This window comes from Agromyces tropicus (genome assembly GCF_039531345.1).
Classification (GTDB): Bacteria; Actinomycetota; Actinomycetes; order Actinomycetales; family Microbacteriaceae; genus Agromyces; species Agromyces tropicus.
In genome coordinates, this window is record NZ_BAAAPW010000006.1 from 1 (window position 1) to 56,221 (window position 56,221).

Sequence of the window (56,221 nt, forward strand, 5' to 3'; positions counted from 1 at the left end):
TCTCCCCCGCCTCGACAGTGAGGTCGATGTGGTCGTTCGCCACCAGGGAACCGAACTTCTTCGTGATTCCTCGGAGTTCGAGTTTCATGCCACCGATCCTAGTGATCGAGCCCGGCTTCGCAGCGGTCGTGCGCCGAAGTGCGCCGATGAGCGTTCCGGGCTGCTCAGATGTTGACGAAGATGCGCAGATCCGTCGTACGCCGCACGCGGGCCCGCCGGAAATGCACGAGGGGAGGCCGGTCCGGGACCGGCCTCCCCTCGTGTGGAAGGCGTTACTGAGCCAGGTAGGACTCGACGGTGATGTCGCCGTCGATGATCATCTGCTTGAGCTCGTCGAGCTTCGACGACAGGTCGGCCGGAACCGCGTCCTCGAAGTCGTGGAACGGTGCGACGCCGACGCCCTCGTTCTCGAGCGTCCCGACGAAGGGCGACGGATCGAACTCGCCGTTGCCGGCCGAGACGATGGCGTCCTCGACACCCACGTCGATGCCCTTGAGGATCGAGGTGAGGAGGAGGTCGCCGACCGACGGGTCGGTCTCGTACACGTCGGCGTCCACGCCGATCAGCTTGATGTCACGACCCGAGTCGCGGATCGCCGCGGCACCCGACTGGTAGATCGGGCCGCCGACGGGCAGCAGGATGTCGATGTTCTGGTCGATGAGGCCCTGCGCGACCTGGCGAGCGGTGTCGTTCGCCTCGAAGCCGCCGGTGAACGAGCCGTCCTGCGCCTCGCGGTCCCAGCCGAGGACCTTGACGTCCGTGCCGTTCTCCTCGTTGTAGTAGTCGACGCCCTGGGCGAAGCCGTCCATGAAGATCGACACGGTCGGGATGTTCAGGCCGCCGTAGGTGCCGACCGAACCGGTCTCGCTGACGCCCGCCGACAGGTAGCCCACGAGGAACGCGGCCTGGGCGGTGTCGAAGATGATCGGCTTGATGTTCGGCGCGTCGGTCTCGCCGTTGAAGTCCTGGTCGACGGTGTCGTCGATCGAGACGTACTCGAGGTCGGGGTTCGCGGTCGCCGACTCGAGTGCGGCGGGCGCGAGCAGGAAGCCGACCGTCACGATCGTGTCGCAGCCCTGGTCGACGAGGCTCTGCAGGTTCGACGCGTAGTCGGTCTCGGCCTGCGACTCGACCTTCTTGGCCTCGACGCCGAGCTCGTCGGCGGCACGGTCGAGGCCCTCGGCACCGAGCTGGTTGAACGACTTGTCGTCGAAGCCGCCCGCGTCGGAGACCATGCAGGGCAGGTAGTCGAGCGCCTCGCCGCCGCTGTCGCCACCCGACTCCTCGGGCGCCGATGCGCAACCCGCCATCAGCGCGACCGCGCCGATCGTCGCGAGGCCGCCGAACGCGGCCTTCTTGAACGTGAACGTCACAGTGTCCTCCAAAAAAGACTGCCGCCCCGAACGATCTCGGGGACCGTGTGGTCACGTTACCCAATGTTTCGACCCGCGCCATCGGCCGCTCGACCGCCATCGGGCAAAGGTTATGAAGCCGCGACATTCTGCTCATATGAGCAGGTCGGCGCCTCCCCCGAGCGGGGGACGCGTCAGGGCGCGGAGGGCGACTCGATGACCAGCTCGCCCGAGATGATCGCCTGGCGCAGTCCCTCGATCTCGCCCTGCAGGTCGGGCGTCACGAGCGCCTCGAGGTCGTGGTACGGCGCGATCTCGACACCGCCGTTCTCGAGCGTGCCGACGTAGGGCTCGTTCGTGAAGGCGTCGTCGACCACGTCGCCGACGATCTCGACCATGGCCTGCTGCGTGTTCTTCAGGACGCTCGTCAGGATGACCGGCCGGAACTCCGCGGGCAGGGTCTCGTAGCCGTCGCTGTCCACCCAGATCACCGACGTGCCGCCGTGCTCGACCGCCGCGGCCGCGGCGCCCTCGCCGACCTGCCCGGCCACCGGGAGGATGACATCGGCGCCCTGGTCGATGAAGCCCTCGGTGAGCACCTTGCCCTTGTTGATGTCCTCGAAGTCGCCCGTGAAGGAGCCGTCCTGGGTCTCCTTGCTCCAGCCGAGCGCCCGCACGTCGGTGCCGTGCACCTCGTTGTACCGCGCGACGCCGTCGACGAACCCGTCCATGAACAGCGTCACGGGCGGCTGGTTGCCGCCGCCGAACGTGGCGACCACGCCCGTCTCGGAGACGCCGGCCGCGAGGTAGCCGGCGAGGAACGACGCCTGCGCGGTGTCGAAGACCACCGGCTTGACGTTGTCGGCCTCGACCGTCTCGTCGACGATGGCGAACGACACGTCCGGATTCGCCTCGGCCTCGGCGAGCGTCGACTCCGCGAGCTCCCAGCCCACCGTGACGACGAGCGGGCAGCCGGAGTCGACGGCCTGGCGGACGTTCGGCGCGAGGTCGGTCTCGCTCGTCGACACGAGCGCCTGGGCGTCGACGCCGTACTCGTCCTCGGCCTGCTGCAGGCCCTCCCAGCTGGACTGGTTGAACGATCGGTCCTCGAGGCCGCCGGAGTTCGTGACCATCCGGACGCAGCCCGCGTCCTCCGCGCCCGCGCCCTCCTCCGGGGCGGGCGCGCAGCCCGCGAGCGCGACGGATGCCGCCACCAGGCCGGCTCCGAACGCGACGATCCTCCGCAGTGACATCCGCCCCGCCTTCCCGCGTGCCTAGAGCACGTCGTTCGATCCGCCGAGGCGCAGGGCGTCGACGACCGCCTTCACCCGCTGCGCGTGCTCGCTCGTGGTGACCAGCAGCGCGTCGGGCGTGTCCACGACGACGATATCCTTCACGCCGATCAGGCTGATGACGCGGTCGGCGCGGCTCACGACGATCCCGCTGGACGCGTCGGCGAGGACGCGGGCGTGCTCGCCGAGGATCGCGAGCTCGCCGCCGCCGCCCGAGGTGTTGAGCTTGGCCAGGGAGGCGAAGTCGCCGACGTCGTCCCACTGGAAGTGGCCGCGGACGACGGCGAGGCGACCGCGCGCCGCCGCCGGCTCGGCGACCGAGTAGTCGATCGCGATCTTCTCGAGCGTCGGCCAGATGCGGTCGACCGCCGGACCGCGCCGCTCCGGGTCGTCCCACGCCTCGGCGAGCTCGACGAGGCCGGCGTGCAGGTCGGGCTTCGTCAGCGCGAGCTCCTCGAGCAGCCGGTCCGCCCGCGCGATGAACATGCCGGCGTTCCACAGGTGCCGGCCGCCCTCGACGTAGCCGCGGGCGGTCTCGAGGTCGGGCTTCTCGACGAAGCTCGAGACCGCGGTGACGTGGTCGGCGCCGTCGACCTCCAGCGGGTCGCCGCACTCGATGTACCCGAAGCCCACGGCGGGCTCCGTCGGCGTGATGCCGATCGTGGCGATGTAGCCGGCATCGGCCGCCGCGACGGCCGCCGACACCGCGTCGCGGAACAGGCGCGAGCCCGAGATGACGTGGTCGGCGGCGAACGAGCCGATGATCACGCCCGGCTCGCGTCGCTCGAGGATGGCCGCCGCGAGCGCGATCGCCGCGGTCGAGTCGCGCGGCTCGCTCTCGAGCACGACGTTCTCGTCCGCGAGCTCCGGCAGCTGCGCCTCGACGGCCGCGCGGTGCGCCCGGCCGGTGACGACCATGATCCGCTGCTCGCCGGAGAGCGGCGCCAGCCGGTCCCACGTGTCGCGGAGCAGCGTCTGGCCCGAACCGGTGAGGTCGTGCAGGAACTTCGGGGCGTCCGCCCGCGAGAGCGGCCACAGCCGCGATCCCACGCCGCCGGCGGGGATCACGCTGTAGAAGCGGTCGATGGGGGCCTTTCGCATCCAGTCAGGATAACGGCGGGGCCTGCACGCTCCACGGTGGCGAACGGACCACCTCCGCGTCGGGACTAGACTCGCTTCCGGGCCATCGGTCCCGTCATGCCCGCAGACGGGCGACGCACACCGCCAGGAGGGACGTCCATGTCAGCTACGACGACACGGACCCCGATCGCATCCGAGAAGCCGGCGAGTCAGAAGCCGGGCGGCACGCTGTATCGCGGCCGCGAGGGCATGTGGTCGTGGGTGCTGCACCGGATCACCGGGGTCGCGATCTTCTTCTTCCTCCTCGTGCACATCCTGGACACCGCACTCGTGCGCGTGAGCCCCGAGGCGTACAACGCCGTCATCGGCACGTACCAGACGCCGATCATGGGCCTCGGCGAGGTGGCTCTCGTCGGCGCGATCGTGTTCCACGCGTTCAACGGCCTGCGCGTCATCCTCGTGGACTTCTGGTCGTGGGCGACGCGCAACCAGAAGCTGCTGTTCTGGATCGTCATCGCCCTCTGGGTCGTGACCATGCTCGCCTTCGTGCCGCGGCACCTCATGAACGTCTTCAGCCACTAGGAGCGCCGAGATGACCGTCATCGAATCCCCGCGCACCCCCGCCCGCCCGGCGCCCCGCCGCGGCCGCAACCTCGAGAAGTGGGGCTGGATCTACATGCGCGCGTCGGGCGTCGCGCTCGTCGTGCTCGTCTTCGGCCACCTGTTCGTCAACCTGATGGTCGGCGAGGGCGTCAAGGCCATCGACTTCGGCTTCGTGGGCGGCAAGTGGGCCGACCCGTTCTGGCAGTGGTGGGACGTGCTCATGCTGTGGCTCGCCCTGATCCACGGCGCGAACGGCATGCGCACGATCGTCAACGACTACACCAGCCCGGGCGCCGTCCAGCGCATCCTGAAGGGCGCGCTGCTCGTCGCAGCCGTCGTCCTCCTCGTGCTCGGCACCCTGGTGGTCTTCACCTTCGACCCGTGCCCCGCAGGCTCGCCCGCCGAGCTGCTTCCCTCGTTCTGCCCCGCCGCATAGGAGACACGTGACCAGCGAGAACCACGTCGAGACGACGGTCGTCGACGGCGTCCACTACCACCAGTACGACATCGTCATCGTCGGCGCGGGCGGCGCCGGCATGCGCGCGGCCATCGAGGCCGGGCCCGGTGCGAAGACCGCCGTCATCTCGAAGCTGTACCCGACGCGCTCCCACACGGGTGCGGCGCAGGGCGGCATGGCCGCCGCACTCGCCAACGTCGAGGAGGACAGCTGGGAGTGGCACACCTTCGACACCATCAAGGGCGGCGACTACCTCGTCGACCAGGACGCCGCCGAGATCCTCGCGAAGGAGGCCATCGACGCGGTCATCGACCTCGAGAACATGGGCCTGCCCTTCAACCGGACGCCGGAGGGCAAGATCGACCAGCGCCGCTTCGGCGGCCACACGCGCGACCACGGCAAGGCGCCGGTGCGACGCGCGTGCTACGCGGCCGACCGCACGGGCCACATGATCCTCCAGACGCTGTTCCAGAACTGCGTCAAGCTCGGCATCGAGTTCTACAACGAGTACTACGCGCTCGACCTCGTGATGACCGACGTCGACGGCGTCCAGAAGCCCTCGGGCGTCGTCGCCTACGAGCTCGCCACCGGCGAGCTCCACGTCTTCCAGGCGAAGGCCGTGATCTTCGCGACCGGCGGCTTCGGGAAGATCTACAAGACCACCTCGAACGCGCACACGCTCACGGGCGACGGCGTCGGCATCGTCTGGCGCAAGGGCCTGCCGCTCGAGGACATGGAGTTCTTCCAGTTCCACCCGACCGGCCTCGCCGGACTCGGCATCCTCCTCACCGAGGGTGCGCGAGGCGAGGGCGCGATCCTCCGCAACGCGTCGGGCGAGCGGTTCATGGAGCGCTACGCCCCCACGATCAAGGACCTCGCGCCGCGCGACATCGTCGCCCGCTGCATGGTCCAGGAGGTCGCCGAGGGCCGCGGCGCCGGCCCGAACAAGGACTACGTGCTGCTGGACTGCACGCACCTCGGCGCGGAGGTGCTCGAGACCAAGCTCCCCGACATCACCGAGTTCGCCCGCACGTACCTCGGCGTCGACCCGGTGTACGAGCCCGTGCCCGTCATGCCGACCGCCCACTACGCGATGGGCGGCATCCCCACGAACGTCAAGGCCGAGGTCCTGAGCGACAACACGACCGTCGTGCCCGGCCTCTACGCCGCCGGCGAGTGCGCGTGCGTCTCGGTGCACGGCTCCAACCGCCTCGGCACCAACTCGCTGCTCGACATCAACGTGTTCGGCAAGCGGGCCGGGCGCAACGCGGTCGAGTACGTCAACTCGGGCGTCGACTTCACGCCGCTCCCCGAGGACCCGGCCGCCGGCGTCCGCGGCCTGCTCGAGACCCTCCGCGACGCGGACGGCACCGAGCGCATCGCCGCGATCCGCAAGGAGCTGCAGGACGAGATGGACAAGGGCGCGCAGGTGTTCCGCACGAGCGAGTCGCTCGACCACGTCGCCGAGGTCATCGCCGGACTCCGGGACCGCTACCGGAACATCGCGGTGCAGGACAAGGGCAAGCGGTTCAACACCGACCTGCTCGAGGCGGTCGAGCTCGGCTTCCTGCTCGACCTCGCCGAGGTCGTCGTCGCCTCCGCCCGCAACCGCGAGGAGAGCCGCGGCGGCCACATGCGCGACGACTTCCCGAACCGCGACGACGAGAAGTTCATGCAGCACACGATGGCCTACCTGTCCGGGGACGCGCACTCGTCGGTCGCCTCCGACCACATCCGGCTCGACTGGAAGCCGGTGACCATCACCCGTTACCAGCCCATGGAGAGGAAGTACTGACGTGACGACCGCCACGCTCGAGACCACGTCCACGGATGCCGCGATCCAGTCGTTCACGGTCACCTTCCTGATCCGCCGCTTCGACCCGGACGTCGACACGGAGCCGCGCTGGCAGGACTTCGACGTCGAGATGTACGCGACCGACCGCGTGCTGGACGCCCTGCACAAGATCAAGTGGGAGCAGGACGGTTCGCTGACCTTCCGTCGCTCCTGCGCGCACGGCATCTGCGGCTCCGACGCGATGCGCATCAACGGCCGCAACCGGCTCGCGTGCAAGACCCTGATCAAGGACCTCGACATCACGAAGCCGATCTACGTCGAGGCGATCAAGGGCCTGCCGCTCGAGAAGGACCTCGTCGTCGACATGGAGCCCTTCTTCGCGAGCTACCGCGAGGTGCAGCCGTTCCTGCAGGCCGGCTCGGCGCCGAGCGCGGGCAAGGAGCGCGTCCAGTCGGTCGCCGAGCGCGCTCGCTTCGACGACACGACCAAGTGCATCCTGTGCGCCGCGTGCACCTCGTCCTGCCCGGTGTTCTGGACCGACGGCCAGTACTTCGGCCCGGCGGCGATTGTCAACGCGCACCGCTTCATCTTCGACTCGCGCGACGACGAGGCGAAGGTGCGCCTCGACATCCTCAACGACAAGGAGGGCGTGTGGCGCTGCCGCACGACCTTCAACTGCACCGACGCATGCCCCCGCGGCATCGAGGTGACCAAGGCGATCGCCGAGGTCAAGCAGGCGATCATGCGCGGCAAGCCCTGACGGGGCGGCGCCGTGGAACGGAGGGGCCGGTGCGGGATCGCACCGGCCCCTCCGTCGTCCGGTCACGGGCGGCGACGAACCCGGCGGGCGGCGGCGGGCGCGTGCTCGGCGGCGTCGTGGCGGGGCGAGCCCGCGGCATCCGCTCGCTAGGGTGATCGTGTGAGCGATCGCGGACGGGGACGCGGCGGCGGTTCCGCGCGACCGGACGGCGGCGTGCCGGCCGGTGCGGACGCCGTCGGCGCCGTGCCCGCCTCGGCCACGTCGTCCGGCGACCGGGTCCGCGAGGTCAGGGATCGGATCGAAGCCGCGAGCGTGCCGATCCTCGAGCGCTTCGACGAGCCGATCTCGCGCGTCGAGCAGCTCACCCAGTGGACCATGGGCCTGTTCCCGGTGCGGGTCTGGCGGCACTTCCTCGCCCGGAACGGGTTCCTGCTCACCGCCGGCATGAGCTACCAGTCGCTGTTCGCGGTGTTCGCGGCGATCTACATCGTGTTCGCCGTCGCCGGCATCTGGCTCTTCAACGACGAGGACACGCTGAACGCCCTGTACCTGTTGATCAACACGTACGCACCGGGTCTCGTCGGCCCTGAAGGGATCATCACACCGGAGGCGCTGCAGGAGGCGGCGACCGCGAGCACGAGCCTGTTCGGATGGACGGGCGCCGTCGCCCTCGGCGGCCTGATCTGGACGGCGATCGGCTGGGTGACGTACTCGCGCATGGCGGTGCGGAGCATCTTCGGGCTGCCCAAGGACGACCGCGCGTACCTCTACCTCAAGGCCAGGGACTTCGCCGCGGCGTTCATGTTCGGCCTCGCCATCCTCATCGCGGCCGTCCTGTCCATCGTCGCGACCGGGTTCCTCGACTGGGTGTTCAGCCTGCTCGGGTTCGATCTCACGGCGGAGTCGCCGGGCGTCAAGGCGGGGCTGCAGTTCGGCGCCCTCATCGTCGTCTTCGTCATCGACACGCTCGCCCTCGCGGTCATGTTCCGGTTCCTGTCGGGTGCCCAGGTGCCGTGGCGACGGATGTGGACGGGGTCGCTGCTCGGCTCGGCGGCGCTCAGCGTGCTCCAGCTCATCGGCGGCTGGGTGCTCTCCTGGGCGGGCGGGAACCCGCTGCTCGCGACGTTCACCGTCATCGTCGCGCTGCTGCTGTGGTTCCGGATCGCGAGCATCATCATCCTCGTCGCGGCGGCGTGGATCGCGGTCGAGGCCGCCGACCGGAACGAGTCCATGCGACGGGTCACCGCGGCGCAGCTCGAGGCCGAGCGCCGGCAGCGGGAGTACGAGGCGCTCCTGACCGCGGCGCGCGTCCGGGTGCGCGACGCGACCCGCGCGGCCGAGACCGCGCCCTGGTACGCACGCGTGTCGGCGGCCCGGCGCCTGGCCCGCGCGCGACGCGACCTGGACCTCGTGCAGGCATCCGCGCCGCCCCCGCCGCCGCCCCGCTCGCGCTCCTGGATGAACGGGTCGCGCAACGGCGGACGCACCGATGCCCGCAGCGTCTCGAGCGACGGTTCGGGCCGCTGACCGGAGGCGCCCGCGCGGACGGCGACGTCGGCGGGCTCGCCTAGGATCGTAGGCATGCCATCCGCCTCCCCGCTCAGGATCGTCAGTGCCAACGTGAACGGGATCCGGGCGGCGTTCCGCCGCGGCATGGGCGACTGGCTCACCGCGCGCGACGTCGACATCCTCGCGCTGCAGGAGGTGCGGGCCTCGACCGACGACCTCGCCGGGCTGCTCGGCGACGAGTGGAGCATCCTCCACGAGCCGGCGACCGCGAAGGGCCGCGCCGGCGTCGCGATCGCGAGCCGTGCCGGCGCCCGCATCCATCGCGTCGAGCTCGGCGCCGAGGACCACGACACCGCCGGCCGCTGGCTCGAGGCCGACTACGAGGTCGGCGAGCGCATCGTCACGGTCGTGAGCTGCTACGTCCCCTCGGGCGAGGCCGAGACGCCGAAGCAGGTCGAGAAGTACCGCTTCCTCGACGCGATGAGCGAACGGATGTCGGAGCTCGCCACGCACGAACTGGCGGTCGTCGTCGGCGACCTGAACGTCGGCCACCGCACCCTCGACATCAAGAACTGGAAGGGCAACGTCAAGCGCGCCGGCTTCCTCCCCGAGGAGCGCGCCTACTTCGACCGTTTCATGGGCGCCGAGGGCGAGGAGGGCTACAACGCCGGGGCCGGGTTCGGCTGGGTCGACCTCGGACGCCGCTCCGCCGGCGAGGTCCCCGGCCCGTACACCTGGTGGTCGTGGCGCGGCAAGGCGTTCGACAACGACACCGGGTGGCGCATCGACTACCAGCTCGCCACGTCCGGCCTGGCCGATGCGATGGTCGGGTACGCCGTGGACCGCGCGGACGCGTACGACGAGCGATGGTCCGACCACGCCCCCGTCGTCGTCGACTACGCCATCTGAGACCGAAGGACCCCCACACCACGATGAACACCGCACGCCCCGTCGTCTTCTCCGGCATGCAGCCGTCGGGCGACTCGCTCCACCTCGGCAACTACCTCGGCGCCCTGGTGAACTGGGTCGCACTGCAGGACGACCACGACCCGATCTACTGCGTCGTCGACCTGCACGCGATCACGGTTCCGCAGGAGCCCGAGGCCATGCGGGAGGCCACGCGTCGCACGGCCGCGCAGTACCTCGCGGCGGGGGTCGACCCCGAGCGGTCGACGTTGTTCGTGCAGTCGCAGGTGCCGGCGCACGCCGAGCTCGCGTGGGTGCTCGGCACTCTCACCGGCTTCGGCGAGGCCAGCCGCATGACGCAGTTCAAGGACAAGTCCTCGCGCTTCGGCGCCGAGTCGACCACGGTGGGCCTCTTCACCTATCCCGTGCTGATGGCCGCCGACATCCTGCTCTACGGCACGCACCTGGTGCCCGTCGGCGACGACCAGCGGCAGCACCTCGAGCTGACCCGGGACCTCGCCGGCCGGTTCAACTCGCGGTACGGCGACACGTTCGTCGTGCCGGAGGCGATGATCCCGAAGGAGTCGGCCCGCATCTACGACCTGCAGGAGCCGACGGCGAAGATGTCGAAGTCGGCGGCGAGCCCCAACGGCCTGATCAACCTGATGGACGACCCCAAGGTGATCGCGAAGCGCATCCGCAGCGCCGTCACCGACACCGAGCGCGAGGTCCGCTACGACCCGCAGGCGAAGCCCGGCATCGCGAACCTGCTCGACATCTACGCGACCGTGACGGGTCGCACGATCCCCGAGCTCGAGGCCGAGTACGACGGCAAGGGCTACGGCGACCTCAAGAAGGACCTCGCGGAGGTGGTGGTCGACCGGGTCGCCCCGATCCGGGAGCGCACGCTCGAGCTCATGGAGGACCCGGCCGAGCTCGACCGACTGCTCGCGATCGGCGCCGACAAGGCATCGGAGCGCGCCGAGCGCACCCTCGCGACCGCGTACGACCGCGTCGGCTTCCTCCGCCGTCGGTGACGCACGGCGCGCACGACACGAGCGCACCCGGCGGTCCGGGCGCGCTCGAGGGCCCTGGCGCCGGGCGTCCGGTGGTGCTGTTCGACCTCGACGACACCCTCATGGCGCATCGCGAGGCGGTCGCCACCGGCATCGTGCTGCACCTGCGCGAGCGCGGCTACGCGGCCGAGGAGGCCGCCGCGCAGCGGCTGTGGCACGAGCTCGAGGAACGGCACTACCACGCCTACCTCGCCGGCGAGCTGACCTTCGAGGGCCAGCGTCGGGCCCGCGCGTCCGAGTTCGCCCACGCGCACGGCGACCGGATCGACGACGAGGCCGCCGGTGCCTGGTTCGCCCGCTACTTCGAGCGGTACCGCGAGTCGTGGAGCCTCCACGACGACGTCGGGCCCGCGCTCGACGCGCTCGAGCGCGCCCTGCCGGGCGTGCGGTTCGGCATCATCACGAACGGCGAGCACGACTTCCAGCTGGCCAAGCTCGTGCGCCTGGGGCTCGAGGTCGGCCATCCCGGGCGGATCGAGCACCTCGTCGCGTCCGGCGCGGAGGGCGTGACCAAGCCGGACCGACGGATCTTCGAGGTCGCGCTGTCGCGGTTCGCCGCCGGCGGCGCGGTCTCGGGCGCGGCGTACGTCGGCGATCGGCTCCGCACCGACGCCATCGGGGCGGCCGAGGCCGGACTCGTCGGCGTGTGGCTCAACCGGTCGGGCGAGCGGCCGGCGGAGCCGGAGGCGACGGATGCGGCGGCCGCGGGCGTCGTCGAGATCCGAACGCTGGCCGAGCTGGCCCCGCTGCTCGCCGACCGGCTCGCCTGAGGTCGCACCGCGGGACGACGACGGGCCGGGGTGCCTTCCCGTGCACCCCGGCCCGTGTCATCCGCTCACCCTGAGGCGAGCATCGCGTCGGCGGACTCGCGTCCGCCTCAGCGGACGTCCTCGTCGACCCAGTCCAGGGTCTTCGTGACGGCCTTCTTCCAGTTGCGCACGAGGCGCCCCTGCTCGGCCTCGTCCATCGAGGGCTCCCAGCGACGGTCCTCCTGCCAGTTCTTGGCGAGGTCGTCGAGGTCCGCCCAGAAGCCGACCGCGAGGCCGGCCGCGTAGGCGGCGCCGAGCGCGGTCGTCTCGGCGACGACCGGGCGGACCACGGGCACGCCGAGGATGTCGGCCTGGAACTGCAGCAGCGTGTCGTTGGCGGTCGCGCCGCCGTCGACGCGGAGCTCGGTGAGGTCGATCCCCGCGTCGGCGTTCACGGCTTCCACCACGTCGCGCGTCTGGAACGCGATCGCCTCGAGTGCCGCCCGCGCGATGTGCCCCTTGTTCACGTAGCGGGTCAGGCCCACGAGCGCGCCGCGCGCGTCGGGACGCCAGTACGGGGCGAAGAGCCCCGAGAAGGCGGGCACGAAGTACGCGCCGCCGTTGTCCTCGACGGTCTTCGCGAGCTCCTCGACCTCCGGGGCCGAGGAGATGATGCCGAGGTTGTCGCGCAGCCACTGCACGAGCGATCCGGTCACCGCGATCGAGCCCTCGAGGGCGTAGTGCACGGGCTGGTCGCCGAGCTTGTAGCCGACGGTCGTGAGCAGGCCGTTCTTCGAGTGGACGATCTCCTCGCCCGTGTTGAAGATCAGGAAGTTGCCCGTGCCGTAGGTGTTCTTCGCCTCGCCGGCGTCGAACGCCGCCTGGCCGAAGGTGGCGGCCTGCTGGTCGCCGAGGATGCCCGCGATGGGCGTCTCGCGGAGCAGGCTCGAGGACTCGACGGTGCCGTAGACCTCGGAGGAGGACTTGATCGCGGGGAGCATCGAGCGCGGCACGCCGAAGATCCCGAGGATCTCGTCGTCCCACTGCAGGGTCTCGAGGTCCATGAACAGGGTGCGGCTGGCGTTGGTGACATCCGTCGCATGCACGCCGCCGTCGACGCCGCCGGTGAGGTTCCAGAGCACCCACGTGTCGGTCGTGCCGAAGATCAGGTCGCCGGCCTCGGCCTTCTCACGGGCGCCGGGCACGTTCTCGAGGATCCACACGATCTTGGTGCCGGAGAAGTAGGTCGCGAGCGGCAGTCCGACCTTCGCCTTGAAGCGCTCGACCCCGCCGTCGGCCGCGAGGCGGTCGACGATGTCCTGCGTGCGGGTGTCCTGCCAGACGATCGCGTTGTAGACGGGCTCGCCGGTCGTGCGGTCCCAGACGACGGCCGTCTCGCGCTGGTTGGTGATGCCCACCGCGGCGATGTCGTGTCGGGTCAGGTCGGCCTTGCCGAGCGCCTGGCCGATCACCTCGCGGGTGTTGGCCCAGATCTCCTTGGGGTCGTGCTCGACCCAGCCGGCCTTGGGGAAGATCTGCTCGTGCTCGAGCTGCCCGGTGGAGACGATCGAGCCGTGCTTGTCGAAGATGATCGCGCGCGACGAGGTCGTGCCCTGGTCGATCGCGAGGACGTAGTCAGCCATCTGAGAACTCCGTTGCTGTCAGTGATGGATGGGATGTGGTGGGATGCCGGGGCTCAGCCGAGCAGCGGCAGGAGCGGGATCGCGGCGAGGCCGGCGAGCACGCCGCCGATGATCGGGCCGACGACCGGGACCCACGAGTAGGACCAGTCGCTGCCGCCCTTGCCGCTGATGGGGAGCACGGCGTGCGCGATGCGCGGACCCAGGTCGCGGGCCGGGTTGATCGCGTAGCCGGTCGGGCCGCCGAGGGAGGCGCCGATGCCGATGACCAGGAGGGCGACGGGCAGCGCGCCCAGTGCGGCGAGGCCCGAGGCGTCGCCGTTGCGGCCGAAGCCGATGACGACGAAGACGAGCACGAACGTTCCGATGATCTCGGTCACGAGGTTCCAGCCGTACGAGCGGATGGCCGGGCCGGTCGAGAACACGCCCAGCTTGGTCGCCGACTCGGGCTCGGCGTCGAAGTGCTGCTTGTAGCCGAGCCAGACGACGACCGCGCCGAGGAAGGCGCCGATGAGCTGCGCGCCGAGGTAGGTGAGCACCGACAGGGCGTCGACCGGGACGGTCGTGCCGGCGGCCGCGTTGCCGAACTCGGTCGCGCCGTTCGCGACGAGGCCGAGCGTGACGGCGGGGTTCAGGTGCGCGCCCGAGGCGTAGGCCACGACGACGCCGGCGAAGACCGCGAGGCCCCAGCCGATGTTGACCATGAGGAAGCCGCCGTTGTAGCCCTTGTTCTTCGCCAGGGCGACGTTCGCGACGACGCCGCAGCCGAGCAGCACGAGCATGGCGGTGCCGACCAGTTCCGAGAGGAACAGCACTCCGAGATTGTCCACGTTGACCTTTCTGGGTAGATCGGGCGGGCCCGGGGGCGGGCCGCCGTTCGGGGCCGCGTCAGGGCGGCCCCGATGAAACGTACCCGCGGAATCCGCCGGTCAGCGGGGGTTCCGCGTGCACATCCGTGCAGATTTCACTGCGCCGCGAGCTCGTCGAGCGCGACGCCGTGGCGCTCCGCGAGCACCTCGCGGGCGAGCCGGACCTCGGCGCGCCGGGACTGCGCGTCCCAGCCGAGGACGTCGCCGACCACGGCCGCCAGCTCCTCGAGGAGCGGCGCCGTCACCGCCCCCGTGAAGGCGAGGCTGGTGCGCCGCAGCAGCACGTCCACGAGGTGGACGACGCGCTCGTTCGCGGCGAGCCAGGCGATCTCCTCCCGCGAGTAGGCGGGCGCGTTCGCGAGCGGCGTCTCCGCGGCGTCCTCGAGGGCGCGGATCACCTGATCGGCACGCGTGCCGTACCGGTCGAGCAGCTGCTCGGCACGCTCGCGGCCCACGCCGTCGCCGTGGCCGACGACCCACACGAGCCGCGCGGCATCCGTCGTCGGGAACCCGGCCCCGCCGCCGATCGCGAGGCCCTTCGTGGAGTGGACCCGGTCGCGGCCGACGAGCCCGAGCACCTCGTCCGAGAGGTGCTCGGCGAGGGCGCGGAAGGTGGTCCACTTGCCGCCGACGAGGCTCAGCACGGTCGTGCCGGGACGTTCGGCGACCTCCGCGCGCTCGATGCGGTAGTCGCGGCTGACGAAGCCGGGCTGGGTGTCGTCGTGGCGCGGCAGGGGGCGGACGCCGGAGAAGCGGAAGACGATCTGCGAGCGGTCGACGCGCACGCTTGGGAAAACGTGCGCGACGAGGTCGAAGAAGTAGTCGACCTCCTCCTCGGTGCACACCGCGGGCTCCCGCATGTCGTGCTCGAGGTCGGTCGTGCCCACCATCACGCGGCCCTTGAGCGGGTAGATCAGCACGATGCGGCCGTCGGAGTGCTCGAAGAAGATCTCGCGGCCGCCGGTGGCCTCGAGCAGCTCGTCGTTGTCGAGCACGATGTGCGAGCCCTTCGTGCCCCCCATGAACCGGGTGTCGCGGCCGAGCTGCGCGTTGGTGAGGTCCGTCCACGGCCCGGAGGTGTTGACGACCACGTCGGCGGCGAGGTCGAACTCCTCGCCCGTCACGCCGTCGCGCACGCGCACGCCGCGGGCGCCCATCCCCACGGCCTCGAGCCGGTTGGCGGCACGGGCGTGCTCGCCGGCGTCGAGCCCGTCGAAGAGCACGTCGAGCGCGAGCCGCTCGGGGTCGTGCATGCTCGCGTCGTAGTACGTCGCCGTGTACTTCAGGTCGGGGTTCAGCGCGGGAAGCTCGGCGAGCGACTTCTTCGCACCGAGGAAGCGGTGGCGCGGCGCCGATCCGCCGTCGCGCGAGAACGCGTCGTAGATCGTCAGCCCGGCCTTGATGAGCGCGGCGCCGCGCTCCGAGGGCGCGCCCTGCCGGTGGGTGAGGAAGCGCAGCGGCGCCGAGAGGATGCCCGAGAAGGTCGAGAAGATCGGGACGGTCGTCTCCAGCGGCTTGACGTAGTGCGGCGCGATCCGGATGAGCCCGTTGCGCTCCTGCACGGACTCCTGCACGAGGCGGAACTCGCCGTTCTCGAGGTAGCGGATGCCGCCGTGGATCATGTGGCTCGAGGCGGCCGATGCGCCAGAGACGAAGTCGTCGCGCTCGACGAGCACGACGTCGACGCCCTGGAGGGCGAGGTCGCGGAAGGTCGCGATCCCGTTGATGCCGCCGCCGATGATCACGACCTCGGCGGTCGGGCGGGCGCGCAGGGCGGCGACCTCGGGGCGGGGGCCCGCGGCGGGCGTGGAGCGGTTCGTCGTCGGCGACGTGGTGGGCGACATCGCTGTCCTTTCGAGCTGGTCACGCCGGGGTTGCGTGGGCGTCCCGGCTGTGGATGAATACATCGTGGCAGCGATGAACAAGCTTGCAAGCCAGTTGAACAAACGTGCAGAGGGAGATCGCATGGTCGTGACGGATGCCTCGGGGCCGACGCGGGGCGACGACCTCCCGTCGGGGAAGACCCGCGACGCGCTGCGCGCGGCGCACCTGTACTACCTGCAGGACCTCACGATGGACGCCATCGCCAAGGAACTGCACACGTCGCGATCCTCGGTGTCGCGCCTGCTCAGCCATGCCCGCGCGACCGGGCTCGTCGAGATCTCGATCCACTCGCCGCTCGACCTGCCGAGCCGCCTGGAGCAGGAGATCCTCGAGCGCCACGAGGTCGCCGCGCACGTCGTGCCCGTGCCCGATCACGCGAGCGACGTCGACCGGCTGGAGCGCGTCGCGCTCTCGGCTGCACGGATTCTCAGCCGGTTCATCGACTCCAACCAGACGATCGGCGTCGCCTGGGGCTCGACCATGAGCGCCATGAGCCGCCACCTCGCGCCCAAGGCGACCCACAACTCCGAGATCGTGCAGCTGAACGGCGCGGGCAACCTGCGCACGACCGGCATCCTCTACGCCTCCGAACTGCTCAGGAGGTTCGGCGACGCGTTCGGGGCGCGCGTGCAGCAGTTCCCGGTGCCGGCGTTCTTCGACGACCCGGCGACGAAGCAGGCGTTCTGGCGCGAGCGGAGCACGCGACGCCTCCTCGACCTGCAGGCGTCGATGGACGTGGCGATCTTCGGCATCGGCTCGCCGTTCGCGGAGGTCCCGAGCCACGTGTACCAGGGCGGCTACCTCGAGCGCGCCGACTACGACGCGCTCAGCCGCGACGGCGTCGTCGGCGACGTCGCCACCGTCTTCTACCGCGAAGACGGCTCGACCGACGGCATCGCGCTCAACGAGCGCGCGACCGGCCCCGACTTCGCGACGCTGCGCCGGGCGCCGCGGCGCATCTGCGTGGTGAGCGGGCGGGCGAAGCTCCCCGGACTCGAGGGCGCGCTGGCCGCCGGCCTGATCACCGACCTGATCGTCGACGAGGGCACGGCGCGCCGGCTCGTCGAGGACGTCCCGGCGAGCTGACGCCGCTCGGGCCACGTGCCCACCCCCGTCCCGGCGGACCGCGACGGAATCGTGATCCGCGGGGACGCGGCGCCCGGGTAGCGTGGGCAGGCGGCCCCGACGGCCGAACGCCGAGAGGACGCCATGCACCACGACGCCGAGGCCGACCCGAACGCGGCCCGACCCGACGCCGTTCCGGCTCCGGAACCGACGCCACCGGACGCCGTGCCGGTGGCCGTGCCGGCGGCCGCGGATCCGGCGCAGGCACGTCGACCGGGCCGTGCGGGCGTCGCCGCGGCGGCCGCGATCGCCGCGGTCATCGCGGCCTGGGCGATCGGCCACCAGGTCGTCGCGACGGCGGTGCACGCCGAGCTGTGGCCGTCCTGGGCCGCGGCCGACGGCGCCTTCGACGAGGCGGCCACGTCGTACCGCGAGACCGCCGAGCGGGGCGAGAGCGCGATCCGCCGGGGCGACGCCCTGGTCGAGATGGCGGTCGGCGACCTCGTCGACCCGGACGACCTCGCCGACCTCGAGGCGCAGCTCGACGCGGCGCGAGGCGTGCTCGACGAGCGACCGGCGAGCCCGGGGATCGCGGACCTCGGCGACCCGGACGGGCTCGCCCCCGCCTGGGAGCGCTACGCCGATGCCGTCGAACTGCTCGAGCTCATCCCGTCGCGCGAGCTCGCCGCGGAACGGTACGCGCTCGCTCGCGAGCGCGTCGCCGAGTCGAACCTCGCGATCGCCGACGCGTCGGAGGCGCTGGTCGCCGGCACCGAGGAGCTCGCCCTCGCCGCGATGGAGGCGAACCCGTCGGCGACGCACCGGTCCCGGCTCGCGGTGGAGCAGGCGATCGACGCCCTCCGGCAGTCCCCCACCGTGTCGTCCGGCAGCACGGGCCGCTTCGCCGACCTGTCCGACGCGGTCGCGGGCATGCACGCGTCGCACGAGGCCGAGCTCGCCCGGCGCGGTGAGCATCCGGTCCGCGCCGAGATCGAGGACTTCGCCCGCTCGATCTCCTTCGACGTCCCCTTCGACGTCGTATGGGCGTACGAGGCGGGTGGATTCCCGAGCGACGCCTACTACGCCGGCACCGCCGAGTTCATGCCCGAGGGCGACGGCTGGGGCCTCATCACGCTCACCTACAGCATCGAGGACGCCTTCTCGTGGGACGAGAACGCCAAGGCGGTCGTCGTGCACGAGGTCGGGCACGTGCAGGTGCTGCGCGAGGCATGCGCCACGATCTTCTCCGACGCCGGCTTCGACGGCGACCACGAGACGTGGGCGACGGCCTGGGCGATCTCGATGGGCTACGACCTGCCCGGGTCGGGCATCGAGGCGTACGGACGTCCCACGGACGCCCAGATCGCCGCGGCGGGCGGCTGCCGCTGAGCCGACGCCGGACGTCGGGAATACCGGCGGCCCCGGCGCGTTGACCTAGAATCGACACACAACGTGCTCCGGGGTCGGTGCAAGTCCGAACCGGCGGTGAAAGTCCGCGAGCCGCGAGCGCGTGACCGTCCGGTCGCGCGCGGACGGTTGAACCGGTGGAACTCCGGTACCGACGGTGAAAGTCCGGATGGGAGGCAGCACGGGTCGGCGGCGCTCGCGCGCGGTCGACGGATCCGGCGCTGCCGGGACGCCCCGGAGCCTGGAAGGCAGGCGACTGGCGATGACCACGGCCACGCGAGCGGCGACGGACGCCGCGGCGATGCGCCGGGCGCTCGGCTTGGCCGAGCGAGGACCGGCGAAGGGCGTCAACCCGCGCGTCGGCTGCGTGATCCTCTCCCCCGACGGCGACGTGCTCGCCGAGGGATGGCATCGCGGAGCCGGGACGGCGCATGCGGAGGTCGACGCGCTCGCGAAGCTCGAGCCGGGTGCGGCGCGCGGCGCGACCGCCGTCGTGACCCTCGAGCCGTGCAACCACACCGGCCGCACGGGACCGTGCGCCGCCGCGCTCGTCGACGCCGGGATCGCCCGCGTCGTCTACGCGGTCGACGACCCCGGCCGGCACTCCGCCGGCGGTGCCCGGACGCTCCGGGATGCGGGCGTCGAGGTCGAGCCGGGCGTGCTCGCCGACGAGGTCGAGGCGTTCCTCGAGGACTGGCTGTTCGCGGCCCGCGAGCGACGCCCGCGCGTGACCGTGAAGTGGGCGTCGAGCCTCGACGGACGCGTCGCCGCGGCCGACGGAACCAGCCGCTGGATCACCGGCGAGCACGCGAGGGCCGACGTGCACCGGCGCCGTGCCACGGCCGATGCGATCGCCGTGGGCACGGGCACCGTGCTCGCCGACGATCCCGCGCTCACGGCGCGCGACGCCGACGGCGCGCTCCTCGACGACCAGCCCGTGCCCGTGGTGTTCGGGCGACGGCCGCTCCCCCCGGACGCGGCGGTGCTGCGGCATCCGCACGAGGCCGTGACCCTGCCCGGCGCGGACCTCGCGGCCGACCTCGAGGAACTCCAGCGCCGCGGCATCCGGTCCCTCTTCGTCGAGGGCGGCCCGACGCTCGCCACCGCCTTCCTCGCCGCAGGCATCGTCGACGACCTGCTCGTCTACCTCGCGCCCGCCCTGGTCGGCGGCCCGCGCACCGCCGTCGGCGACCTCGGCGTCGCCACCATCGCCGACACGCTCCGACTGCACTTCACCGAGGTGGTGCGACTCGGCGACGACCTGCTCGTCGTCGCCCGTCCGTCGCACCCCGAGACCGACACCCGAGAGAGGGTCTGACATGTTCACCGGAATCATCGAGGAGCTCGGCGAGGTCACCCGCGTCGAGCCGCGCGCCGACGTGGTGCGCGTGACCGTCCGCGGCCCCGAAGTCGTCGACGGCGTCCGCCACGGGGACTCGATCGCGGTCTCGGGCGTGTGCCTGACCGTCGTCGACGCCGACGCGGAGTCGTTCAGCGCCGACGTCATGGCGCAGACGCTCGCGATGTCGACGCTCGACTCCGTCGCCGAGGGCCGGCGCGTGAACCTCGAGCGCGCCGCGCTCGTCGGCGACCGCCTCGGCGGCCACATCGTGCAGGGGCACGTCGACGGCACGGCCGAGGTGCTCCAGGTCACGCCCGGCGAGGCGTGGAGCGTCGTGCGGTTCTCGCTGCCGGCCCCGCTCGCGGCGCTGGTCGTCGACAAGGGCTCGATCGCGGTCGACGGCGTCTCGCTCACCGTGAGCGGGCTCGGCGACGAGCCCGACGGCTCGTGGTTCGAGGTCTCGCTCATCCCGGAGACGCTCGCCGCGACCACGCTCGGCACGCTGGAGCCCGGCGATCGCGTGAACCTCGAGACCGACGTGCTCGCCCGCCACGTGCAGCGGATGCTGCGCCTGGACGCGCACCACGCGCTGCCCTCGTCGCTCGCCGAGCCCCGCGGTTCGGCCCGGGAGGCGAGCGCCGGCGACGCGGCGCCCGCGGGATCGGGGGGCGACCGATGAGCCTGGCCACGATCCCCGAGGTCCTCGACGCGCTCCGCGCGGGCAAGCCCGTGATCGTCGCGGACGACGAGGCGCGCGAGAACGAGGGCGACGCCATCATGGCGGCCGAGTTCGCGACCCAGGAGTGGATCGCGTGGATGGTCCGCCACACCAGCGGCTACCTCTGCGCGCCGATGCCGAACGCCTTCGCCGACCGGCTCGGCCTGCCGCTCATGGTCGCGCGCAACGAGGATGCACGCGGCACCGCGTACACGGTGTCGGTGGATGCCTCGGATCGCACGTCCACGGGCATCTCGGCGTCCGACCGCGCCCACACGCTGCGCGTGCTCGCGGACCCGGACGCGACGCCGGACCGGCTCATCCGGCCGGGGCACGTCCTCCCGCTGCGCGCGGTCGACGGCGGCGTGCGCGAGCGCGCCGGCCACACCGAAGCCGCGGTCGACCTGATGCGCCTCGCCGGGCTCGCGCCCGTCGGCGTGATCGGCGAGCTCGTCGCCGACGACGGCGAGATGCTGCGCCTGCCCGGGCTGATCGAGCTCGGCGAGCGGGAGGGGCTGCCGGTCACGACGGTCGCGGCGCTCACCGAGTGGCTGCTCGAGCGGCACGGCCGGCAGGACCTCGCCGCGGGCGAGGCGCCGGCGGCGATCGAGGAGTCGCCGCGCGTGCAGTTCGAGGTCGAGACCGACCTGCCGACCGTGCACGGCACGTTCCGGGTGCGTGCCTACCGCGACCGGAACACGGGGGCCGACCACGTGGCGATCATCGCCGGCGACCCGGCGTCCGACCCCGCCGGCGCGATCGCGCGGGTGCACTCGGAGTGCCTCACGGGCGAGGCCCTGGGCTCGCTGAAGTGCGAGTGCGGGCCCCAGCTCGACACCGCGCTCGCGACGATCGCCGAGCACGGCGGCGTCGTGGTCTACCTGCGCGGGCACGAGGGTCGCGGCATCGGCCTGATCAACAAGCTGCGCGCCTACCGGCTCCAGGAGGACGGCCTCGACACGCTCGACGCGAACCTCGCGCTCGGCCTGCCGATCGACGCCCGCGACTACACCGCGGCGAGCGCGATCCTCGACGACCTGGGCATCGCGCGCGTGCGGCTGCTGACGAACAACCCCGAGAAGGTGCACCAGCTCGAGGCCCACGGCATCCGGGTCGCCGCGCGCGTGCCGCTCGTGGTGGGCGTGGGCTCCGCGAACGCGGGCTACCTCGAGACCAAGCGGACCCGCATGGGCCATTCCATCGACGACGCGCAGCTGAACGACGCTGCCGCGGACGAACTCCTGAGAGGACACGCATCATGAGCGGAGCCGGATCCCCCGAACTCGACGTCGACGGCCGCGGGCTGCGGATCGTCGTCGTCGCCGGCAGCTGGCACGACGAGATCACGAACGGCCTGATCGCGGGTGCGACGCGCACCCTCGACGCGTCGGGCGCCGACTACGAGCTCGTGCGCGTGCCGGGCAGCTTCGAGCTCCCGGTCGCCGCGAAGGCCGCGCTCGAGGCGGGCGCCGACGCGGTCGTGGCGCTCGGCGTCATCATCCGCGGCGGCACGCCGCACTTCGAGTACGTCTCGTCGGCCGCCACCGACGGGCTGACGCGGGTCGCGCTCGACACCGGCAGGCCGGTCGGCTTCGGCGTGCTGACCCTCGACGACGAGCAGCAGGGCCTCGACCGGGCCGGCCTGCCGGGCTCGAAGGAGGACAAGGGCCGGGAGGCCACGGAGGCCGCGATCGTCACGGCCCGCCTGCTGGAGCGCCTTCGCGGCTGACGCCGATCGAGGCGCTCAGCGCACGATCCGGCGACGGAGGCGCGCGTTCGCAGCCAGGTCGCCGTCGGCGAATACGGCGAGGACCCCGATCGGCGCGGTGTCGGTGGCGTGGTCGAGTGCCGCGCGTCCTCCCGCGACGATCGCGGTGGCCAGCACGTCCGCGGTGACGATGTCGTCCGCGAGGACCGTGGCCTGGACGACCACGTCGGCCGGCCTCCGCCCTTCCGGCGGCGCCGGGGCGGTCCAGATGTGCGCCCCGCGCTCGCTGGACCCCGACGTCGCCACGGCGCCCGGTGCCGGACCGGACCGGACGCCGGCGAGCAGGCGCGTCCGATCCGCCGGGTCGCTGATCCCGGTCGTCCAGTATCCGCCCCCCGGCGCACCGGAGGTGAGCACGTCACCGCCGGCGTTCACCGCGAACGACGAGATGCCGGCCGACCGCAGGACATCGCCGGCCCCGGCGATCGCCTCGGCCTTCACGAGCCCGGAGAGGTCGACGACCCCGTCCGGCCGGTGCGGGGTGAACGTCCCCATCGTGCGCGTGCGCCAGTCGAGCGCAGCCGCGTAGGCGTCGCGGACGACGCGGCTCGCATCCCGGACCGACAGCTCGCCGCGGGCGACGCGGGACAGCTCGGAGTCCGGCCGATAGAGGCTGCAGGCCTGCTCCAGCCGTTCGAAGCACGCGCGCACCTCGTCGAGCGTCCGCGCGAGGCCGGCGCCCGGCACCGTGGAGTCGTCGACCGTCCGGATGCTCACCGTCGTCCCCATCGCGTCGAACACGTGGACGGCCATGACGCGGCTATCCCTCGAAGCCGACGGCGTCGAGCGCGGCCTGCACCGACGTCCGGTACGCCTCCGAGGTGTACGTGGCGCCCGAGACGTTCTCGACGACGGACGACTGCGCGGCGAGGATCTCCTCCCGGAGGATCGGTGCCGCCCGCGCGCTCACCTCGACCGACGTCTCGCTCGAGTCGGTGAGCTTCAGGGCGACGACGTCCACGATGACGTCGGCCTCGATGACGACCTGGACCTGGACCGTGCCGTACTTCGTGTCGACGATCGCTCCGTCGACCACGACCGGACCCGGCGGCTCGCTCGGGTCCGAGGTCGCCGAGCCGGTCTCGTCCGCACTCCGACCGGGCGTCGCCGTCGGCGCGACGGTCGGCGCGTCACCGCGTGGGAACGCCTCCCCGCTGCCGAGCAGCCAGCCCGCGCCCAGGGTCACCGTCGACGCGGAGACGAGGATCACTGCGCTCGACCGTCGCATCACCAGTCGAACCGCTCGCTGTGGACCTGACGCCCCCGGAGTCCCGCCGAACGGGCATCGGCGATGACGAGGTCGGTCCAGGTCGCCGGGCCGCAGACGTACACGTCGGCGTCCGGCAGGTCGGGAACGATCGTGGCCAGCGAGGCATCGGCCATCGAGTCCGGAAGCCAGCTCCGGACGCGGGTGGCCGGTGGACCGACGACCTCGATCACGCGAACCGACGGGTGCATGCGGAGCGCGTCGAACTCGGCGCGCAGGTAGAGCTGGCCTTCCTCGTTCGCTCGGAGGATGATCGTCACCTTCCGGGCGACGCGCACCATCGCCTCGGCGAGCGCGCGGACCGGCGTGATCCCGATGCCGGCACCCATGAGCACGGCATCCGGGCTCGTGCGGGTGGCCGTGGTGAACACGCCGTAGGGCCCCTCGAAGTACACGCGCGTCCCTGGATCGAGCGAGAGGACGCGTCGGCTGTCGTCGCCCAGGTCGCGCACCGTGATCCGGAAGGAGCGCCCGTCGGGCGCGGCGGAGAGGGAGTACGGGTGCCCCTCCCAACGCAGTCCGGGCGACCAGAACCGCCAGATCGAGTACTGGCCACCGCGTCCGTGGATCCGGTCGAGCCTCCGACCCGTCATGATCACGGAGGCGACCCCGGGCGCCTCCACGACGACCTCGGCCACGCGCAGCCGGTGCCGCGCATTCCGCAGGAGCGGGATCACGACGCGGAACACGAGGACTGCGCCGAGCACCCCGACCGTCAGCGCGAGCCAGTACCAGCGCGCCCACGTCCCCTCGGCGAAGAGTCCTCCCTGCGAGAACTGGTGCGGAAGGGCCAGGAGCACGGCCGCGTACGCGACGAGGTGGACGGCGTACCAGAACTCGTGCGCCACGACGCGCCGCACGATCACGAGCGAGGTGACCACGACCAGGATGAACGCGGCGAGGGCGGCGAAGGCCTGCGGCAGGTCCCGCATCGACGTGAGCATCGCCAGGCCCTGGGCGAGCGGGTCCGTGCCGAGCACGAGTCCGTAGCCCCATATCAGGAGGGCGGCGTGCGCGAGCAGGAGGACGAGCGCGGGCCTTCCGATCCATCGGTGCGCGGCGAGCGTGCGGTCGGTGCCGAAGGCGTGGTCGAGCAGCGGAATGCGAGCGACGAGCAGCAGCATAATCAGCACCGCGTTGCTCCCCACGAGCCCCGCGACGATCCCGAGCCCGGTCGGGAGGTCGCGCGGATTCGAGAAGTACGACGCTCCGCCGTCGGCCAGGAACAGGGCGAGGACGAGCACGGTGGAGAACCAGCCGATGCCCTCGATCAGGTCCGCACGTCGCCGACGGCGGAGGTAGCCGCGCGCCAGTGATCCGACGGCGGGCGCGACCGGCTCGCGCTGCTCGCTCACGGTGCCCGCCATCCCGCCTCCCACGCGTCGGTCGGAGTTCGCGCCCATACTACGGGGCGGACGATCAGCGGTGCGGCAGCGGCTCCGGGTCGTGGGCCCCACGACGCCGACGGCGGGCACCGGCCCACCGCGTCGCCCGTCCCCACGCCCACCATGCGGTCAGGCCGAGGGCGAACGACGCGACGATCGCGAGGGGCGGTGAGAGCTCCTCGATCGGCGGGTAGATCTGCCAGTGCGTCAGGTAGACGAACATCGAGGCGGAGGCCAGGGTGCCGAGCGCACCGGTCAGCAGGACCGGGACCGGCAGGCTCGTGGCCCAGATGAGCAGGGCGAGGCCGCCGAGGACGATGCCCTCACGGACCGGGTCGCCGAAGAACCCCGGCACGGTCGCCAGCGCGATCGCGCTCGCGGCGACCCGGCGCGGCGCGCTCGTCGACCGGGCGACGAGCCAGCCGAGCGCGATGAGCCACGCGATCGCGGGCAGCGCGTAGCGCATCGGCGAGGAGGGCGTGATCCCGCCCGAGACGACGTACCGCACGACGAGGGCGATGCCGAGCACGGCCAGCGCGAACGCATAGGGGAACCGCTGCTCGAGCCGAGCGACCCCCGGCAGGGCGAAGAGCACCGCGAGGCCGACGATCGACCAGACGAGGGCCTCGAGGAACCAGAACTGCCACTGCTCGCTCCAGGCCGTGGCGCCCGGCACGAGCCAGTTCGAGAGCAGCACCGTGGCGGGGTCGTAGGTGCGGGCGATGAGCGCGACGCCGCCGATCCAGAGCACCGCCGGCACTGCGATCAGCGCAGCGCTGCGGAGCAGGCCGCGCACGCGCGCCCGGCCGTCCGCGGGGAGCCCGGCCCGGGTCGGGGCAGGGGTCGAGAATCGGAACCTCGCGAGGTTGAAGCCGGCGACCGCGAGCAGCAGGTGGGCGCCGCCCTTCAGCTGCACGACGTCGGCATGGGTCGCGACGACCAGCACGATCGCGACCGCGCGCAGCACGACGGACGTCTCGAGCCGCGCGATGCGGCGGGGACGCGCTGCGGCACCCGGGGCCGCCGGGCCCGGCGTCGGCGCGGTCCCGCGGGCGGGAGGGGCGCCGGACGCCTCGGAGCCGCCGCCGGGGGCGGACATGGAGCGCGTCGCCGACGCGGCGAGCACCCGGATGCTGCGGCTCGGCCAGTCGGTCGGCAGTGCACCGATGCGCTCCTCGAGGCGCAGGGCGAGCTCGACGTAGTTCAGCGAGTCGCCGTCGAGCGAGGAGAAGGTGTCCTCCTCGGTCGCATCGGGCCGGCCGAGGAGCTCGGCGTAGAGGTCCCGGAGCTCCGGGGCCGTGGCTCCCGGCGTCGGTCCGGGTCGCGCGTCGGCGACGCCGCGCTCGGCGGTCGCCGGCTCGACCCGGGTCGTCCCGTCCGACCGGAGCAGCGTCGCGTGCGTGCGCAGCGCCGCGTGGTCGGGCTTGCCGTTCGCGGTGCGGGGGAACTCGGCGAGCGCGTGCACGTCGTAGGCGTGGGGCGGCAGGCCGGTGGCGCTCCGGACCGCCTCGCGTGCCCGCTCGACGAGCCGCTCGTGCCGGACGAAGACCGCGAGCCGCTCGTCGGGCGCGACCGCGCGCGCCTCGAGCCCGTCCGCGGCGAGCACCTGCTCGATCCGGTCGAGGTCGAGGCGCAGGCCGAAGCTCTTCGCGAACCGGCTGAGCCGGCCCGTGATCTCGACCAGGCCGTCATCGCGGCGCCGGGCGAGGTCGCCCGTGCGCAGTTCGTCGAGTTCGGGGCCGCGCGCGAGGTCGGCCGGGGTCTCGGCGTAGCCCATCATCACGTTCGGACCCGAGTACACGAGTTCGCCCTCGCCCGGCGCCCCGCCGACGGCCTCGTCGATGCGGAGCGCTCCACCCGGGATCGGCACGCCGATCGCACCCGCGGCGGACTCGGCGAGCTCGGGGGGAAGGTACGCCATCCGGGCGGTCGCCTCGGTCTGGCCGTACATGACGTACAGGTCGAAGCCTCGCTCGCGCCCGAGGCGCGCGAGCGTGCGGACCCGGTCGGGCGCGAGCCGTCCGCCGGCCTGCGTCACGTAGCGGAGATCGGGCAGGTCGCGGCGTGCGAAGTCCGAGGTCTCGAGCAGTTCGTACGTGTACGGGACGCCCGCGAACGAGGTCGCGCCGAGCGCCGCGAACTCGTCCCAGAACGCCGGTTCGACGACGGACCGGTCGGTGAGCAGGAGGCTGCCTCCCGCAACGAGGTGGCTGTTGACGACGGACAGCCCGTAGCAGTAGCCGAGCGGCAGCGTGGTCGCGGCCCGGTCGTCCGGCGTGAGTCCGAGGTATCCGGCGATGCTCCGCGCGTTCGCGGTCATGTTCGTCCGGGAGAGCCGGACGAGCTTCGGCGAGCCCGTCGAGCCCGAGGTGCTCGCGAGCACGGCCAGCTCGGGGTGGAAGGCGTGCGTCGATCCGGCGGCGCGCTCCGCGAGCTCGTACCCGGCGCGGTCGGCCCGGACGACGACGTCCGGGGCGTAGCGGTCGACCACCGCATCGAGTGCCGTGCCGTCGATGCCCTCGGGCAGGAGCAGCACGGGGTGGCCGGCGGCGAGCGCCGCGAGGTAGGTGACGATCGCCTCGACCGTGTTGCCGCCCGCGAGGAAGACCAGTCGGCGGCCGTCCCCGAGCGCACGGCGACGCTCGTCGATCCGGTCGCGGAGTTCGCCGTGGTCGATCCGCGTCGAGGGCGTCACGATCGCCGGCGCGGCGGGGTCGCCGCCGAGCAGATCGAGCGCGGGCTCGGTCCTGGTCAGCAGCATGGGCATGGCACGTGTCCGGTTCGAGGGGGGCGGGTCCGTCGATCCGACGGAAGGTAAGGCTTACCTTACGGGACGGCGAGGGGAGGCCGAAATCGGCGACGATCCGTGACGCGCGGGCGCGCGGCATCCGTCTCCGGCCGACGGAGGTCGTGATCCGTCGCGCGGGCCGCCCCGGCATACGATGAGGCGCATGCACCCCGACCGCTCCCCCGCCCTGCGCGTCGCGGACCGCGTGCGCGACGCCGTCGATGCGGGGCGCCCGGTGCTGGCGCTCGAGTCGACCATCCTCACGCACGGCCTGCCGAGCCCCCGCAACCTGGAGGTCGGGCTCGAGACCGAGGCGCTGGTGCGCGAGGCCGGGGTCGAGCCGGCGACGATCGGGGTGGTCGGCGGCCTCGCGACCGTCGGCCTCGACGAGCGCGCGATCGAGCGGCTGTGCACCGCCGGCGACGTGGTCAAGGCGAGCACGCGCGACCTGCCGGTGGCGCGCGCCGCCGGCCTCGACGCAGGCACGACGGTCGCGGCGACCGCGTGGCTGGCGCACCGGGCCGGCATCCGCGTGTTCTCGACGGGCGGGCTGGGCGGGGTGCACCGCGGCGCGAGCGAGACCTTCGACGAATCGGCCGACCTGCCGGCGCTGGCCGCGACCCCGATCGTGGTCGTGAGCGCCGGGGTGAAGTCGATCCTCGACGTGGGCGCGACGCTCGAGCGCCTCGAGACGCTCGGCATCACCGTGGTCGGCCACCGGACCGATCGCTTCCCCGGTTTCTACGTCGCCGACTCGGGTTTCCCGGTGCCCGCACGCGTCGAGTCGGCCGCGGAGGCCGCCGCGGTCGCGCGCAGCCGCGATGCCCTCGGCCTCGCCTCGGCGGTGCTCGTCGCCAATCCGGTCGATGGATCCGACCAGCTCGACCCCGAGGTCCACACGCGGGTCCTCGCCGAGGCGTTGGCCGCAGCGGATGCCGCGGGCGTCACCGGTCACGACACGACGCCGTTCCTCCTCGACCACGTCCAGCGGGCGACCGGCGGTCGCAGCCTCGAGGCGAACCTCGCGGTGTACCGCGGCAATGCGCGCCTCGGGGCGGAGATCGCGCGTGAACTCGCGGGCTGAGTCCGGCCTCCTCGTCGTGGTCGGCGACCTCCTCGAGGACATCGTCGTCTGGGCGACCGAGCCGATCCGAGCGGCGACGGATTCCGCGGCGCAGGTGTTCCGGTCGCGCGGCGGCAGTGCGGCCAACGTCGCGGCGCACGCCGCGGCGCTCGTGCCCACGCGGTTCATCGGCCGCGTCGGCGACGACGGCGCCGGCCTCGCACTGGCCTCGGCACTCGAGGCGCGCGGCGTCGACGTCCGAGTGCAGCGGCAGGGGCGGACGGGCGCCGTGGTGCTCGTCGTCGGTCCCGACGGCGAGCGCACGATGTTCCCCGACCGCGCGGCGGCCGCCGACCTCGACGCCGTCGAACCCGCGTGGCTCGACGGCGTCGCGTGGCTGCACGTGCCGAGCTACGCGTTCGAGCACGAACCGATGCGCAGCGAGGTGCGCCGCCTCGTGCAGCTGGCACGCACCGCCGGCGCGGCGGTGTCGGTGGACGCGTCGTCGGCGGGTCTCATCGACGGACTCGGCGTGGAACGGATCCGCGCCTGGATCTCGGCGCTGCGGCCCGACGTGCTGTTCGCCGACGAGACGGAGGCACGACGGCTCGGCGTCGATGCCGGCGGCGCGGACGCCTCCCGGATCGCGGGCCGGGTGGTCGTCAAGCACGGACCGGCGCCGACGGAGGTCTTCGACGGCGGCGAGCTCGCCGCGCACGTGCCCGTGGCACCGGTCGCCGAGGTCCGGGACCTGACCGGGGCGGGCGATGCGTTCGCCGCGGGCTGGATCGCGGCCGCGCTCGGCGGCGCGGACGTCGAGGGGTGCTGCCTCGCGGGCCATGCGCTGGCGGCATCCGTCATCACCGTCCCGGGCGCCGACCGCGTCAACTCCGGTTGACGTTCGGCGAACTGTCAACTACGGTTGACGGCATGGACGACACGACCCTCCGCACGGCCATCGCCGCCGCCGACGGCGACGACCCGTACCGCGCACTCCGCCGGATCCGCGCCGCACGCACGGACCTCACGCGGGAGCTCGACCGGGCCGAGGCCGTCGCCGTGCGACGCGCCCGCGCCGCCGGATCGAGCTGGCAGCTCATCGCGCTCGCCCTCGACGTGAGCCGCCAGGCTGTCCACAAGAAGTACGGCCGGGCCTGAACTCCCAGCCCGCCCACGTATGCTGCAATGCGGCCCGCGAACCCCCGACGACGGATGCCGCCGACGCGCGCCGCGAAGGAAGATCATGAGCGACACCGAGACCACACCCGGCACCCGTTCCGCCGCACGCGCCGCCGAGCGCGCCGCCGCACGCGCCGCCCGAACCGGGAGCATCCCGCTGCCCGGCCGACGCGACGCATCCGGGCGGCGAGGCACCGACGGCGACGACGCACCGCGAGCCGGCCGCCGCAGCCTGTTCGGGCGACGCGGGGACGCACCGACCGGGCCCCGCGCGACCTTCCGGCAGCTGCTGCCCTTCCTCTTCGAGCACCGCCCGGTGCTGATCGGCGTCGCGGCGCTCTCGGTCGTCGGCGCCCTCGCGAACCTCGCCCAGCCGCTGCTCGTCGGCCGCGTCATCAACGTCGTCGAGGCGGGCGACGCGCTCGGCGGGGTCGTCTGGCTGCTCGTCGCCCTCGTCGTCGCGAGCGCCCTGATCACCGGCTATCAGCACTACCTGCTGCAGCGCACCGGCGAGGGCATCGTGCTCTCGAGCCGGCGCCGCCTGATCGCGAAGCTGCTGCACCTGCCGATCTCCGAGTTCGACACGCGTCGCACCGGCGACCTGGTGTCCCGGGTCGGCAGCGACACCACCATGCTCCGCGCGGTGCTCACCCAGGGCCTCGTCGAGGCGGTCGGCGGCGCGGTCACGTTCGTCGGCGCACTCATCGCGATGCTGATCCTCGACCCCGTCCTGCTCGGTCTCACCGTGCTCGTCATCGCGGTCGCCGTCGTGACCGTCACGCTCATGTCCGGCCGGGTGCGCGAGGCCTCGCAGGCGGCGCAGGCGAAGGTCGGCGACGTCGCCGCGTCGGTCGAGCGCGCGATCACCTCCGTGCGCACCATCCGCGCCGCCGGCGCCACCGAGCGCGAACTGCGCGACGTCGAGCGCGAGGCCGTCGGCGCATGGGAGATGGGCGTGCGGGTGGCCCGGATCTCGGCGCTCATCGTGCCCATCGCCGGGGTCGCCATGCAGGTGTCGTTCCTCGTCGTCCTCGGCGTCGGCGGGTTCCGCGTCGCCTCCGGCGCCATCACGATCGCGAACCTCGTCGCGTTCCTGATGTTCCTCTTCATGATGATCCTGCCCCTCGGCCAGGCCTTCGGCGCCATCACCTCCGTCAACCAGGCACTCGGCGCGCTCGGCCGCATCCAGGAGGTGCTCGACCTCCCCGACGAGGACGCGCACGACCGGCAGCTCGCGGCGCGTGCCGTCATGGTCGGCCCCGCCAACGAAGGACTGCTCCCCGGTGCCGCGGCCATCGAGTTCGACGACGTGCACTTCGCGTACGCGCTCACCCGCCCGTCCGACCCGGCCGACGCGGGCAACGACTCCCCCGACGAGCACCTGCCCGAGCCTGACGTGACCGACCGCCAGCCCGTGCTCCGCGGCGTCTCCTTCCAGGTGCCGCGCGGGCAGCGCATCGCGCTCGTCGGCCCCTCGGGCGCCGGGAAGTCGACGATCCTCGCACTCATCGAGCGCTTCTACGACCCGAGCGTGGGCACCGTCCGCATGGGCGGCCTCGACCTCCGCTCGCTCGACCGCACCGAGCTGCGCGCCCAGGTCGGCTACGTCGAGCAGGACGCACCGGTGCTCGCCGGCACGATCCGCGACAACCTGCGGCTCGGCAGTCCTGATGCGACCGACGCGGAGTGCGAGCATGTACTCCAGGCGGTGAACCTCGGCGGTGTCCTCGAGCGCGACCCCGCCGGGCTCGACGCGCAGGTCGGCGAGAACGGCATCATGCTCTCGGGCGGCGAGCGCCAGCGGCTCGCCATCGCCCGTGCGCTGCTCGCTGCGCCCCCGATCCTCCTGCTCGACGAGTCCACCTCGTCCCTCGACGGAGTCAACGAGCGGATGATGCGCGAGGCCATCGACGCCGTGGCCGCCGGCCGCACGCTCATCGTGATCGCGCACCGGCTCTCCACCGTCGTCGACTCCGACCGCATCGTCGTGGTCGAGGACGGTCGGGTGGTCGGCGAGGGCACGCACGGCGAGCTCGTCGAGACCGTGCCGCTGTACCGCGAGCTCGCCGAGCACCAGCTGCTCGTCTGAGCCGTCGAGCGTCGGCGCGGTCCCGGACCGACGTCGGCCCGGATTCAGGGCTCACCCCCACCCCGGCCCGGGGCCTGCGCGGATGCCGCCGGCCCCGGGGCATTCGTAACGTGACCTCCATCACGGCGCGAACGCGCCATCCCGACGGAGGACATCATGACCTTGCTCGACGCCCCCAGGACCGCCGCGCGCGGCGCGACCACCGTGCGCGACCTCGCGGCGGTGCTCGACGCACCCGCCGCCGACGACGAGTCGACGGCCTCGCCGGAGCCCAGCTTCGACGCGCTCCGCGCCCGACTCCAGGCGTGGCTCCGCGAATGGGACACCCAGCGCCTGCCCGCGTTCGAGCAGGCGCGCTCGATCACGCCCGCCGGCGAGCGGCACAGCTCCCTGCGCGCCGCGGCGACCCGCACCGACGGTGCCGTGCGGATCACGGCGAGCCTGTACGACCCGCCGAGCCGCGACGGCGACGCGCTCGCCTGGACGCGCAACTGGGTCAGTGCCGTCGTGCTGCCGGCGGCCCCCGCCGACGGCCGCGTGTTCTACCGGTTCCGCGTCGGCAGCCGGCTCGTGCTCGACGGCCGCGCCGAGACCGCGCTCGTGTCCACCAGCGTGCACGTCGGCGTCGTCCCGGACGCCGCCGAGGGCAGCCCGTTCGACGCACCCGGCTTCGGCACCCCCGTGCGCCCGCTCGTCGGCGTCACGGCACGCGAGGACGTCGACGCCCGGGCGGAGCAGGACATCGAAGGATCGATCGCGGTCCGGGCCGGTGAGGCGCCCGTGATCGGCGTCGTCGTCGGCGCCGACGTCGTCTTCCGCGACGGCTGGATGCGGCTGCACGAGGGGTCGAGCCTGTGGGTCGGCGCCGCCTCGGGGGGTCCGACGGGGTCCATCGAGGTCCGGTTCGCCCCCGACGCGCTGCTCGACCTCTTCGGCGAGGCCGGGATCTGACCGAGCGGGCGCGGATGCGCGCCCGGCTGACGGGGCGTCCCGTGCGGCGTACGCTCGCCGCATGGGACGCTTCGCCGTGGTGCTGCCGCTGGAGCCCCTCGAGGTCGGCGGCAGCTTCCCGGTCGCCGCGTGGCCCCTCCACGTCACGGTCATCGAACCCTTCGAGACCGAGCACGACGCCGACTGGGTCGTCGACGTGATCGGTCCGGAACTCCACGGGCGCCGCACCATCAGCGCCGACGCCGTCGGGCGGGCGTGGTTCGGCCGCCGCCACGACGTGCCGGTCACCCTGCTGCGCGACCGCGGGCCGCTCGGTGCGATGCGCACCCGCCTGCTGGGCGCGCTCCGCGACGCCGACATCGACGTCGCCCGCGCGCGACTCGACTACCGGCCGCACGTCTCCGACGGGGTGCACGACCCCGTCGAACCCGGCCGCGTCCTCCGTCTCCCCCAGGCGGCGCTGGTCGACCTGCGACCGCCCGAGGGACGGGCGGCACGGACGGTCGCGGCCGTCTGGTCACTCGGCGGCTGAGCCCGGTCCACCACGCGACGTCAGAGCGGCCCGCCGTGGTCCCATTCGCGGATCTCGGGGTCGTCGCGGCGTCGCTGCGCCTCGGCGTCGTCCCAGAGGTCCGGGCCTTCGGTCCCGGCCGAGCGGTCGCGGCGAATCCGCACGGCGAGTGCGAGTCCCAGGGCGACCAGGGCGGCGAGGATCCCGATCACGATCCACATCCACTCCATGACCGCACGCTACTCCGGCGCCCGGCGCCCGACAACGTCCGCGAGCACCACGGGATCCTGCCCCGATCAATCGCCGCCCGTGGCGGCGGGCACTCGTGGCGAACCCTCGTCGACAGCGCCGGCCCGCGCCTTCTGCCACGGCCACCGGCCGGAGATCTCGACCTCGAGCGACCAGCTGAGGAACGTCCGGATGACGACGATGAGCGCCAGCACCGACACCGATTCGAGCGTCGGCTCGACGGCGACCGTCCTGATGATGTCGGCGGCCACGAGCAGTTCGAGTCCGATGAGGATGCCACGGCCGAGGACGCGGCGGAACCGCGCGTAGACGGGCCCCGCCTGCCGGAGCCGCCGCATGCCCGCGTCGACCACGGCGACGAGGACGCCCAGCACGATGGCGACGACCCCCAGCAGGTCGATCACCTCACCGGTGCGCTCGATGAACGGCCCGAAGTCCATGCGTCCTCCCGCCGCCACGGTAGCCCCGAGCCGGCGATGCGCCGAGGATGCCGCGCGCGTGGCGGCGACCCGGGGCGCCCGGACGCCCCGCAACGGGGGCTTCCGGCGCCCACGGGCACGGACGAGAATGCGGGCATCGGCCGACGACGGGGCCGGTCGACGACCGCCCAGGGGGTCCGATCATGCACGCCATCCGCATCCTGTCCGCCATGACGCTGGCCGTGGCCGCGTCACTCGCACCCGTGGCCGCCCAGGCCGGCGAGGACACCACCTTCACCGCGCCGCTCAGCGCGAGCCAGGAGGTGCCCGCGAACGCATCGCTCGCGCGAGGTCAAGCCGTCTTCCGGCTCTCGGCCGACGGCTCGGAGCTGGACTACCGGCTCATCGTCGCGAACCTCGAGAATCCCATCGCGTCGCACATCCACCTGGCTCCCGCCGGGGTGAACGGTCCGATCGTGGTCTTCCTGTACGGCCCGGTCGCACCCGGCGCCGGGCCCACGAGCGGCGTGCTCGCGACCGGGACGATCACCGCCGACGACCTCCGCGGCGCGCTCGCGGGCGAGCCGCTCAGCGCGCTCGTCGACGAGATCCGGGCCGGGAACGCCTACGTCAACGTCCACACGTTCGACGGCGTCGACCCGATCACGGGACTGCCCGGCGACATTCCGAGCGGCGAGATCCGCGGCCAGATCGGCTGACGCGCCGACGAAGGCGGCGACGGATGCCGCGGCCGCGACGCGCCTTCCCGTGCACGTCGCGGCCGCGGCATCCGTCGCCTGCGCACCCCCGCGCGCGTCACCGCCGGTCGTCGCCCACCCCTGAGCGACGACCGGCGGGGATCCCGCTACGACACCTGCTGCTGCAGGTGGTAGCGGAGGCTGGACAGCTCGGCCTTGAGCGCCGCGGGGACGCGGTCGCCGAACTGGGCGAAGTACTCCTCGGTGAGGTCGCACTCGGCGAGCCACGTCGTCGGGTCGACCTCGAAGAGCTGCTGGAGCGCGTCGTCCGAGACCTCGATGCCGTCGAGGTCGAGCGAGCCGTCGGCGGGCAGCATGCCGATCGGCGTCTCGTCGGCGTCGGCGGTGCCCTCGATGCGGCCGACGACCCACTCGATCACGCGCGAGTTCTCGCCGAAGCCCGGCCAGAGGAACTTGCCGTCGTGGCCCTTGCGGAACCAGTTGACCTGGAAGATCTTCGGCGCGTGCTCGCCGAGGACGCGGCCCATCTTGACCCAGTGGCCCCAGTAGTCCGCCATGTTGTACCCGCAGAACGGGAGCATCGCGAACGGGTCGCGGCGGAGCTCGCCGACCGTGCCCTCGGCCGCGGCGGTCTGCTCCGACGAGATCGTGGCACCCATGAAGACGCCGTGCTTCCACGAGCGCGCCTCGGCGACGAGCGGAACGTTGGTCGCGCGGCGACCGCCGAACAGGATCGCGTCGACGGGCACGCCGTCGTGCGCGTCCCAGTCGTCCGAGATCGACGGGCACTGCGCCGCGGCGACCGTGAATCGCGAGTTCGGGTGCGCGGCGGGCCGGTCGGACGCCGGCGTCCAGTGGTTGCCCTGCCAGTCGGTGAGCTCGGCCGGCGGCGTGTCGGTGAGCCCCTCCCACCAGACGTCGCCGTCGGGGCGCAGCGCGACGTTCGTGAAGATCGTGTTGCCCCACAGCGTCTGCACCGCGGTCGGGTTGGTCGACTCGCCCGTACCCGGCGCGACGCCGAAGAACCCGGCCTCGGGGTTGATCGCGTAGAGGCGGCCGTCCTCGCCGGGGCGCATCCAGGCGATGTCGTCGCCGATCGTCTCGACCTTCCAGCCGGGGATCGTGGGCCGCAGCATCGCGAGGTTCGTCTTGCCGCACGCCGACGGGAACGCCGCGGCGACATGGTAGACCTTGCCCGCGGGCGAGGTGACCTTGATGAGGAGCATGTGCTCGGCGAGCCAGCCCTCGTCGCGGGCCATGACGCTCGCGATGCGCAGGGCGAACGCCTTCTTGGCGAGCAGCGCGTTGCCGCCGTAGCCCGATCCGTACGACCAGATCTCGCGCGAGTCGGGGAACTGGACGATGTACTTCGTGTCGTTGCAGGGCCACTCGACGTCGTCGCGGCGGTGGCCGACGCCGTCGACCAGCGGGTAGCCGAGGGAGTGGATGGTGCGCACCCACGGCTCGCCGGCCTCGATCAGGCGGTACACCTGGTCGCCCATGCGGGTCATGATGCCCATCGAGAGCACGACGTACTCCGAGTCGGTGATCTCGACGCCGAGCTGGCTGATGTCACCGCCGAGCGGGCCCATCGAGAACGGCACGACGTACATCGTGCGGCCCTTCATCGAGCCGGCGAAGACCCCGTTGAGCTCCTCGCGCATCGCGTGCGGGTCGCGCCAGTTGTTCGTGGGCCCGGCGTCCTCCTCGTAGGTCGAGCAGATGAAGGTGCGGTCCTCGACGCGCGCGACGTCCGACGGGTCGGTGCGGGCGAGGTAGCTGTTGGGACGCCACTCGGGGTTGAGCTTGATCAGCTTGCCCTCGGCGAGCAGCTGCTTGGTCAGCATGTCGGCCTCGTGCTTCGACCCGTCGCACCAGACGATGTCGTCGGGCTGCGTCAGGGCGGCGATCTCGGCGACCCAGGCGCGCAGCGCCGGGTCGGTCGTGCCGCGGGGACGGTCCTCCGCGTCCGAGGCGGATCCGGAGGCGCTGACCGAGAAGTCGGAGATGGTCATCGTCATCCTTTCGAGGAGTCTGGAGTGCCCCGAGGTCCGGTGGCGTGATTCCAGTCTGCGTGAAGACCGGACGACCATTCGGCCGATACGCGTGTTAAGAATTTGCGATCTTTCGATATTCTGAAGCCATGAAGCTCGGCAGTCCCGACCTCGCAACCCTCGGCCACCGCATCCGCCACTACCGCACCGAACTGGGCCTCACGCTCGACCAGCTCGGCGACCGGATCGGGCTCGCGGGGAGCCAGCTGTCGCTCATCGAGAACGGCAAGCGGGAGCCGAAGCTCTCGACCCTCGACGGCATCGCCGCCGCCCTCGACGTGGACCTGGCCGACCTGCTCTCGCGCGAGGCGCCGAGCCGGCGCGCCGAGCTCGAGCTCGAACTCGGGCGCGCGCAGTCGAGCCCGCTGTACGCGGCACTCGGACTCCCCCACATCAAGCCGACCCGCGGCATGGGCGACGAGTCGCTCGAGGCGATCGTCGGCCTGCACCACGAGCTGCAGCGTCGCGCCAGCGAGGCCATCGCGACGCCCGAGGAGGCGCGGCGCGCCAACACCGAGCTCCGCGAGCGCATGCGCGCCCGGGACAACTACCTCCCCGAGATCGAGCGGCTCGCCGAGGAGCAGGTGCGGGCGTCCGGCCATCGCCAGGGCGCGCTGACGCATCGCGAGGTCAGCGTCATGGCCGAACGGCTCGGCTTCCAGCTCATCTACGTCAGCGACCTTCCCGACTCGACACGGTCGATCACCGACCTCGCCAACGGGCGGATCTACCTGCCGCCGGCCTCGATCCCCGGGGGCCACGGCCTCCGCTCCATGGCGCTCCAGGCCATGGCCCACCGGCTGCTCGGGCACGAGCCGCCCGCGAGCTACGACGAGTTCCTCTGGCAGCGGCTCGAGATCAACTACTTCGCCGCCGCGTGCCTGATGCCGCAGGAGGCATCCGTCGCGTTCCTGCAGGACGCGAAGAAGGACAAGCGCCTCGCGATCGAGGACTTCCGCGACGCCTTCGGCGTGACGCACGAGGCCGCGGCGCTGCGGTTCACGAACCTCGCCACGAGCCAGCTCGACATGACCGTGCACTTCCTGCGGGTCAACGGCGACGGCGCGCTGCTGAAGGGCTACGAGAACGACGACCTGCCGTTGCCGAAGGACGTGACCGGCTCCATCGAGGGCCAGTGGGTGTGCAAGAAGTGGAGCGCGCGCACGTCGTTCGAGCAGACGAACCGCACGACCGAGAACTACCAGTACACGGACACGCCCGTCGGCACGTTCTGGTGCGCGACCCAGACCGGCCGGACGGATGCCGCGGAGTTCTCGATCACGGTCGGCGTGCCGTTCAACCAGGCCAAGTGGTTCCGCGGCCGCGAGACGACCCTGCGCGCGGTCTCGCACTGCCCCGACGAGTCGTGCTGCCGTCGCGCGCCCGACGGGCTCGCGGAACGGTGGTCGGGCCAGGCATGGCCGAGCGCGCGACTCCACGCGCACGTGCTCTCGCCGCTGCCGTCGGGCACCTTCCCCGGCGTCGACGACGCCGAGGTCTACGAGTTCCTCGAGGCCCACGCCGGCGAGTAGCCCCCAACTGCTGCGCTTCTCAGGAGTTATCCGGCGGGTCGTGTCGGTCGACGGCGTTTCCTCCTGAGCAACCGCGCGGATCCGCCATCGCCTCCTGAGAAGAGCGACTGGCGGCGGTACGGCGGCAGTGGTGGTTGCAATACTGTGCGAGGCACAGTACAGTGCGTGACATGAGCATGGATGACACGACTGCCGGCCACCTGCAGGAGCTGCGGCGCGGCACGGTCGTGCTCGGCTGCCTCGTGCGACTGCGCGAGCCCGACTACGGCTACGCCCTGCTCGAGTCGCTCGACCGCATCGGCATCACGGTCGACGCGAACACGCTCTATCCCCTGCTCCGGCGCCTCGAGAAGCAGGGACTGCTGACGAGCGAGTGGAACACCGACGAGGCGCGGCCGCGCAAGTTCTACCGCACGAGCCCCGCCGGCGAGCAGCTCGCCGGCGTCCTCACCGCCGATTGGAAGAACATCGACCGGGCCCTCGCCCGGCTCACCTCGGGAGACGAACGATGACCACGACGACGCCCACGCTCACCGACCGATACGTCTGGGCGGCCGCGCGCACCCTGCCGGAGGCCCAGCGGGAGGAGTTCGCGCGCGAACTCCGGGAGCGCATCGGCGACGAGGTCGACGCCCGCCGCGGGGCCGGCGCGGCGACGACCGACGCCGAGCGGGCCGCGCTCGTCGAGCTCGGCGATCCGGCCGCGCTCGCGGCGACGTACGTCGACCGCCCGCTCCAGCTCATCGGGCCGCGCTACTACCTCACGTGGAAGCGGCTCGTCACGACCCTGTTCGCCGTCGTGCTCCCGATCGCGCTGGTCGCGATCGTGCTCGCGCAGGTGCTCGGCGGCGCCGACGTCGCGCAGGTCTTCGCGAGCGTGCTCGGCACCGCCATCCCGCTCGCCATCCAGCTCGCCTTCTGGCCCACGCTCGTGTTCGCGCTGATCGAGCGCTCGCCCCGATCGACGCCCGCGCCGACGTGGACCCCCGACCACTTGCCGCAGGTGCGCGACCAGGCGCGCGCCGGTCGACTCGGCGACCTCATCGCCTCGGTGGTGTTCCTGTCGATCTTCGCGGGACTGATCGTCTGGCAGCAGACCGCCTCGCCGTTCGTCGACGAGGCCGGCGAGCCGATCCCGTTCCTGAACCCCGACCTGTGGTCGTTCTGGATCCCGTGGTTCCTCGTGCTGCTCGCGCTCGAGGTCCTCTTCGCCGCGGCGATCTACGCGTGGGGATGGAACTGGTGGCTCGTGGTCGCGAACCTGCTGCTCAACCTCGCGTTCGCGGTCCCTGCGCTGTGGCTCTTCGCGACGGGCCGACTGGTGAACCCGGAGTACCTCGCCGAGATCGGCTGGCCGTGGGGCGACGCCGGCGGCACCGTCACGGCGATCATCGTCGTCGTGTTCGTCGCGGTCACGGTGTGGGACGTGATCGACGGCGTGGTCAAGACGGTGAAGGGCCGCGGCGGCTCCGCGCTCGCGATCGGCCGCATCTGAGCGGACTACTTCGGCTGCATGCGGATGCCGCCGTCGAGGCGGATCGTCTCGCCGTTCAGCATCGGGTTCGCGACGATCGAGCGGACGAGCGCCGCGTACTCCGCGGGGTGGCCGAGGCGCGACGGATGGGGCACCTGCTGCTCGAGCGAGGTGCGCACGTCGTCGGGCATGCCGGCCATCATCGGCGTCTCGAAGATGCCCGGTGCGATCGTGACGACGCGGACGAGCAGCTTCGACAGGTCGCGCGCGATCGGCAGCGTCATGCCGGCGACGCCGGCCTTCGACGCCGAGTAGGCCGCCTGGCCGATCTGGCCGTCGAACGCGGCGACGGACGCGGTGTTCACGATGACGCCGCGCTCGAGCGTCGCAGGCCCGCCGGCGACGCCGGCCTGCACCGGCTCCGTCGCGGCCATGGCCGCCGCGGCGAGCCGGAGCACGTTGAACGTGCCGATGAGGTTCACCCGGATGGTGCGCTCGAACGCGTCGAGCGGCGCGGGGCCTTCGCGGCCGACCGTCCGGTTCGCGGTCACGATGCCGGCGCAGTTGACCGCGACGCGGAGCGGGGCCAGGGCGGATGCCGCGGCGACCGCCTGCGCGACCTGCGCCTCGTCGGCCACGTCGGCGGGCACGAACCGGGCGTGCGGCCCGAGCTCGGCCGCGGCCTGCTCGCCGCGCGGACCGGGCAGGTCGACGAGGACGACCTGCGCGCCGCCGTCGACGAGGGCCTGCGCCGTCGCACGCCCCAGCCCGGACGCGCCGCCCGTGACGATCGCGGATGCTCCGGTGAGTTCCATGTGGTTCCTTCCTTCGGTTCGTTCAGGGTGCGCTGCGGTGCGTCGACGCCGAGCGCGAGGAGACCGGCAACCGGCGCCCGCGGCGCGTCCGCCGGGGAGGTCAGACCCGCTCGACGACGTAGGCGTTGGCCATGCCGCCGCCCTCGCACATCGTCTGCAGGCCGTAGCGCCCGTCGGTCGCCTCGAGGTGGTTGACGAGGGTCGTCAGCAGCCGGGTGCCGCTCGAGCCGAGCGCATGGCCGAGCGCGATCGCCCCGCCCCTGGGGTTCAGCCTCTCGGGGTCGGCGCCCGTCTCCGCCAGCCAGGCGAGCGGGACGGAGGCGAACGCCTCGTTCACCTCGTAGGCATCGATGTCGTCGTGGCCGAGCCCGGCACGTTCGAGCACCTTCGCGGTGGCCGGGATGACGCCCGTGAGCATGAAGAGCGGGTCGCTGCCGACGACCGAGAAGGCGCGGAACCGGGCGCGCGGCTCGAGCCCGAGCCGCTCGGCGGCCTCGGCGCTCATGATGAGCGCGGCCGAGGCGCCGTCGGTGAGGGGCGACGAATTGCCGGGGGTGATCCGCCACTCGACCTCGGGGAAGCGCTCGGCCAGCCGGTCGGTGCGGAACGCCGGGTTGAGGCCGGCGAGCGACTCGACGGAGGTGCCGGGTCGGACGGTCTCGTCGACCAGCCGGTCCACGCCCGCGACGGGGACGAGCTCGGTGGCGAACGCGCCCGACTCCCCCGCCGCCGCGGCGAGGTCGTGCGAGCGCGCGGCGAAGGTGTCGAGGTCCTCCCGGGAGAGACCCCACTTCTGCGCGATCAGCTCCGCGGAGACGCCCTGGCTCACGAGCCCCTCGGGGTACCTGGCGTGCACGCGGGTGCCGAACGGGTCGGCGCCCGCCGCGCTCGAGCCGAGCGGCACCCGGCTCATCGACTCGACGCCGCAGGCGATGATGATGTCGGCCTGGCCGGCGAGGATCGCCTGCGCCGCGAAGGTCGCGGCCTGCTGGCTCGACCCGCACTGGCGGTCGATGCTCGTGCCCGGCACGTGCTCGGGGAATCCGGCCGCGAGCACGGCGTTCCGGGTGACGTTGTACGACTGCTCGCCGATCTGGCTGACGCACCCGCCGATGACGTCGTCGATGATGCCCGGATCGAGGTCGTTGCGGTCGACGATCGCGGTGAGCACCCCCGCGAGCAGGTCCACCGGATGGACGCCGCTCAGCATCCCCCCGGGCTTGCCGCGCCCCACCGGGGTGCGGACGACGTCGACGATGACGGCTTCGGTGCTCATGCCTCCAGCCTAGGTCCGCCCGCGCGGGCCGGCGGCACGGCCGCGGACGGCGAACGGCCGGCCGCGCCATCCGTTCGGTGGGTCCGGATGCCGCGACCGGCCGGTCGCGGGCGCCTGATGCGCGGGGTCAGCCGACCTCGGCGACCTCCGGCACGGCCGCCGGAGCGACCTGCTCGATGCGCACGGGCTCGCGCTCCGGCAGCACGACCGGATGCGTGCCGGCCATCGCCTCGATGACGCGCACCACCTGGCACGAGTAGCCGTACTCGTTGTCGTACCAGACGTAGAGCACGACATCGGTGCCGTCGGCGATCGTGGCCAGGCCGTCGACGATGCCCGCGCGGTGGTTGCCGACGAAGTCGGTCGAGACGACCTCGGCCGACTCGATGTAGTCGACCTGCTGACGCAGCGGCGAGGTGAGCGAGACCTTCCGGAGGTACGCGTTCAGCGTCGCCTTGTCGGTCGGGCGCTCGAGCTGCAGGTTCAGGATCGCGAGCGAGACGTCGGGCGTGGGCACGCGGATGGCGCTGCCGGTGAGCTTGCCCTCGAGCTGCGGGAGCGCCTTCGACACGGCCTTCGCGGCACCGGTCTCCGCGATGACCATGTTGAGCACGGCGGAGCGGCCGCGACGGTCGCCCTTGTGGAAGTTGTCGATGAGGTTCTGGTCGTTCGTGAACGAGTGCACGGTCTCGACGTGGCCGCGGGCGACGCCGTAGGCCTCGTCGATCGCGGCGAGCACGGGCGTGATGGCGTTGGTCGTGCACGACGCCGCGGAGAGGATGCGGTCGCCCGCCTCGATGTCGGCGTGGTTGATGCCGTGGACGATGTTCTTGATCGCGCCCTTGCCGGGGGCCGTGAGCAGCACGCGCGAGACGCCCGTCGACTCGAGGTGGCGCGCGAGGCCCGCCTCGTCGCGCCAGCGGCCCGTGTTGTCGACGACGATCGCGTCGTCGATGCCGTACGCCGTGTAGTCGATCGTGCCCGGGTCGTCGGAGTAGATCACCTGGATCAGGGTGCCGTTGGCGAGGATCGTGTTCGCCTCCTCGTCGACCGTGATCGTGCCCTGGAACGGGCCGTGCACCGAGTCGCGGCGGAGCAGGCTCGCGCGCTTGGCGAGGTCGTTCTCGCTGCCCTTGCGCACGACGATGGCGCGCAGGCGCAGGCCCTGGCCGCCGCCGGCGTGCGCGATCAGGATGCGGGCGAGCAGGCGCCCGATGCGGCCGAAGCCGTAGAGCACGACGTCGGCGCCGGTCGGCGCGGGCTCGCCGGCGTCGACGAGGACGGGCGCGAGCTCGGCGCGGAGGAAGTCGACCAGGTCGGTGCCCTCGGGGGCCGCGTGGAACCGGGAGACGAGGCGCGCGACGTCGATCGAGGCCGGGCTCGGCGCGATCTCGGCGAGGGCCTCGAGCACGCGCATGGTGTCGGCCAGGTCGAGCTCGACGTCTCCGGCCTGCCGGGCGAAGCGGTGCGCCTTCAGCAGCTCGACGGCGGAGCGGTTGATGAGCCGCCGGCCGTGGATCGAGGTGACGACCCCGTGCCGGCGGTACAACCCGCCGATGAGCGGGATCATGCGCTCGGCGAGCTCCTCTCGGGCGATCCAATCCTCACGGCGGGCGTCGAACTCGTGGCTCACGACTCTTCCTCTCGGCCGCGGGGCGGACCACGTCGGCCTGTGCGGGTCGCGCGCGGGTGGGCAGCGTCGACCACGGGGTTGTCCAAGGGGATGCCCCGATGATATCCGGCGCACGGCTGGGCACCCGCTGTACACGACGTCACGTGACGGGAGTGCCGACTGCCGCGACGGCGAGCCGGACGGCGGCTCAGGCGGCGATGTCGTCCACGAGCGCGATGTCGTAGACCGCGATGCGCTGCGGCACGCCGTCGAACGCCTCGGCGCGTGCCGCGGACGCGAGGTACTCCGCCTCGAGCGCCCCGAACGCGTCGGCGTCACCGGGCGCACTGACGGCCCAGACGAACTGGTTCGACTCGCGGATGCCGTACGCGAACTCGATCGCGAACCCGGCGGCCGGGCGCACGCGCGGCATCCACTCGTTCCACCACGCCACGAAGGCGTCGTACTCTCCGTCGACGAGCGTGTACCGGCGCAGCTGGATGGTCTTCACCCGAGCCATCCTGCCGCATGCGCGACACCGATGACGGCGCCGTCGCGGGCTATACTCGCACCGTCCAGGCGCCCGGTCGCACGCGATCGACGAGCGGCGCCGGCGCTCGGAAAATGGGCGCGAAGCGTCCGGCCCGACGGCCGGCCCGCGAGGCACATACGGAACCTCCCATCCGTCACCGTCTCGAAAGGCTCCGCCATGCCCACCGTCTCCGCGCACGTCGCCCGCACCCTCGCCGCCCACGTCGACCACGTCTTCGGCGTCATGGGCAACGGCAACGCCTGGTTCCTCGACGCGCTCGAACGCACGACCGACGCGACCTTCACGGCCGTGCGCCACGAGGTCGGCGGCGTGGTCGCCGCCGACGCGCACTTCCGCGCCTCGAACCGCCTCGCCGCCGCCACCGCGACGTACGGCGCCGGCTTCACGAACACCCTGACGGCGCTGGCCGAGGCCGTGCAGGCGCAGGTGCCGCTCGTGCTCGTCGTCGGCGACGAGCCGACCTCCGGCCCGCGCCCGTGGGGCGTCGACCAGATCGCGCTCGCGTCGGCGGTCGGGGCTCGCACGTACACGGTCGGGCGCGCGGATGCCGCGGCCACGACGGTCATCGCGATCGAGCACGCCCTGGCGTACCGGGTGCCGACGGTGCTCGCGATCCCGTACGACGTCGCCTCGGTCGAGGCCGGTCCCGTGCCGGAGGCGCCGGCACCTGCGCTGCCGACCCCGCTCGAACCGCTCGGACCGTTCGCCGCCGAGACGATCCGGGCCGTGGCACGGAGCCTCGCTTCGGCCGAGCGACCGCTCCTGCTCGCGGGACGCGGCGCCTGGCTCGCGGGTGCCGGCGACGTGCTGGGCGAACTCGCCGACGCCACCGGCGCGATCACCGCCACGACGGCGCTCGGACGCGGGCTGTTCCCGGACGTCCGCCACGACCTCGGCGTGACCGGCGGCTTCGGCGCCGACGCGGCGATGGCCGCGGTCCGCGAGGCGGACGTCGTCGTCGTCTTCGGCGCGTCGCTCAACCAGTTCACGATGCGCTTCGGCGCGCTCTTCGCGCCCGGCACCCGCATCGCCCAGGTCGACGTCGCACCCGCCGCGACGCATCCGCACGTCGGCGCGTACGTGCGCGGCGACGCGGCGCTCGTCGCGCGGGCCCTCCTCGACGAACTCGCTGCGCTCGGCGCCGAGCCGTCGGGGTGGCGCGAGTCGGTCGACGTCTCCGCACTGTGCGCGCACGAGGAGGGCGTCGGCGTGGTGGCGGACGACGGGCGGCTCGACCCGCGCAGCGTCGCGGCCCGGCTCGCCGATCTGCTGCCCGAGGACCGCGTGGTGGTCTCGGACGGCGGCCACTTCATCGGGTGGGCGAACATGTACTGGCCCGTGGCGTCCCCGGAGCGGATGATGATGGTCGGCACCGCGTTCCAGTCGATCGGGCTGGGCTTCCCGAGCGTGGCCGGCGCCGCGGCGGCGCAGCCGGAGGCGACGATCGTGCTGACGACGGGCGACGGCGGCGGGCTCATGGCCATCGCCGACCTCGAGACGGCGGTCCGGACGGCAGGGGGTCGCGGCATCGCGGTCGTGTGGAACGACGCGGTCTACGGCGCCGAGGTGCACGTGTACGGCCGGATGGGCCTCGCGGACGGCCCGATGCGGATCCCCGAGGCCGACTTCGCCGGACTCGCGACGGCGCTGGGCGCCGAGGGCGTCGTCGTGCGCGACCTCGCCGACCTCGACCGACTCGCGGCGTGGGGCGCCGAGCCGGTCGACGATCGCCGGTTCCTCCTGCTCGACTGCCGCGTCTCGAACGCGATCGCCGCGCCGTACCAGGAGGAGATCCTCCGGGTGAACTCCCCGACCGTCGACTGACTCGGCATCCGACTCGCAGCCTGCCGCGGCGTCCGCTGGATCGTATATGATTACGGATACGACGCTCCCCCGCCCTTCGATACCATCGCGGGTGACGCTCACGACGAAGTGGAGATCACGTGCCAGATCCGTCACGCATCCGGGAGATCGCCGACGAGCTCGTCGCCGCCGACCGCGACCGCACGACCGTGCCCCTGCTCACCGCCCGCAACCCCGGCATGACCGTCGAGGACGCGTACGCCGTGCAGCGCGAGTGGGCGGAACGTCGGATGGCCGCGGGCGCCCGGCTGGTCGGCCGCAAGATCGGCCTCACGTCGAAGGTCATGCAGGTCGCGACCGGAATCACCGAGCCCGACTACGGAGTGATCCTCGACGACATGGTCTACGAGTCGGGGGCGACCATCGAGTACGACCGGTTCTCGAACGTCCGGATCGAGGTCGAGCTCGCCTTCGTGCTGGGCTCTCCGCTCGAGGGACCCGATGCGACGATCTTCGACGTGCTGCGCGCGACCGAGTACGTCGTGCCCGCGCTCGAGGTGCTGAACTCGCACATCGAGCTCGAGGGCCGCACCATCGTCGACACCATCAGCGACAACGCCGCGATGGGCGCGATGGTCATCGGCGGGCGCCCGGTGAAGGTCGACGAGGTCGACCTCCGATGGGTCGGCGCACTGCTCTCGCGCAACGAGACCATCGAGGAGTCCGGCGTCGCGGGCGCGGTGCTCGGGCACCCCGCGATGGGCGTCGCCTGGCTCGCGAACAAGCTCGCCCAGCACGGGCAGTCGCTCGACGCCGGCCAGATCGTCCTCGCCGGCAGCTTCACGCGGCCCATGTGGGTCGAGCGCGGCGACACCGTGCACGCCGACTACCACGACCTCGGGAGCATCTCATGCCGGTTCGCCTGACCCTGCCGCCGACGTTCGCGGCCCGCATCGACGAGTCCGATCGCCCGCAGGTCGGCATGTGGGTGTGCTCGGGCAGCCCGCTCGTCGCGGAGATCGCCGCGGGCAGCGGCCTCGACTGGGTCCTCATCGACGGCGAGCACTCGCCCAACGGCCTCGAGTCGATCCTGGCGCAGCTGCAGGCGGTCGCCGCATATCCCGTCGCCCCCGTGGTCCGCGTGCCGATCGGCGACACCGTGGTCATCAAGCAGGTCCTGGACCTCGGCGTGCAGAACCTGCTCGTCCCGATGGTCGACTCGGCGGCACAGGCCGCCGAACTCGTCCGAGCCGTGCGCTACCCCACCGCGGGCGTGCGCGGCGTCGGTTCGTCGCTGGCGCGCGCGTCGCGCTGGAACCGCGTCGACGACTACCTCGCGACCGCGTCGTCGACCGTCAGCCTCTTCGTGCAGATCGAGTCCGCCGCCGCGGTCGACGCCGTCGACGGGATCGCCGCGACCGCCGGCGTCGACGGCCTGTTCGTGGGCCCCGCGGACCTCGCCGCCTCGATGGGGCACCTGGGGCAGCAGTCGCACCCCGAGGTCGTCGGCGCGGTGCTCACGGCGATCCGCGCCGGCCTGGCGGCCGGCATCCCGGTCGGCGTCAACGCGTTCGTACCGACCGACGCCGAGCGGTACCTCGAGGCCGGCGCCTCGTTCGTCGCGGTCGGGGCGGATGTCGCGCTGCTCGCGCGCGCCTCGGAGGCGCTCGCCGATCGGTTCATCGGGCCGTCCGGCACGGAGCGGGCGAGCTACTGACGCACCGCGGCATCCGACCGTTGCCAGCGGCGTCACGATCGTATATGATTTCAGATATCTGAGACGAGGGAGTCCATGACCGCCATCGCCACGCCCGGCAAGATCATCGCCGTGCACCTCAACTACCCGTCGCGCGCCGCCCAGCGCGGCCGTACGCCTGCACAGCCGAGCTACTTCCTGAAGCCGCAGAGCTCGCTCGGCGAGTCGGGCGGCACGGTCGAGCGGCCCGCCGGCACCGAACTGCTCGCCTTCGAAGGCGAGATCGCGCTCGTGATCGGCGAGCCCGCACGGCACGTCTCCCCCGCCGATGGCTGGTCGCACGTCGCGGCCGTGACCGCTGCGAACGACCTCGGCCTCTACGACCTCCGCGCCGCCGACAAGGGATCCAACGTCCGCTCGAAGGGCGGCGACGGCTTCACGCCGCTCGGCCCCGTCGCGATCCCGGTCGACGGCATCGGCCAGGGCGACTGGCGTGTCCGCACCTGGGTCAACGGCGAGCTCGTGCAGGAGGACACCTCCGACACGCTCCTCTTCGACTTCGGCCGACTGGTCGCCGACCTCTCGCAGCACTTCACCCTCGAGACCGGCGACGTCATCCTCACGGGCACCCCCGCCGGGTCGACCGTCGTGGTCCCGGGCGACGTCGTCGAGGTCGAGGTCGACGCCCCGACGGCGCCCGGTGCGCCGTCGACGGGCCGTCTCGTCACCACGGTCACCGACGGCGACGTCGCCTTCGGCGAGCACGGCTCGCGCCCCGCCGTCGACGACCTCCAGCGCATCGAGGCCTGGGGCTCGGCGGAGGCGCACGCGAGCGCGGTCGCCGCGGGCCGGGCCACGCCGCTCGACGGCCCCCGTGCGGACGACCCGACGGATGCCGCCGAGCCGCCGTTCGAGCTCACCGACGACCTGCGCGCGCAGCTCTCCTCGGTCGCCGTGGCGACGCTCTCGGTCGCGCTCCGCAAGCGCGGGTACCACGACGTCTTCATCGAGGGCGTCGTCGCGAACCACCCCGGCGACCGCATCGTCGGTCGCGCCCGCACGCTCCGCTTCATCCCCGCCCGGCCCGACCTCTTCGCCTCGCACGGCGGCGGGTACAACGCGCAGAAGCGCGCGTTCGACACCGTCGGCGAAGGCGAGGTGCTCGTGGTCGACGCCCGCGGCGAGCGCGGCACCGGCACGGTCGGCGACGTGCTCGCGCTGCGGGCGAAGGTGCGCGGCGCGGCCGGCATCGTCACCGACGGCGGCGTCCGCGACTTCGACGCGGTCGCCGAGATCGGCATCCCCGTGTTCTCGCAGGGGCCGCACCCGAGCGTGCTCGGCCGCCGGCACGTGCCATGGGAGACCGACGTGACGATCGCCTGCGGCGGCACCGCGGTGCAGCCCGGAGACGTGATCGTCGGCGACGGCGACGGCGTGATCGTCATCCCCCCGCACCTCGTCGCCGAGGTGGTCGCCGAGGCCGCCGAGCAGGACGCCGCGGACGCCTGGGTCGCCGAGCGCGTCGCCGAGGGCCGGCCGGTCGACGGGCTCTTCCCCATGGATCGCACGTGGCGCGAGCAGTACGAGCGCGAACGCGCGGCCGCAGAGGCGGCGGGCGACGACGGTTCGGCGGGCCGTGCGCCGACGACGGCCGAGGAGGAGGAATGAGCGCCGAGAGCAAGTCGCAGCGCGCCTACCGGTTCATCCGCGAGCGCATCGACGACGGGCGCTACGTGCCCGGCTACCGCCTCGTGCTCGCGCAGATCGCCGCCGAGCTCGACGTCTCCGTGGTACCCGTCCGCGAGGCCATCCGCCGGCTCGAGGCCGAGGGGCTCGTGACGTTCGAGCGCAACGTCGGCGCGCAGGTCGCCCTCATCAAGGAGACCGAGTACCTGCACACCATGCAGACGCTCGCGCTCGTCGAGGGCTACGCGACCGCCATCGCCGCGCCGTACCTCACGCCGGAGCAGCTCGACCGGGCGCGCGCCGTCAACGCCGAGATGCGCCGCACGCTCGACGACTTCGACCCGCATCGATTCACCGAGCTGAACCTCGAGTTCCACTCCGTCCTGTTCGAGGGGTGCCCGAACCCCCACGTGCTCGACCTCGTCCACCGCGGCTGGAACCGCATGCGCGTGCTCCGCGACTCGTCGTTCAGCTTCGTGCCCGGCCGCGCGCGGGCCTCCGTCGAGGAGCACGAGCGCATCGTCGAGCTCATCGCCGAGGGCGCCGACGCACTCGAGGTGGAGCTCGCCGCCCGCAGCCACCGCACCGCGACGCTCGACGCGGTGCTCGCCTACCAAGCAACGCACAAGCCGCCGTCGACCGCAGTGCCGGCGTCCGCGACCACCTGACCGCGGCGACCGACGACGCGCGCCGCCCGACCAGCACCACTCCGGAAGGAAACCGCCAGATGAGCCACTACATCCCCGAGGGCCTGCCCGACCGCATCCGCCACTACATCGACGGCGAATCCGTCGACTCGGTGGGCGGCGAGACGTTCGACGTGCTCGACCCGGTCTCGAACGAGACGTACGTCCAGGCCGCCGCCGGCCAGCAGGCCGACATCGACCTCGCCGTCGCCGCCGCACGCCGCGCGTTCACCGAGGGCCCGTGGCCGCGGATGCTGCCGCGCGAGCGCTCGCGCGTGCTGCACCGCATCGCCGACCTCGTCGAGGCGCGCGACGCGCGCCTGGCCGAGCTGGAGACCTTCGACACCGGCCTGCCCATCACCCAGGCGCTCGGCCAGGCCCGCCGCGCTGCGGAGAACTTCCGGTTCTTCGCGGACCTGATCGTCGCGCAGGCCGACGACACCTACAAGGTGCCCGGTCGCCAGGTGAACTACGTCAACCGCAAGCCGATCGGCGTCGCCGGGCTCATCACCCCATGGAACACGCCGTTCATGCTCGAGTCGTGGAAGCTCGCGCCCGCGATCGCGACGGGCAACACCGTCGTGCTGAAGCCCGCCGAGTTCACGCCGCTCTCGGCGAGCCTGTGGGCCGAGATCTTCGAGGAGGCGGGCCTGCCGCAGGGCGTGTTCAACCTCGTCAACGGGCTCGGCGAGGAGGCCGGCGACGCGCTCGTGAAGCACCCCGACGTGCCGCTCATCTCGTTCACGGGCGAGAGCCGCACCGGGCAGATCATCTTCGGCAACGCCGCGCCGTTCCTCAAGGGCCTGTCGATGGAGCTCGGCGGCAAGAGCCCCGCCGTGGTCTTCGCCGACGCCGACCTCGACGCCGCCGTCGACGCGACCATCTTCGGCGTGTTCTCGCTCAACGGCGAGCGCTGCACCGCCGGCAGCCGCATCCTCGTCGAGCGCGCCGTCTACGACCAGTTCGTCGAGAAGTACGCGGCCCAGGCGAAGCGCGTCGTGGTCGGCGACCCGCACGACCCGAGGACGGAGGTCGGCGCGCTCGTGCACCCCGAGCACTACGACAAGGTCATGAGCTACGTCGAGCTCGGCAAGGGCGAGGGCCGGCTCGTCGCCGGAGGCGGGCGGCCGGAGGGCTTCCCCACGGGGAACTACGTCGCTCCGACCGTGTTCGCCGACGTGCCGAAGGACGCCCGGATCTTCCAGGAGGAGATCTTCGGACCGGTCGTCGCGATCACCCCGTTCGACGGCGAGGAGGAGGCGCTCGAGCTCGCCAACGGCGTGAAGTACGGCCTCGCCGCCTACATCTGGACCAATGACCTCAAGCGGGCCCACAACTTCGCCCAGGCCGTCGAGGCCGGCATGGTCTGGCTGAACTCGAACAACGTGCGCGACCTCCGCACCCCGTTCGGCGGCGTCAAGGCCTCCGGCCTCGGCCACGAGGGCGGCTACCGCTCGATCGACTTCTACACCGACCAGCAGGCGGTGCACATCACGCTCGGCGCCGTGCACAACCCCACGTTCGGCAAGCAGGAGCACCACGAGACCGACCTGGACGACCCCGATCCGCGCTGACGCGCCATCCCACCGACCATCTCACGCAAGGACGCTGACATGACCAACCGCACCCCCTCATCGCACCGTGATGGCATGACCCTCACCTCCTCGGGCTTCTACGTCTCCCAGGAGGCGCCGATCCACTCCGGGAACGCGATCCCGACGCCCTCGGCGCCCGCACCCGACATCCTGCGCTGCGCGTACATGGAGCTCGTGGTCACCGACCTCGAGGCCAGCCGCAACTTCTACGTCGAGGTCCTCGGGCTCACCGTGACCGAGGAGGACGAGCAGACCGTCTACCTCCGCTCGCTCGAGGAGTTCATCCACCACAACCTCGTGCTCCGCAAGGGCCCGGTCGCGGCCGTCGCCGCGTTCAGCTACCGCGTGCGCACGCCCGAGGACCTCGACAAGGCCGTCGCGTTCTACACGGAGCTCGGATGCCGCGTCGAGCGCCGCAGCGAGGGCTGGACGAAGGGCATCGGCGAGTCCGTGCGCGTCGAGGACCCGCTCGGCTTCCCGTACGAGTTCTTCCACGACGTCGAGCACGTCGAGCGCCTCGCCTGGCGCTACGACCTCTACACGCCCGGCGCCCTCGTGCGCCTCGACCACTTCAACCAGGTCACGCCCGACGTGCCGCGCGCGGTCGCGTTCATGCAGGACCTCGGCTTCCGCGTCACCGAGGACATCCAGGACGAGGCCGGCACCGTCTACGCCGCCTGGATGCGCCGCAAGCCCACCGTGCACGACACCGCCATGACCGGCGGCGACGGGCCGCGCATGCACCACGTCGCGTTCTCGACGCACGAGAAGCACAACATCCTCGCCATCTGCGACAAGCTCGGCGCCCTCCGCATGTCGGACGCGATCGAGCGCGGCCCGGGCCGCCATGGCGTCTCGAACGCCTTCTACCTGTACCTGCGCGACCCCGACGGCCACCGCGTCGAGATCTACACGCAGGACTACTACACGGGCGACCCCGACAACCCCGTCGTCACGTGGGACGTGCACGACAACCAGCGCCGCGACTGGTGGGGCAACCCCGTGGTGCCGTCCTGGTACACCGAGGCGTCGCTCGTGCTCGACCTCGACGGCGAGCCGCAGCCCGTCGTCACCCGCACCGACGACTCCGAGATGGCCGTCACGATCGGCGCGGACGGGTTCTCGTACACGCGGAAGGGCGACGAGGAGAAGGGCTTCAAGCTCGGCCACACGCTCTGAGGCGCCGCGCCGCAAGCACGCTCGGGCGCGACGCCGGCACCGCTCGGGCGCGCGAACATTAGCGCATTCGCGGCGTCTCCGGAATGGCTGGCGCCGACGGCCGCGGAGCGCCATGGTTGAAGCGTGATCGCGGACCAGGGAACGACCGCTTCGCGGGCGATCACGACCGGGGGGACGACCCCGGGGAGCTGCAGCTCCCCGGGGCCCGAAGGTTCCCGACCCGCCGTGCGCCGCACGGCGTCATCGCCCATCAGAAAGGCACTTCAGTGAACACCCTGCTCATCATCGTCGGCATCATCGCCATCATCCTGCTGTTCACCGGCGGCTTCGTGCAGTCGCTGAACTTCCTGCTCTGGGTGGGCATCGTCCTGCTCGTGCTCGCGGTCATCGTCTGGCTCGTGCGCATGCTCACCGGCAACCGGAGCGTCTGATCCACCGAGCCGGGTCGCACCCGCGACCCGGCGGTCAGGCCTCCGACGAGGCCGTCCCGTCGCCGCCCGCACGCTCGTCGTGCCGGGCGGCGTCGTCGTGTGCAGGCGCCGTGTCCGGCGCGGAGGCGGCGGCCGCCCGCCCGCCGTGCGCGTCGTGGCCGTGCTCGTGGTGCTCCTCCACGAGCTCGAGCGCGTCGATCATGCCGGCCAGGAAGCGGGCGACCACGTCGAGCTCGCGCTGGTCGAGCCCGTCGGCCACGTCGATCATCGCCCGGTGCATGCGCCCGAGCGTGGCGCGCACCTCGTCGTCGCTGTCCGTCGTGCTGGCGACCACGAGCGATCGCCGGTCCGACGGATGCGGGCGTCGCGTGAGATGTCCGGATCGCTCCAGCCGGTCGATCAGCACGGTGGTCGACGCCGACGAGATGCCGAGCAGCTTCGCGAGGTGCCCCGGCGTGAGCACCTCGCCCTCGCGCTCGGACTTCAGCACGTACCGCAGCGCGAGCAGGTCGGTCTCGCCCATGCCCATCGAGTCGCGCGTGCGCCGACGCATCTCCTGGTCGGCCGCGCGGTAGCGGCGGAGCAGGTTGAGGACGTCGACGCTGCCGATCCGGGAGCCCTCGGGCTCGTACCAGTACCCGCTCGACTCGAATCCACTGGGACGACTGGACACCCTGACACCCTAGTCCCGACCCGGCGCGGACGTGCGTCGTGCACGCACGTCCAACCGGTGCGCGCGTACGGGCAACGGCGCGGTTCGGGCTGCTGCCTACCGTGGAACCCCGACTCAACGTGGAGGTGCCATGGACAGCCCGACCCCAGTCCTCGAGGAGACGCACGCCGATCTGCTCGCCGAGATCACGCCGCAGGCCGGCGACCGGCGGGAGATCCTCGACCCGGCGACCGGGGCCGTCGTCGGCCACGCGCCCGTGCACGGCGTCGACGACCTCGACCGGGCGATCGCCCGTGCCGAGGCCGCGCAGCCGGCGTGGGCCGCACTCGGCCACGAGCGCCGGAGCGAACTGCTGCTGCTCGCCGCCGACGCCATCGACGCCGAGGCGGAGGCCCTGGCGCGTGTGCTGTCGCGTGAGCAGGGCAAGCCGCTGAACGGTCCCAATGCGCGATTCGAGGTGGGCGCGGCATCCGGGTGGATGCGGGCCGCCGCCGCGACCCCGCTCGAGGCCGAGGTCGTCGTCGACGACGGCGAGACGCGCGCCGAGCTCCACTACCGGCCGATCGGCGTCGTCGGCGCGATCGGGCCGTGGAACTGGCCGCAGATGATCACCGTCTGGCAGGTCGCGCCGGCGCTCCGCATGGGCAACACGGTCGTCGTGAAGCCGTCGGAGTACACGCCGCTCAGCGTGCTCGCGCTCATCGAGGTCATCAACCGGGTGCTGCCGGAGGGCGTCGTCGAGATCGTCTCGGGCGGTCGCGACGTCGGTGCGGCGCTGGCGTCGCACCCGTCGATCGGGAAGGTGATGTTCACCGGGTCCACCGCGACCGGCAAGGCGATCATCCGCAGCTCGGCCGACACGGTGAAGCGCCTCACGCTCGAGCTCGGCGGCAACGACGCCGGGATCGTGCTGCCCGACGTCGACCCGAGGGCGATCGCCGATGGCGTGTTCTGGGGCGCGTTCATCAACACGGGCCAGACCTGCGCGGCGCTGAAGCGCCTCTACGTGCACGAGGACGTCTACGACGACGTCTGCGAAGCCCTCGTCGACGTCGCGCGCGCGATGCCCATGGGCGTCGGGCTCGACGAGGCGAACGTGCTCGGCCCGCTGCAGAACCGGCGGCAGTTCGACATCGTCGACCGCCTGGTGGAGTCGGCGAAGGCCGACGGCGCCCGGGTGCTGCTCGGCGGCGACCCGGACCGCACGCGCCCGGGCAACTTCTACCCGACGACGCTCGTGGCCGACATCGACGACGCCGCGCCGCTCGTGCAGGAGGAGCAGTTCGGCCCGGCGCTGCCGATCATCCGCTACCGCGACCTCGACGAGGCGATCGCCATGGCGAACGGGGTCGAGGTCGGGCTCGGTGCCTCGGTGTGGTCGACCGACCGCGACGAGGCGCGCCGTATCGCCGTGCGCCTCGAGGCGGGCACGGTGTGGATCAACGCGCACGGGGCGGTGCACCCGATGGCGCCGTTCGGCGGCGCGAAGCAGTCCGGCTACGGGCTCGAGTTCGGCGTCGAGGGTCTCAAGGCGCTCGGCGTGCCGCAGGTCGTCAACGGCTGACCTGCGCGGCGTCCGCGGGTACGGGCCGGGAACGCGATCGCGCTCCCGGCCCTCCTCGTGCGAGGTCGCGCCGCGGCCGGGTCGCGCCGAGCGCGACGCCGCGCCGCGCCGCGGATGGGCGCGTCGCGGCGCGTATCGTTGACCCCGACGCCGCGGCGTCGCGAGAGGGGACCATGCCGAAGATCGTCGACCACGACGCGCGCCGCCTCGAGATCGTGCACGCGACCTGGCGCCTCATCGCGGAGAAGGGCTTCCGCGCCACCACGATGCGCGAGATCGCCAAGGCGTCCGGGGTCGCGAACGGCGGGCTCTTCCCGTACTTCCGCAACAAGGAGGAGCTGATCGGCGCGACGTTCGAGCACGTGTTCGCCGCCACGAACGAGCGCTTCGCGGCCGTGCGCGCCGACCTCGAGGGCATGGCGGCGCTTCGCGAGCTCATGCTGCAGATCTTCCCGCTCGACGGGGAGCGGATCCTCGAGGCGCGCATCGTCATCCCGTTCTGGGAGTACGCGGCCAACGAACCCGAGCTGCTCGCGCTGCACGAGCGCACCATGGACCAGTGGCGCGTCGAGATCGGCGGGCACCTCGCCGATGCGAAGCGCCTCGGCGAGATCCGCGACGACATCGACATCCCCGTGGTCGTCGACCACTTCATGGCCATGCTCGACGGCGTGCAGGTGATCGCCGTCGTGGCGCCGGC

The 56,221-nt window shown here is 72.4% G+C and carries 52 protein-coding genes and 1 riboswitch (1 of these 53 cut by a window edge); of the genes, 34 read left to right on the top strand and 18 right to left on the bottom strand.

What is annotated here, in order from left to right:
- Window positions 1-272: 272 nt before the first annotated feature.
- From ABD230_RS16205 to ABD230_RS16215, 3 genes are all read right to left on the bottom strand, one after another.
- Window positions 273-1,373 carry a BMP family lipoprotein gene (locus ABD230_RS16205; protein WP_344377098.1) on the bottom strand — a complete coding sequence of 367 codons (1,101 nt, stop codon included), beginning with the start codon at window positions 1,371-1,373 and terminating at the stop codon, window positions 273-275.
- A gap of 173 nt (window positions 1,374-1,546) precedes the next feature.
- A complete protein-coding gene (locus tag ABD230_RS16210) occupies window positions 1,547-2,605 on the bottom strand; it encodes a BMP family lipoprotein (protein WP_344377103.1) in 1,059 nt (352 codons plus the stop codon).
- A gap of 21 nt (window positions 2,606-2,626) precedes the next feature.
- Window positions 2,627-3,745 (bottom strand): mannose-1-phosphate guanylyltransferase, encoded by a 1,119-nt coding sequence (locus tag ABD230_RS16215; protein ID WP_344377106.1) that lies wholly within the window; start codon window positions 3,743-3,745, stop codon window positions 2,627-2,629.
- A 138-nt stretch (window positions 3,746-3,883) separates the two neighbouring features.
- Between ABD230_RS16215 and sdhC the strand changes: the two genes are divergently transcribed.
- The 8 genes from sdhC to ABD230_RS16255 all read left to right on the top strand — a co-directional run bounded on the left by sdhC (window position 3,884) and on the right by ABD230_RS16255 (window position 11,600).
- Entirely contained in the window at window positions 3,884-4,306 is a 423-nt protein-coding gene (sdhC, locus tag ABD230_RS16220) for a succinate dehydrogenase, cytochrome b556 subunit (RefSeq protein WP_344377109.1), read from the top strand.
- A gap of 10 nt (window positions 4,307-4,316) precedes the next feature.
- Complete coding sequence (locus ABD230_RS16225) at window positions 4,317-4,763, top strand: succinate dehydrogenase hydrophobic membrane anchor subunit (RefSeq protein WP_344377111.1); 447 nt, start codon at window positions 4,317-4,319, stop codon at window positions 4,761-4,763.
- A 7-nt stretch (window positions 4,764-4,770) separates the two neighbouring features.
- Window positions 4,771-6,579 carry a succinate dehydrogenase flavoprotein subunit gene (gene sdhA / locus ABD230_RS16230; protein ID WP_344377114.1) on the top strand — a complete coding sequence of 603 codons (1,809 nt, stop codon included), beginning with the start codon at window positions 4,771-4,773 and terminating at the stop codon, window positions 6,577-6,579.
- 1 nt (window position 6,580) lies between these two features.
- Window positions 6,581-7,339, top strand: coding sequence for a succinate dehydrogenase iron-sulfur subunit (locus tag ABD230_RS16235; protein WP_344377118.1), 759 nt, complete (start codon window positions 6,581-6,583; stop codon window positions 7,337-7,339).
- 159 nt (window positions 7,340-7,498) lie between these two features.
- Window positions 7,499-8,866: a YihY/virulence factor BrkB family protein gene (locus ABD230_RS16240; protein WP_344377120.1), complete on the top strand. Its 1,368-nt coding sequence runs from the start codon at window positions 7,499-7,501 to the stop codon at window positions 8,864-8,866.
- Between the two features lie 54 nt (window positions 8,867-8,920).
- On the top strand, window positions 8,921-9,757 hold the full coding sequence (locus tag ABD230_RS16245) for an exodeoxyribonuclease III (protein ID WP_344377124.1): 837 nt from the start codon (window positions 8,921-8,923) through the stop codon (window positions 9,755-9,757).
- Window positions 9,758-9,780: 23 nt separating this feature from the next.
- On the top strand, window positions 9,781-10,791 hold the full coding sequence (gene trpS / locus ABD230_RS16250; protein WP_344377129.1) for a tryptophan--tRNA ligase: 1,011 nt from the start codon (window positions 9,781-9,783) through the stop codon (window positions 10,789-10,791).
- Window positions 10,788-11,600 carry an HAD family hydrolase gene (locus ABD230_RS16255; protein WP_344377132.1) on the top strand — a complete coding sequence of 271 codons (813 nt, stop codon included), beginning with the start codon at window positions 10,788-10,790 and terminating at the stop codon, window positions 11,598-11,600. The genes trpS and ABD230_RS16255 overlap by 4 nt, the downstream gene beginning before the upstream one ends.
- A gap of 107 nt (window positions 11,601-11,707) precedes the next feature.
- On the opposite strand, the gene glpK is transcribed toward ABD230_RS16255, so the two are convergent.
- The 3 genes from glpK to ABD230_RS16270 form a co-directional block, all read right to left on the bottom strand.
- Complete coding sequence (glpK, locus tag ABD230_RS16260; protein ID WP_344377135.1) at window positions 11,708-13,222, bottom strand: glycerol kinase GlpK; 1,515 nt, start codon at window positions 13,220-13,222, stop codon at window positions 11,708-11,710.
- A gap of 53 nt (window positions 13,223-13,275) precedes the next feature.
- On the bottom strand, window positions 13,276-14,049 hold the full coding sequence (locus ABD230_RS16265; RefSeq protein WP_344377139.1) for an MIP/aquaporin family protein: 774 nt from the start codon (window positions 14,047-14,049) through the stop codon (window positions 13,276-13,278).
- 134 nt (window positions 14,050-14,183) lie between these two features.
- Window positions 14,184-15,932 carry a glycerol-3-phosphate dehydrogenase/oxidase gene (locus tag ABD230_RS16270; protein WP_344377141.1) on the bottom strand — a complete coding sequence of 583 codons (1,749 nt, stop codon included), beginning with the start codon at window positions 15,930-15,932 and terminating at the stop codon, window positions 14,184-14,186.
- A gap of 229 nt (window positions 15,933-16,161) precedes the next feature.
- Here ABD230_RS16270 and ABD230_RS16275 point away from each other — a divergent pair, with 229 nt between their 5' ends.
- From ABD230_RS16275 to ribH, 6 genes are all read left to right on the top strand, one after another.
- Window positions 16,162-17,058, top strand: a complete 897-nt coding sequence (locus ABD230_RS16275; RefSeq protein ID WP_344377695.1) for a sugar-binding transcriptional regulator — start codon at window positions 16,162-16,164, stop codon at window positions 17,056-17,058.
- Between the two features lie 123 nt (window positions 17,059-17,181).
- Window positions 17,182-18,426 carry a hypothetical protein gene (locus ABD230_RS16280; RefSeq protein WP_344377143.1) on the top strand — a complete coding sequence of 415 codons (1,245 nt, stop codon included), beginning with the start codon at window positions 17,182-17,184 and terminating at the stop codon, window positions 18,424-18,426.
- Window positions 18,427-18,486: 60 nt separating this feature from the next.
- Window positions 18,487-18,630: riboswitch (FMN riboswitch) on the top strand.
- Window positions 18,631-18,706: 76 nt separating this feature from the next.
- The gene (gene ribD, locus ABD230_RS16285) at window positions 18,707-19,762 is read left to right on the top strand and encodes a bifunctional diaminohydroxyphosphoribosylaminopyrimidine deaminase/5-amino-6-(5-phosphoribosylamino)uracil reductase RibD (RefSeq protein ID WP_344377147.1); all 1,056 of its coding nucleotides are present in this window, start codon (window positions 18,707-18,709) and stop codon (window positions 19,760-19,762) included.
- A gap of 1 nt (window position 19,763) precedes the next feature.
- Window positions 19,764-20,465, top strand: a complete 702-nt coding sequence (locus ABD230_RS16290) for a riboflavin synthase (RefSeq protein WP_344377149.1) — start codon at window positions 19,764-19,766, stop codon at window positions 20,463-20,465.
- On the top strand, window positions 20,462-21,766 hold the full coding sequence (gene ribA, locus ABD230_RS16295) for a GTP cyclohydrolase II (RefSeq protein ID WP_344377152.1): 1,305 nt from the start codon (window positions 20,462-20,464) through the stop codon (window positions 21,764-21,766). The genes ABD230_RS16290 and ribA overlap by 4 nt, the downstream gene beginning before the upstream one ends.
- Window positions 21,763-22,233 carry a 6,7-dimethyl-8-ribityllumazine synthase gene (gene ribH, locus ABD230_RS16300; protein ID WP_344377156.1) on the top strand — a complete coding sequence of 157 codons (471 nt, stop codon included), beginning with the start codon at window positions 21,763-21,765 and terminating at the stop codon, window positions 22,231-22,233. Before ribA ends, ribH begins: the two co-directional genes overlap by 4 nt.
- A 15-nt stretch (window positions 22,234-22,248) precedes the next feature.
- Here ribH and ABD230_RS16305 read toward each other — a convergent pair whose 3' ends face one another.
- The 4 genes from ABD230_RS16305 to ABD230_RS16320 are packed head-to-tail and all read right to left on the bottom strand — an operon-like array spanning window position 22,249 to window position 27,685.
- Window positions 22,249-23,025 carry an FAD:protein FMN transferase gene (locus ABD230_RS16305; protein WP_344377159.1) on the bottom strand — a complete coding sequence of 259 codons (777 nt, stop codon included), beginning with the start codon at window positions 23,023-23,025 and terminating at the stop codon, window positions 22,249-22,251.
- Window positions 23,026-23,032: 7 nt separating this feature from the next.
- Window positions 23,033-23,482: an FMN-binding protein gene (locus tag ABD230_RS16310; RefSeq protein ID WP_344377162.1), complete on the bottom strand. Its 450-nt coding sequence runs from the start codon at window positions 23,480-23,482 to the stop codon at window positions 23,033-23,035.
- A 17-nt stretch (window positions 23,483-23,499) separates the two neighbouring features.
- Entirely contained in the window at window positions 23,500-24,906 is a 1,407-nt protein-coding gene (locus ABD230_RS16315) for a ferredoxin reductase family protein (protein ID WP_344377166.1), read from the bottom strand.
- Between the two features lie 52 nt (window positions 24,907-24,958).
- Window positions 24,959-27,685, bottom strand: a complete 2,727-nt coding sequence (locus ABD230_RS16320) for an AMP-binding protein (protein ID WP_344377170.1) — start codon at window positions 27,683-27,685, stop codon at window positions 24,959-24,961.
- Window positions 27,686-27,875: 190 nt separating this feature from the next.
- On the opposite strand from ABD230_RS16320, the gene ABD230_RS16325 reads away from it, so the two are divergent.
- From ABD230_RS16325 to ABD230_RS16350, 6 genes are all read left to right on the top strand, one after another.
- Window positions 27,876-28,796 carry a pseudouridine-5'-phosphate glycosidase gene (locus ABD230_RS16325; protein WP_344377172.1) on the top strand — a complete coding sequence of 307 codons (921 nt, stop codon included), beginning with the start codon at window positions 27,876-27,878 and terminating at the stop codon, window positions 28,794-28,796.
- A complete protein-coding gene (locus ABD230_RS16330) occupies window positions 28,780-29,673 on the top strand; it encodes a carbohydrate kinase family protein (RefSeq protein ID WP_344377175.1) in 894 nt (297 codons plus the stop codon). Before ABD230_RS16325 ends, ABD230_RS16330 begins: the two co-directional genes overlap by 17 nt.
- Before the next feature lie 32 nt (window positions 29,674-29,705).
- Entirely contained in the window at window positions 29,706-29,933 is a 228-nt protein-coding gene (locus tag ABD230_RS16335; protein ID WP_344377179.1) for a hypothetical protein, read from the top strand.
- Between the two features lie 85 nt (window positions 29,934-30,018).
- The gene (locus ABD230_RS16340; RefSeq protein WP_344377181.1) at window positions 30,019-32,043 is read left to right on the top strand and encodes an ABC transporter ATP-binding protein; all 2,025 of its coding nucleotides are present in this window, start codon (window positions 30,019-30,021) and stop codon (window positions 32,041-32,043) included.
- A 156-nt stretch (window positions 32,044-32,199) separates the two neighbouring features.
- The gene (locus tag ABD230_RS16345; RefSeq protein WP_344377183.1) at window positions 32,200-32,994 is read left to right on the top strand and encodes a hypothetical protein; all 795 of its coding nucleotides are present in this window, start codon (window positions 32,200-32,202) and stop codon (window positions 32,992-32,994) included.
- Window positions 32,995-33,055: 61 nt separating this feature from the next.
- On the top strand, window positions 33,056-33,526 hold the full coding sequence (locus tag ABD230_RS16350) for a 2'-5' RNA ligase family protein (RefSeq protein ID WP_344377185.1): 471 nt from the start codon (window positions 33,056-33,058) through the stop codon (window positions 33,524-33,526).
- 20 nt (window positions 33,527-33,546) lie between these two features.
- Here the strand turns inward: ABD230_RS16350 and ABD230_RS16355 are convergent, their stop codons facing one another.
- Together ABD230_RS16355 and ABD230_RS16360 are read right to left on the bottom strand one after the other, a co-directional pair.
- Window positions 33,547-33,735, bottom strand: coding sequence for a hypothetical protein (locus ABD230_RS16355; protein WP_344377188.1), 189 nt, complete (start codon window positions 33,733-33,735; stop codon window positions 33,547-33,549).
- A 66-nt stretch (window positions 33,736-33,801) separates the two neighbouring features.
- A complete protein-coding gene (locus ABD230_RS16360) occupies window positions 33,802-34,194 on the bottom strand; it encodes a DUF1622 domain-containing protein (RefSeq protein ID WP_344377191.1) in 393 nt (130 codons plus the stop codon).
- Window positions 34,195-34,376: 182 nt separating this feature from the next.
- Here ABD230_RS16360 and ABD230_RS16365 point away from each other — a divergent pair, with 182 nt between their 5' ends.
- A complete protein-coding gene (locus ABD230_RS16365; protein WP_344377192.1) occupies window positions 34,377-34,892 on the top strand; it encodes a CHRD domain-containing protein in 516 nt (171 codons plus the stop codon).
- A 146-nt stretch (window positions 34,893-35,038) separates the two neighbouring features.
- Here ABD230_RS16365 and ABD230_RS16370 read toward each other — a convergent pair whose 3' ends face one another.
- Complete coding sequence (locus ABD230_RS16370) at window positions 35,039-36,907, bottom strand: phosphoenolpyruvate carboxykinase (GTP) (protein WP_344377195.1); 1,869 nt, start codon at window positions 36,905-36,907, stop codon at window positions 35,039-35,041.
- Between the two features lie 128 nt (window positions 36,908-37,035).
- On the opposite strand from ABD230_RS16370, the gene ABD230_RS16375 reads away from it, so the two are divergent.
- The 3 genes from ABD230_RS16375 to ABD230_RS16385 all read left to right on the top strand — a co-directional run bounded on the left by ABD230_RS16375 (window position 37,036) and on the right by ABD230_RS16385 (window position 39,973).
- Window positions 37,036-38,478 carry a helix-turn-helix domain-containing protein gene (locus ABD230_RS16375; protein ID WP_344377198.1) on the top strand — a complete coding sequence of 481 codons (1,443 nt, stop codon included), beginning with the start codon at window positions 37,036-37,038 and terminating at the stop codon, window positions 38,476-38,478.
- Window positions 38,479-38,654: 176 nt separating this feature from the next.
- The gene (locus ABD230_RS16380) at window positions 38,655-38,990 is read left to right on the top strand and encodes a PadR family transcriptional regulator (protein WP_344377697.1); all 336 of its coding nucleotides are present in this window, start codon (window positions 38,655-38,657) and stop codon (window positions 38,988-38,990) included.
- The gene (locus ABD230_RS16385; protein WP_344377201.1) at window positions 38,987-39,973 is read left to right on the top strand and encodes an HAAS signaling domain-containing protein; all 987 of its coding nucleotides are present in this window, start codon (window positions 38,987-38,989) and stop codon (window positions 39,971-39,973) included. Before ABD230_RS16380 ends, ABD230_RS16385 begins: the two co-directional genes overlap by 4 nt.
- A 5-nt stretch (window positions 39,974-39,978) precedes the next feature.
- On the opposite strand, the gene ABD230_RS16390 is transcribed toward ABD230_RS16385, so the two are convergent.
- From ABD230_RS16390 to ABD230_RS16405, 4 genes are all read right to left on the bottom strand, one after another.
- Entirely contained in the window at window positions 39,979-40,767 is a 789-nt protein-coding gene (locus ABD230_RS16390) for an SDR family NAD(P)-dependent oxidoreductase (protein ID WP_344377206.1), read from the bottom strand.
- Window positions 40,768-40,867: 100 nt separating this feature from the next.
- Window positions 40,868-42,043: a thiolase family protein gene (locus ABD230_RS16395; protein WP_344377210.1), complete on the bottom strand. Its 1,176-nt coding sequence runs from the start codon at window positions 42,041-42,043 to the stop codon at window positions 40,868-40,870.
- 127 nt (window positions 42,044-42,170) lie between these two features.
- Window positions 42,171-43,676 (bottom strand): glyceraldehyde-3-phosphate dehydrogenase, encoded by a 1,506-nt coding sequence (locus tag ABD230_RS16400; protein WP_344377212.1) that lies wholly within the window; start codon window positions 43,674-43,676, stop codon window positions 42,171-42,173.
- Between the two features lie 187 nt (window positions 43,677-43,863).
- On the bottom strand, window positions 43,864-44,166 hold the full coding sequence (locus ABD230_RS16405; protein WP_344377213.1) for a hypothetical protein: 303 nt from the start codon (window positions 44,164-44,166) through the stop codon (window positions 43,864-43,866).
- Between the two features lie 198 nt (window positions 44,167-44,364).
- On the opposite strand from ABD230_RS16405, the gene ABD230_RS16410 reads away from it, so the two are divergent.
- From ABD230_RS16410 to ABD230_RS16445, 8 genes are all read left to right on the top strand, one after another.
- The gene (locus ABD230_RS16410) at window positions 44,365-46,032 is read left to right on the top strand and encodes a thiamine pyrophosphate-binding protein (protein WP_344377214.1); all 1,668 of its coding nucleotides are present in this window, start codon (window positions 44,365-44,367) and stop codon (window positions 46,030-46,032) included.
- A gap of 119 nt (window positions 46,033-46,151) precedes the next feature.
- Window positions 46,152-46,937 (top strand): 2-oxo-hept-4-ene-1,7-dioate hydratase, encoded by a 786-nt coding sequence (gene hpaH, locus ABD230_RS16415; protein ID WP_344377215.1) that lies wholly within the window; start codon window positions 46,152-46,154, stop codon window positions 46,935-46,937.
- Window positions 46,922-47,728, top strand: coding sequence for an HpcH/HpaI aldolase family protein (locus tag ABD230_RS16420; protein WP_344377216.1), 807 nt, complete (start codon window positions 46,922-46,924; stop codon window positions 47,726-47,728). Before hpaH ends, ABD230_RS16420 begins: the two co-directional genes overlap by 16 nt.
- 75 nt (window positions 47,729-47,803) lie before the next feature.
- Complete coding sequence (locus ABD230_RS16425) at window positions 47,804-49,375, top strand: fumarylacetoacetate hydrolase family protein (protein WP_344377217.1); 1,572 nt, start codon at window positions 47,804-47,806, stop codon at window positions 49,373-49,375.
- Window positions 49,372-50,061, top strand: a complete 690-nt coding sequence (locus ABD230_RS16430; RefSeq protein ID WP_344377218.1) for a GntR family transcriptional regulator — start codon at window positions 49,372-49,374, stop codon at window positions 50,059-50,061. The genes ABD230_RS16425 and ABD230_RS16430 overlap by 4 nt, the downstream gene beginning before the upstream one ends.
- Before the next feature lie 59 nt (window positions 50,062-50,120).
- Window positions 50,121-51,653 carry a 5-carboxymethyl-2-hydroxymuconate semialdehyde dehydrogenase gene (gene hpaE / locus ABD230_RS16435; RefSeq protein ID WP_344377219.1) on the top strand — a complete coding sequence of 511 codons (1,533 nt, stop codon included), beginning with the start codon at window positions 50,121-50,123 and terminating at the stop codon, window positions 51,651-51,653.
- Window positions 51,654-51,728: 75 nt separating this feature from the next.
- Complete coding sequence (gene hpaD / locus ABD230_RS16440) at window positions 51,729-52,853, top strand: 3,4-dihydroxyphenylacetate 2,3-dioxygenase (protein WP_344377220.1); 1,125 nt, start codon at window positions 51,729-51,731, stop codon at window positions 52,851-52,853.
- A gap of 266 nt (window positions 52,854-53,119) precedes the next feature.
- Window positions 53,120-53,284 carry a hypothetical protein gene (locus tag ABD230_RS16445; protein WP_154344684.1) on the top strand — a complete coding sequence of 55 codons (165 nt, stop codon included), beginning with the start codon at window positions 53,120-53,122 and terminating at the stop codon, window positions 53,282-53,284.
- 34 nt (window positions 53,285-53,318) lie between these two features.
- Here the strand turns inward: ABD230_RS16445 and ABD230_RS16450 are convergent, their stop codons facing one another.
- Complete coding sequence (locus ABD230_RS16450; RefSeq protein ID WP_344377221.1) at window positions 53,319-53,957, bottom strand: MarR family winged helix-turn-helix transcriptional regulator; 639 nt, start codon at window positions 53,955-53,957, stop codon at window positions 53,319-53,321.
- Window positions 53,958-54,087: 130 nt separating this feature from the next.
- Between ABD230_RS16450 and ABD230_RS16455 the strand changes: the two genes are divergently transcribed.
- Window positions 54,088-55,521 carry an aldehyde dehydrogenase family protein gene (locus ABD230_RS16455; RefSeq protein WP_344377222.1) on the top strand — a complete coding sequence of 478 codons (1,434 nt, stop codon included), beginning with the start codon at window positions 54,088-54,090 and terminating at the stop codon, window positions 55,519-55,521.
- Window positions 55,522-55,694: 173 nt separating this feature from the next.
- Window positions 55,695-56,221 carry the 5' portion of a TetR/AcrR family transcriptional regulator gene (locus tag ABD230_RS16460; protein WP_344377223.1) on the top strand. 61 nt of this gene lie beyond the right edge of the window, so only the first 527 of its 588 coding nucleotides appear in the window; the start codon lies at window positions 55,695-55,697; the stop codon falls past the right edge of the window.

Bases quoted from the DNA above. Each gene is read 5' to 3' on its own strand.
- ABD230_RS16210 (WP_344377103.1), bottom strand. From the start codon at position 2,605: ATGTCACTGCGGAGGATCGTCGCGTTCGGAGCCGGCCTGGTGGCGGCA.
- ABD230_RS16215 (WP_344377106.1), bottom strand. From the start codon at position 3,745: ATGCGAAAGGCCCCCATCGACCGCTTCTACAGCGTGATCCCCGCCGGC.
- sdhC (WP_344377109.1), top strand. From the start codon at position 3,884: ATGTCAGCTACGACGACACGGACCCCGATCGCATCCGAGAAGCCGGCG.
- ABD230_RS16225 (WP_344377111.1), top strand. From the start codon at position 4,317: ATGACCGTCATCGAATCCCCGCGCACCCCCGCCCGCCCGGCGCCCCGC.
- ABD230_RS16245 (WP_344377124.1), top strand. From the start codon at position 8,921: ATGCCATCCGCCTCCCCGCTCAGGATCGTCAGTGCCAACGTGAACGGG.
- trpS (WP_344377129.1), top strand. From the start codon at position 9,781: ATGAACACCGCACGCCCCGTCGTCTTCTCCGGCATGCAGCCGTCGGGC.
- glpK (WP_344377135.1), bottom strand. From the start codon at position 13,222: ATGGCTGACTACGTCCTCGCGATCGACCAGGGCACGACCTCGTCGCGC.
- ABD230_RS16270 (WP_344377141.1), bottom strand. From the start codon at position 15,932: ATGTCGCCCACCACGTCGCCGACGACGAACCGCTCCACGCCCGCCGCG.
- ABD230_RS16275 (WP_344377695.1), top strand. From the start codon at position 16,162: ATGGACGCCATCGCCAAGGAACTGCACACGTCGCGATCCTCGGTGTCG.
- ABD230_RS16280 (WP_344377143.1), top strand. From the start codon at position 17,182: ATGCACCACGACGCCGAGGCCGACCCGAACGCGGCCCGACCCGACGCC.
- ribD (WP_344377147.1), top strand. From the start codon at position 18,707: ATGACCACGGCCACGCGAGCGGCGACGGACGCCGCGGCGATGCGCCGG.
- ABD230_RS16290 (WP_344377149.1), top strand. From the start codon at position 19,764: ATGTTCACCGGAATCATCGAGGAGCTCGGCGAGGTCACCCGCGTCGAG.
- ribA (WP_344377152.1), top strand. From the start codon at position 20,462: ATGAGCCTGGCCACGATCCCCGAGGTCCTCGACGCGCTCCGCGCGGGC.
- ribH (WP_344377156.1), top strand. From the start codon at position 21,763: ATGAGCGGAGCCGGATCCCCCGAACTCGACGTCGACGGCCGCGGGCTG.
- ABD230_RS16305 (WP_344377159.1), bottom strand. From the start codon at position 23,025: ATGGCCGTCCACGTGTTCGACGCGATGGGGACGACGGTGAGCATCCGG.
- ABD230_RS16315 (WP_344377166.1), bottom strand. From the start codon at position 24,906: ATGGCGGGCACCGTGAGCGAGCAGCGCGAGCCGGTCGCGCCCGCCGTC.
- ABD230_RS16320 (WP_344377170.1), bottom strand. From the start codon at position 27,685: ATGCTGCTGACCAGGACCGAGCCCGCGCTCGATCTGCTCGGCGGCGAC.
- ABD230_RS16325 (WP_344377172.1), top strand. From the start codon at position 27,876: ATGCACCCCGACCGCTCCCCCGCCCTGCGCGTCGCGGACCGCGTGCGC.
- ABD230_RS16335 (WP_344377179.1), top strand. From the start codon at position 29,706: ATGGACGACACGACCCTCCGCACGGCCATCGCCGCCGCCGACGGCGAC.
- ABD230_RS16340 (WP_344377181.1), top strand. From the start codon at position 30,019: ATGAGCGACACCGAGACCACACCCGGCACCCGTTCCGCCGCACGCGCC.
- ABD230_RS16345 (WP_344377183.1), top strand. From the start codon at position 32,200: ATGACCTTGCTCGACGCCCCCAGGACCGCCGCGCGCGGCGCGACCACC.
- ABD230_RS16350 (WP_344377185.1), top strand. From the start codon at position 33,056: ATGGGACGCTTCGCCGTGGTGCTGCCGCTGGAGCCCCTCGAGGTCGGC.
- ABD230_RS16355 (WP_344377188.1), bottom strand. From the start codon at position 33,735: ATGGAGTGGATGTGGATCGTGATCGGGATCCTCGCCGCCCTGGTCGCC.
- ABD230_RS16360 (WP_344377191.1), bottom strand. From the start codon at position 34,194: ATGGACTTCGGGCCGTTCATCGAGCGCACCGGTGAGGTGATCGACCTG.
- ABD230_RS16365 (WP_344377192.1), top strand. From the start codon at position 34,377: ATGCACGCCATCCGCATCCTGTCCGCCATGACGCTGGCCGTGGCCGCG.
- ABD230_RS16370 (WP_344377195.1), bottom strand. From the start codon at position 36,907: ATGACCATCTCCGACTTCTCGGTCAGCGCCTCCGGATCCGCCTCGGAC.
- ABD230_RS16375 (WP_344377198.1), top strand. From the start codon at position 37,036: ATGAAGCTCGGCAGTCCCGACCTCGCAACCCTCGGCCACCGCATCCGC.
- ABD230_RS16380 (WP_344377697.1), top strand. From the start codon at position 38,655: ATGGATGACACGACTGCCGGCCACCTGCAGGAGCTGCGGCGCGGCACG.
- ABD230_RS16385 (WP_344377201.1), top strand. From the start codon at position 38,987: ATGACCACGACGACGCCCACGCTCACCGACCGATACGTCTGGGCGGCC.
- ABD230_RS16390 (WP_344377206.1), bottom strand. From the start codon at position 40,767: ATGGAACTCACCGGAGCATCCGCGATCGTCACGGGCGGCGCGTCCGGG.
- ABD230_RS16395 (WP_344377210.1), bottom strand. From the start codon at position 42,043: ATGAGCACCGAAGCCGTCATCGTCGACGTCGTCCGCACCCCGGTGGGG.
- ABD230_RS16410 (WP_344377214.1), top strand. From the start codon at position 44,365: ATGCCCACCGTCTCCGCGCACGTCGCCCGCACCCTCGCCGCCCACGTC.
- ABD230_RS16420 (WP_344377216.1), top strand. From the start codon at position 46,922: ATGCCGGTTCGCCTGACCCTGCCGCCGACGTTCGCGGCCCGCATCGAC.
- ABD230_RS16425 (WP_344377217.1), top strand. From the start codon at position 47,804: ATGACCGCCATCGCCACGCCCGGCAAGATCATCGCCGTGCACCTCAAC.
- ABD230_RS16430 (WP_344377218.1), top strand. From the start codon at position 49,372: ATGAGCGCCGAGAGCAAGTCGCAGCGCGCCTACCGGTTCATCCGCGAG.
- hpaE (WP_344377219.1), top strand. From the start codon at position 50,121: ATGAGCCACTACATCCCCGAGGGCCTGCCCGACCGCATCCGCCACTAC.
- hpaD (WP_344377220.1), top strand. From the start codon at position 51,729: ATGACCCTCACCTCCTCGGGCTTCTACGTCTCCCAGGAGGCGCCGATC.
- ABD230_RS16455 (WP_344377222.1), top strand. From the start codon at position 54,088: ATGGACAGCCCGACCCCAGTCCTCGAGGAGACGCACGCCGATCTGCTC.